This is a genomic window from Aquimarina intermedia (genome assembly GCF_008124785.1).
GTDB classification, from domain to species: domain Bacteria; phylum Bacteroidota; class Bacteroidia; order Flavobacteriales; family Flavobacteriaceae; genus Aquimarina; species Aquimarina intermedia.
This window is the reverse complement of the sequence record NZ_VNHU01000001.1, coordinates 403,701-461,371: the sequence shown is the minus strand read 5'-3', so window position 1 is coordinate 461,371 and position 57,671 is coordinate 403,701. Positions and strand designations below refer to the sequence as shown.

Annotated in this window: 62 protein-coding genes and 1 tRNA gene (2 of these 63 cut by a window edge); 40 read left to right on the top strand and 23 right to left on the bottom strand. The window is 36.5% G+C overall.

Annotated elements, in window-relative coordinates; translation table 11 throughout:
• From BD809_RS02040 to BD809_RS02030, 3 genes are all read left to right on the top strand, one after another.
• A protein-coding gene (locus BD809_RS02040) for an ATP-binding protein (RefSeq protein ID WP_170251728.1) crosses the window boundary here: on the top strand, nt 1-347 show its 3' end. It extends 1,552 nt beyond the left edge of the window; only the last 347 of its 1,899 coding nucleotides appear in the window; the start codon falls outside the window, past its left edge; its stop codon occupies nt 345-347.
• A complete protein-coding gene (locus BD809_RS02035; RefSeq protein WP_148781282.1) occupies nt 347-721 on the top strand; it encodes a response regulator in 375 nt (124 codons plus the stop codon). Before BD809_RS02040 ends, BD809_RS02035 begins: the two co-directional genes overlap by 1 nt.
• A 115-nt stretch (nt 722-836) precedes the next feature.
• Nucleotides 837-1,688 carry a phosphatase PAP2 family protein gene (locus tag BD809_RS02030; RefSeq protein WP_148781281.1) on the top strand — a complete coding sequence of 284 codons (852 nt, stop codon included), beginning with the start codon at nt 837-839 and terminating at the stop codon, nt 1,686-1,688.
• A gap of 18 nt (nt 1,689-1,706) precedes the next feature.
• Here BD809_RS02030 and BD809_RS02025 read toward each other — a convergent pair whose 3' ends face one another.
• Nucleotides 1,707-2,744 carry a LacI family DNA-binding transcriptional regulator gene (locus BD809_RS02025; protein WP_148781280.1) on the bottom strand — a complete coding sequence of 346 codons (1,038 nt, stop codon included), beginning with the start codon at nt 2,742-2,744 and terminating at the stop codon, nt 1,707-1,709.
• 243 nt (nt 2,745-2,987) lie between these two features.
• On the opposite strand from BD809_RS02025, the gene BD809_RS02020 reads away from it, so the two are divergent.
• The 9 genes from BD809_RS02020 (at nt 2,988) to BD809_RS01980 (ending at nt 9,973) form a co-directional block, all read left to right on the top strand.
• On the top strand, nt 2,988-3,323 hold the full coding sequence (locus BD809_RS02020; RefSeq protein WP_148781279.1) for an arsenosugar biosynthesis-associated peroxidase-like protein: 336 nt from the start codon (nt 2,988-2,990) through the stop codon (nt 3,321-3,323).
• Nucleotides 3,324-3,394: 71 nt separating this feature from the next.
• Nucleotides 3,395-4,450, top strand: coding sequence for an arsenosugar biosynthesis radical SAM (seleno)protein ArsS (gene arsS, locus BD809_RS02015; RefSeq protein ID WP_148781278.1), 1,056 nt, complete (start codon nt 3,395-3,397; stop codon nt 4,448-4,450).
• Between the two features lie 26 nt (nt 4,451-4,476).
• A complete protein-coding gene (locus tag BD809_RS02010; RefSeq protein WP_246131393.1) occupies nt 4,477-4,971 on the top strand; it encodes a rhodanese-like domain-containing protein in 495 nt (164 codons plus the stop codon).
• A gap of 25 nt (nt 4,972-4,996) precedes the next feature.
• Complete coding sequence (locus tag BD809_RS02005; protein ID WP_148781277.1) at nt 4,997-5,608, top strand: TIGR04282 family arsenosugar biosynthesis glycosyltransferase; 612 nt, start codon at nt 4,997-4,999, stop codon at nt 5,606-5,608.
• A gap of 4 nt (nt 5,609-5,612) precedes the next feature.
• Nucleotides 5,613-6,425: a purine-nucleoside phosphorylase gene (locus BD809_RS02000; protein ID WP_148781276.1), complete on the top strand. Its 813-nt coding sequence runs from the start codon at nt 5,613-5,615 to the stop codon at nt 6,423-6,425.
• A gap of 22 nt (nt 6,426-6,447) precedes the next feature.
• Nucleotides 6,448-7,416, top strand: coding sequence for an arsenosugar biosynthesis arsenite methyltransferase ArsM (gene arsM, locus BD809_RS01995; RefSeq protein WP_148781275.1), 969 nt, complete (start codon nt 6,448-6,450; stop codon nt 7,414-7,416).
• A 108-nt stretch (nt 7,417-7,524) separates the two neighbouring features.
• Nucleotides 7,525-8,415, top strand: coding sequence for a sterol desaturase family protein (locus BD809_RS01990; RefSeq protein WP_148781274.1), 891 nt, complete (start codon nt 7,525-7,527; stop codon nt 8,413-8,415).
• A gap of 22 nt (nt 8,416-8,437) precedes the next feature.
• Nucleotides 8,438-9,232, top strand: a complete 795-nt coding sequence (locus BD809_RS01985; protein WP_317130840.1) for a DUF547 domain-containing protein — start codon at nt 8,438-8,440, stop codon at nt 9,230-9,232.
• Between the two features lie 21 nt (nt 9,233-9,253).
• Nucleotides 9,254-9,973 (top strand): TIGR04283 family arsenosugar biosynthesis glycosyltransferase, encoded by a 720-nt coding sequence (locus BD809_RS01980; protein WP_148781271.1) that lies wholly within the window; start codon nt 9,254-9,256, stop codon nt 9,971-9,973.
• 3 nt (nt 9,974-9,976) lie between these two features.
• Here the strand turns inward: BD809_RS01980 and BD809_RS01975 are convergent, their stop codons facing one another.
• From BD809_RS01975 to BD809_RS01960, 4 genes are all read right to left on the bottom strand, one after another.
• Entirely contained in the window at nt 9,977-10,729 is a 753-nt protein-coding gene (locus BD809_RS01975; RefSeq protein WP_148781270.1) for a head GIN domain-containing protein, read from the bottom strand.
• 11 nt (nt 10,730-10,740) lie between these two features.
• Nucleotides 10,741-11,838, bottom strand: a complete 1,098-nt coding sequence (locus tag BD809_RS01970) for an acyloxyacyl hydrolase (RefSeq protein ID WP_148781269.1) — start codon at nt 11,836-11,838, stop codon at nt 10,741-10,743.
• A gap of 94 nt (nt 11,839-11,932) precedes the next feature.
• The gene (locus BD809_RS01965) at nt 11,933-12,511 is read right to left on the bottom strand and encodes a hypothetical protein (RefSeq protein ID WP_148781268.1); all 579 of its coding nucleotides are present in this window, start codon (nt 12,509-12,511) and stop codon (nt 11,933-11,935) included.
• A 36-nt stretch (nt 12,512-12,547) separates the two neighbouring features.
• Nucleotides 12,548-12,700 carry a YqaE/Pmp3 family membrane protein gene (locus BD809_RS01960; protein WP_148781267.1) on the bottom strand — a complete coding sequence of 51 codons (153 nt, stop codon included), beginning with the start codon at nt 12,698-12,700 and terminating at the stop codon, nt 12,548-12,550.
• A gap of 298 nt (nt 12,701-12,998) precedes the next feature.
• On the opposite strand from BD809_RS01960, the gene BD809_RS01955 reads away from it, so the two are divergent.
• The 6 genes from BD809_RS01955 (at nt 12,999) to BD809_RS01930 (ending at nt 20,490) form a co-directional block, all read left to right on the top strand.
• Nucleotides 12,999-14,312 carry an NAD(P)/FAD-dependent oxidoreductase gene (locus tag BD809_RS01955; RefSeq protein WP_148781266.1) on the top strand — a complete coding sequence of 438 codons (1,314 nt, stop codon included), beginning with the start codon at nt 12,999-13,001 and terminating at the stop codon, nt 14,310-14,312.
• A gap of 27 nt (nt 14,313-14,339) precedes the next feature.
• On the top strand, nt 14,340-15,938 hold the full coding sequence (locus BD809_RS01950) for a 4Fe-4S binding protein (RefSeq protein ID WP_148781265.1): 1,599 nt from the start codon (nt 14,340-14,342) through the stop codon (nt 15,936-15,938).
• 152 nt (nt 15,939-16,090) lie between these two features.
• Nucleotides 16,091-16,783, top strand: a complete 693-nt coding sequence (locus BD809_RS01945; protein ID WP_148781264.1) for a glycosyltransferase family 2 protein — start codon at nt 16,091-16,093, stop codon at nt 16,781-16,783.
• Entirely contained in the window at nt 16,783-18,255 is a 1,473-nt protein-coding gene (locus tag BD809_RS01940) for a cellulose synthase family protein (protein ID WP_148781263.1), read from the top strand. The genes BD809_RS01945 and BD809_RS01940 overlap by 1 nt, the downstream gene beginning before the upstream one ends.
• 182 nt (nt 18,256-18,437) lie before the next feature.
• Nucleotides 18,438-19,634, top strand: a complete 1,197-nt coding sequence (locus BD809_RS01935) for a mannosyltransferase (RefSeq protein WP_317130839.1) — start codon at nt 18,438-18,440, stop codon at nt 19,632-19,634.
• Complete coding sequence (locus tag BD809_RS01930; protein ID WP_148781261.1) at nt 19,624-20,490, top strand: alpha/beta hydrolase; 867 nt, start codon at nt 19,624-19,626, stop codon at nt 20,488-20,490. The genes BD809_RS01935 and BD809_RS01930 overlap by 11 nt, the downstream gene beginning before the upstream one ends.
• Here the strand turns inward: BD809_RS01930 and BD809_RS01925 are convergent.
• From BD809_RS01925 to mvaD, 5 genes are all read right to left on the bottom strand, one after another.
• Nucleotides 20,471-21,310, bottom strand: coding sequence for a pseudouridine synthase (locus BD809_RS01925; RefSeq protein WP_148781260.1), 840 nt, complete (start codon nt 21,308-21,310; stop codon nt 20,471-20,473). The genes BD809_RS01930 and BD809_RS01925 overlap by 20 nt on opposite strands.
• Before the next feature lie 47 nt (nt 21,311-21,357).
• Nucleotides 21,358-22,311, bottom strand: a complete 954-nt coding sequence (locus tag BD809_RS01920; protein ID WP_148781259.1) for a carbon-nitrogen hydrolase family protein — start codon at nt 22,309-22,311, stop codon at nt 21,358-21,360.
• 80 nt (nt 22,312-22,391) lie between these two features.
• On the bottom strand, nt 22,392-23,297 hold the full coding sequence (locus BD809_RS01915; protein WP_148781258.1) for a geranylgeranylglycerol-phosphate geranylgeranyltransferase: 906 nt from the start codon (nt 23,295-23,297) through the stop codon (nt 22,392-22,394).
• 12 nt (nt 23,298-23,309) lie between these two features.
• Nucleotides 23,310-24,245 (bottom strand): mevalonate kinase family protein, encoded by a 936-nt coding sequence (locus BD809_RS01910; protein WP_148781257.1) that lies wholly within the window; start codon nt 24,243-24,245, stop codon nt 23,310-23,312.
• A 45-nt stretch (nt 24,246-24,290) separates the two neighbouring features.
• Entirely contained in the window at nt 24,291-25,376 is a 1,086-nt protein-coding gene (mvaD, locus tag BD809_RS01905; protein WP_148781256.1) for a diphosphomevalonate decarboxylase, read from the bottom strand.
• A 99-nt stretch (nt 25,377-25,475) separates the two neighbouring features.
• Between mvaD and BD809_RS01900 the strand changes: the two genes are divergently transcribed.
• Together BD809_RS01900 and BD809_RS01895 are read left to right on the top strand one after the other, a co-directional pair.
• Nucleotides 25,476-25,949, top strand: a complete 474-nt coding sequence (locus BD809_RS01900; protein WP_148781255.1) for a TspO/MBR family protein — start codon at nt 25,476-25,478, stop codon at nt 25,947-25,949.
• Nucleotides 25,950-25,973: 24 nt separating this feature from the next.
• Nucleotides 25,974-26,531 carry a TetR/AcrR family transcriptional regulator gene (locus BD809_RS01895; RefSeq protein ID WP_148781254.1) on the top strand — a complete coding sequence of 186 codons (558 nt, stop codon included), beginning with the start codon at nt 25,974-25,976 and terminating at the stop codon, nt 26,529-26,531.
• Nucleotides 26,532-26,552: 21 nt separating this feature from the next.
• Here BD809_RS01895 and BD809_RS01890 read toward each other — a convergent pair whose 3' ends face one another.
• Both BD809_RS01890 and BD809_RS01885 read right to left on the bottom strand, forming a co-directional pair.
• A complete protein-coding gene (locus tag BD809_RS01890) occupies nt 26,553-27,791 on the bottom strand; it encodes a BaiN/RdsA family NAD(P)/FAD-dependent oxidoreductase (RefSeq protein WP_148781253.1) in 1,239 nt (412 codons plus the stop codon).
• A gap of 53 nt (nt 27,792-27,844) precedes the next feature.
• Nucleotides 27,845-29,023 carry an acyl-CoA dehydrogenase family protein gene (locus BD809_RS01885; RefSeq protein WP_148781252.1) on the bottom strand — a complete coding sequence of 393 codons (1,179 nt, stop codon included), beginning with the start codon at nt 29,021-29,023 and terminating at the stop codon, nt 27,845-27,847.
• A 386-nt stretch (nt 29,024-29,409) separates the two neighbouring features.
• On the opposite strand from BD809_RS01885, the gene BD809_RS01880 reads away from it, so the two are divergent.
• Together BD809_RS01880 and BD809_RS01875 are read left to right on the top strand one after the other, a co-directional pair.
• On the top strand, nt 29,410-29,712 hold the full coding sequence (locus BD809_RS01880; RefSeq protein WP_148781251.1) for a hypothetical protein: 303 nt from the start codon (nt 29,410-29,412) through the stop codon (nt 29,710-29,712).
• 557 nt (nt 29,713-30,269) lie between these two features.
• Nucleotides 30,270-30,581, top strand: a complete 312-nt coding sequence (locus BD809_RS01875) for a hypothetical protein (RefSeq protein WP_148781250.1) — start codon at nt 30,270-30,272, stop codon at nt 30,579-30,581.
• A gap of 76 nt (nt 30,582-30,657) precedes the next feature.
• Here the strand turns inward: BD809_RS01875 and BD809_RS01870 are convergent, their stop codons facing one another.
• From BD809_RS01870 to BD809_RS01860, 3 genes are read right to left on the bottom strand one after another with little or no spacing between them, the layout of a single operon-like run.
• Nucleotides 30,658-31,317, bottom strand: a complete 660-nt coding sequence (locus BD809_RS01870) for a tRNA1(Val) (adenine(37)-N6)-methyltransferase (RefSeq protein WP_148781249.1) — start codon at nt 31,315-31,317, stop codon at nt 30,658-30,660.
• 58 nt (nt 31,318-31,375) lie between these two features.
• On the bottom strand, nt 31,376-31,903 hold the full coding sequence (gene rimM, locus BD809_RS01865) for a ribosome maturation factor RimM (protein WP_148781248.1): 528 nt from the start codon (nt 31,901-31,903) through the stop codon (nt 31,376-31,378).
• Between the two features lie 14 nt (nt 31,904-31,917).
• Entirely contained in the window at nt 31,918-32,448 is a 531-nt protein-coding gene (locus BD809_RS01860; RefSeq protein WP_148781247.1) for a 30S ribosomal protein S16, read from the bottom strand.
• Nucleotides 32,449-32,779: 331 nt separating this feature from the next.
• Here BD809_RS01860 and BD809_RS01855 point away from each other — a divergent pair, with 331 nt between their 5' ends.
• The 7 genes from BD809_RS01855 (at nt 32,780) to BD809_RS01820 (ending at nt 41,417) form a co-directional block, all read left to right on the top strand.
• The gene (locus tag BD809_RS01855) at nt 32,780-33,631 is read left to right on the top strand and encodes a DUF6252 family protein (protein WP_148781246.1); all 852 of its coding nucleotides are present in this window, start codon (nt 32,780-32,782) and stop codon (nt 33,629-33,631) included.
• Nucleotides 33,632-33,841: 210 nt separating this feature from the next.
• Nucleotides 33,842-34,291: a ferritin-like domain-containing protein gene (locus tag BD809_RS01850; RefSeq protein WP_148781245.1), complete on the top strand. Its 450-nt coding sequence runs from the start codon at nt 33,842-33,844 to the stop codon at nt 34,289-34,291.
• A 67-nt stretch (nt 34,292-34,358) separates the two neighbouring features.
• Nucleotides 34,359-34,811, top strand: a complete 453-nt coding sequence (locus BD809_RS01845; RefSeq protein ID WP_170251726.1) for a ferritin-like domain-containing protein — start codon at nt 34,359-34,361, stop codon at nt 34,809-34,811.
• A gap of 152 nt (nt 34,812-34,963) precedes the next feature.
• A complete protein-coding gene (gene dnaE, locus BD809_RS01840; protein ID WP_148781243.1) occupies nt 34,964-39,349 on the top strand; it encodes a DNA polymerase III subunit alpha in 4,386 nt (1,461 codons plus the stop codon).
• Nucleotides 39,350-39,807: 458 nt separating this feature from the next.
• Complete coding sequence (gene trxA / locus BD809_RS01830; protein ID WP_148781241.1) at nt 39,808-40,125, top strand: thioredoxin; 318 nt, start codon at nt 39,808-39,810, stop codon at nt 40,123-40,125.
• Nucleotides 40,126-40,327: 202 nt separating this feature from the next.
• Complete coding sequence (locus tag BD809_RS01825; RefSeq protein ID WP_148781240.1) at nt 40,328-41,257, top strand: DUF58 domain-containing protein; 930 nt, start codon at nt 40,328-40,330, stop codon at nt 41,255-41,257.
• Nucleotides 41,258-41,343: 86 nt separating this feature from the next.
• Nucleotides 41,344-41,417 (top strand) — tRNA-Asp (locus tag BD809_RS01820).
• Nucleotides 41,418-41,571: 154 nt separating this feature from the next.
• Here the strand turns inward: BD809_RS01820 and BD809_RS01815 are convergent.
• Nucleotides 41,572-42,072 (bottom strand): DUF456 domain-containing protein, encoded by a 501-nt coding sequence (locus BD809_RS01815; protein WP_148781239.1) that lies wholly within the window; start codon nt 42,070-42,072, stop codon nt 41,572-41,574.
• 133 nt (nt 42,073-42,205) lie between these two features.
• Here BD809_RS01815 and BD809_RS01810 point away from each other — a divergent pair, with 133 nt between their 5' ends.
• The 11 genes from BD809_RS01810 (at nt 42,206) to BD809_RS01760 (ending at nt 51,768) form a co-directional block, all read left to right on the top strand.
• Complete coding sequence (locus BD809_RS01810; protein WP_148781238.1) at nt 42,206-42,574, top strand: BlaI/MecI/CopY family transcriptional regulator; 369 nt, start codon at nt 42,206-42,208, stop codon at nt 42,572-42,574.
• Entirely contained in the window at nt 42,571-44,265 is a 1,695-nt protein-coding gene (locus tag BD809_RS01805; protein WP_148781237.1) for a M56 family metallopeptidase, read from the top strand. The genes BD809_RS01810 and BD809_RS01805 overlap by 4 nt, the downstream gene beginning before the upstream one ends.
• A complete protein-coding gene (locus BD809_RS01800; RefSeq protein ID WP_148781236.1) occupies nt 44,240-45,424 on the top strand; it encodes a tetratricopeptide repeat protein in 1,185 nt (394 codons plus the stop codon). The genes BD809_RS01805 and BD809_RS01800 overlap by 26 nt, the downstream gene beginning before the upstream one ends.
• Before the next feature lie 71 nt (nt 45,425-45,495).
• Entirely contained in the window at nt 45,496-45,975 is a 480-nt protein-coding gene (locus tag BD809_RS01795) for a hypothetical protein (protein ID WP_148781235.1), read from the top strand.
• Nucleotides 45,976-46,022: 47 nt separating this feature from the next.
• Entirely contained in the window at nt 46,023-46,613 is a 591-nt protein-coding gene (ruvC, locus tag BD809_RS01790; RefSeq protein ID WP_148781432.1) for a crossover junction endodeoxyribonuclease RuvC, read from the top strand.
• A 31-nt stretch (nt 46,614-46,644) separates the two neighbouring features.
• Nucleotides 46,645-47,835 (top strand): radical SAM family heme chaperone HemW, encoded by a 1,191-nt coding sequence (hemW, locus tag BD809_RS01785; RefSeq protein WP_246131392.1) that lies wholly within the window; start codon nt 46,645-46,647, stop codon nt 47,833-47,835.
• A 19-nt stretch (nt 47,836-47,854) separates the two neighbouring features.
• Entirely contained in the window at nt 47,855-48,604 is a 750-nt protein-coding gene (locus tag BD809_RS01780; RefSeq protein WP_148781234.1) for a cyclase family protein, read from the top strand.
• 5 nt (nt 48,605-48,609) lie between these two features.
• Nucleotides 48,610-48,951, top strand: coding sequence for a hypothetical protein (locus tag BD809_RS01775; protein ID WP_148781233.1), 342 nt, complete (start codon nt 48,610-48,612; stop codon nt 48,949-48,951).
• Nucleotides 48,952-48,986: 35 nt separating this feature from the next.
• Nucleotides 48,987-49,613, top strand: a complete 627-nt coding sequence (locus tag BD809_RS01770) for a DUF4230 domain-containing protein (protein ID WP_148781232.1) — start codon at nt 48,987-48,989, stop codon at nt 49,611-49,613.
• Entirely contained in the window at nt 49,603-49,962 is a 360-nt protein-coding gene (locus BD809_RS01765) for an MmcQ/YjbR family DNA-binding protein (protein WP_148781231.1), read from the top strand. Before BD809_RS01770 ends, BD809_RS01765 begins: the two co-directional genes overlap by 11 nt.
• A 30-nt stretch (nt 49,963-49,992) precedes the next feature.
• A complete protein-coding gene (locus BD809_RS01760) occupies nt 49,993-51,768 on the top strand; it encodes a MutS-related protein (RefSeq protein WP_148781230.1) in 1,776 nt (591 codons plus the stop codon).
• Between the two features lie 107 nt (nt 51,769-51,875).
• Here BD809_RS01760 and BD809_RS01755 read toward each other — a convergent pair whose 3' ends face one another.
• From BD809_RS01755 to BD809_RS01725, 7 genes are all read right to left on the bottom strand, one after another.
• A complete protein-coding gene (locus BD809_RS01755) occupies nt 51,876-52,523 on the bottom strand; it encodes a DsbA family oxidoreductase (RefSeq protein ID WP_148781229.1) in 648 nt (215 codons plus the stop codon).
• A 35-nt stretch (nt 52,524-52,558) separates the two neighbouring features.
• On the bottom strand, nt 52,559-52,873 hold the full coding sequence (locus BD809_RS01750; RefSeq protein ID WP_148781228.1) for an EthD family reductase: 315 nt from the start codon (nt 52,871-52,873) through the stop codon (nt 52,559-52,561).
• 4 nt (nt 52,874-52,877) lie between these two features.
• Nucleotides 52,878-53,426, bottom strand: coding sequence for a carboxymuconolactone decarboxylase family protein (locus BD809_RS01745; protein ID WP_148781227.1), 549 nt, complete (start codon nt 53,424-53,426; stop codon nt 52,878-52,880).
• Between the two features lie 77 nt (nt 53,427-53,503).
• Nucleotides 53,504-54,067: a TetR/AcrR family transcriptional regulator gene (locus tag BD809_RS01740; protein WP_148781226.1), complete on the bottom strand. Its 564-nt coding sequence runs from the start codon at nt 54,065-54,067 to the stop codon at nt 53,504-53,506.
• Between the two features lie 213 nt (nt 54,068-54,280).
• On the bottom strand, nt 54,281-56,176 hold the full coding sequence (locus tag BD809_RS01735; protein ID WP_170251724.1) for a M56 family metallopeptidase: 1,896 nt from the start codon (nt 56,174-56,176) through the stop codon (nt 54,281-54,283).
• A 77-nt stretch (nt 56,177-56,253) separates the two neighbouring features.
• On the bottom strand, nt 56,254-56,625 hold the full coding sequence (locus tag BD809_RS01730; protein WP_148781224.1) for a BlaI/MecI/CopY family transcriptional regulator: 372 nt from the start codon (nt 56,623-56,625) through the stop codon (nt 56,254-56,256).
• A 229-nt stretch (nt 56,626-56,854) separates the two neighbouring features.
• Nucleotides 56,855-57,671 carry the 3' portion of a dipeptidase gene (locus BD809_RS01725; protein ID WP_148781223.1) on the bottom strand. It continues 578 nt past the right edge of the window, so 817 of the gene's 1,395 nt are visible here — the last part of the coding sequence; its start codon lies beyond the right edge, outside the window; the stop codon is at nt 56,855-56,857.

Here is a 57,671-nt window from a genome sequence, read left to right as displayed (position 1 = left end):
GAGTTGGGCAAGTAATGATAAATCTAATCACTAACGCGATTAAATATGCTCCAAAAAGTCAATTGATAGAAATCGCTATTTATAAAAAAGATGAAAACTATGGAGCGGTCAGTGTAAAAGATTATGGGATAGGCATCCCGAAAAAAGACCTTAGCAAAATCTTTGATCGCTTTTATAGAGTTGAAGGAGAAAATGAAGAAACATTTTCAGGGTTTGGTATTGGTTTATTTCTGGTCAAAGAAATTATTGACCGTCATGGAGGAACCATAGATGTAGAGAGTAAAAAAGGTAAAGGATCAAAATTCACATTCACTTTACCCTTAATAAATTTTAATAAAAATAATTAATGAATACTGTTTTAGTTGTAGATGACGACAAAATCCTTGGGGTAATGGTCAAGGAGATATTAGAATTTAATAATTACAATGCGATTATCACTAAAGATCCTAAGACGATCAAAGATCAGATTGTAAATAATGAAATTCAATTAATCCTACTGGATAAATATATTGCGGGAACTGATGGAACAAAAGTTTGCGCATCGCTTAAGTTAGATGAAAAATTGCAAGATATTCCAATCCTTATGATGTCTGCCTTACATGAAGCTGAAAAAGAATGTTTGGAGGCCGGAGCATCCGGCTTTATAGCAAAACCCTTTGAACTAGAGCCTTTCTTAGCCAAAGTAAAAAAGTTAATAAAACAAGATCATTCGATAGCTTAAGCCATACCTTACGCTATCGAATGATCATATCTCAGCTTTCTTTTAAAGATAAAATTGGTGCTTTTTTTTAGATAAATTTAAGACAAGGTTCATGGCAAGCTATTACTTTTGCCGAATGAATTTATTAAAAGTGTTTAGCTTCCTTTTATTCTGGATTATCAGTTTCCAAATGTTTGGACAAGAAAAAGATAGTTTAGAAACCTATCCAGAAATGTCTAGATGGGACATGATTAAACATGATGGAGCTTCAGCCTTTGGCGGAATCAAACATGTCTACACAAATCCGTTACGTTGGAAAAAAAGAGATTGGGCAACTTTTGCCGGGATTGTAGCGGGTAGCGCCTTACTTCTAACCATCGACGAACCTGCAGATGATTATTTCTTAGAGCAAGAAGAGGATATTCCTCATATTGTGAAAGAAACCGGATTTCGCTTTGGTAAGCCTTTATTAAATTACGGATTAACAACCGGAGTGTATGCCTTTGGTATACTTACAAAAAACGAAAAGGTTCGCAAAACAGGTGTTCTCCTTATTGCATCAGCCACTGCCGGTGGCATTATACAAACCATTAGTAAAACTTTGGCCGGTAGAGCGCGCCCCTCAACAGGAAAGGGATCCACTGATTTTAGATTTTATTCTAATGATGCAGGCTATCATTCTTTTCCATCAGGGCATGCAATTCTTTCATTCACCACTGCTTACGCAATTTCAAAACAATTTACTAATCCCTATGTCAAAGGCGGAATTTACGCTTTAGGACTTGTATCTCCTGTTTCCAGGCTCTGGGCAGGCGCACACTGGTTGACCGACGTAGTTTTAGGAGTGGCAATTAGTGTAGTAGTAGTCGATGGTATTGACAATTATTTAAATAAAAATAAGCGATATGCTTATAAAAGTAAGCGTCTTGGCATCAAATGGAATATCACCATGGGACCCGGTCAGCTTGGTTTAATTGGTAGTTTTTAGATATGAATTAGTTTTCCTTCAAAGCTGTTTAGTTGTTCGCACCGGCAACGTCGAAGCCCTTAGCAATAGTGTTGTTTCAACAATTTCGGTTACAGCTTTATTTTTTGCTGAAGGGTTCATTGCTAAACGCTTAAATAAACGTTGTGTTGCTATAGCCCCCAATGTCTCCGCATGTTGTGAAACAATACTCAGTTTAGGATACGAATACTTAGCTAACAATCCATCTGTAAATCCAATAACTGATAACTGCTCAGGAATTTTTAATCCCATTTTGGCAGCTATATTAACTGAAACTGCAGCCGCAGTCTCATCTAATCCTAAAACCGCATCTACAGCATTGGATGTTAAAAACTCTTCAATTATGGATTCTACATCAGCAACCTCATTAATCATAAGCATATGATAGGAGACATCATCATACATCTCGGCTATCTTCTTAGCTCCTGTACATCTTAACTCTCCTACACTCAGGTTCGAAATGGTAGTGACTATCGCAATATTTTTACATCCTGAGTCAACTAGATGTTGCATCGCTTTACTCGACGCTTTCTTATCATCAATAATTACCTTATCACAATCTATGGTTTCATTAATACGGTCAAATAATACCACAGGAATATTATCTCTTTTCAACTCCTTAATATGATCCAATTGATTGGTAATTTGTGTTTCTTGACTCAACGACATAATTAGACCATCCACACTATTATTGGATAGCATCTCAACATAATCCACCTCTTTCTGATAGCATTCATTAGAAATGCATGTTAGAATCTTATACCCATGTTTTGACGCTTCTTGCTCAATACCATTTAAAACTTTAGCAAAAAAATGATTTAAAATTTCGGGTAGAATAACACCAATGGTATTGGTTCTGCTACTTTTCAAACTTACCGCTAACGCATTAGGTTTGTATTTATAGAATTCTGCTAATTCCTTAACCCTCGCAATTGTTTTCTGGCTTATTTCCCTATCATTCTTTAATGATTTAGACACTGTAGAAATTGACAAATTTAGCTCCTTTGCCAATTGTTTTAATGTTACTTTTTTCCTCATCCTTATAAAAATTAGCACAGCATAGCAAACAAAAACTAGTGCGACAAAGGTTAAAAATACGTTATTTAATTGGTTTTGGATTCTCTTTGTATAATCTTGAAACCTAATATGACTATTTAACAGAATTGTGAGGTGTTTTTATTCTTTTCAATTTATGGTGCCCCTCAATGTTCAACATTTTTTTGTAAGTTGTGATGACACTATAACGACTACATCAAAGACTCATAAAAATTTAAAACGATTATGGCAAAGCCCTATTATGACCCTGCAGATTTACGCAAATTTGGAAACATTACAGAATGGAGTGAAGAATTAGGTAAGAAATTTTTTGATTACTATGGAAAAGTTTTTGAGGAAGGAGCCTTGACGGCTCGAGAAAAATCCCTAATAGCTTTAGCTGTATCGCATGTGGTAAAATGCCCCTACTGCATTGATGCATATACAAAAGATGGATTACAGCGCGGTATTACAAAAGAAGAAATGATGGAGGCCGTTCATGCAGGAGCTGCAATCGAAAGTGGAGCTACACTCGTTCATGGTGTTCAAATGATGAACAAATATGAAAAACTATCTATGTAATTAGATCGTTTATACTTACAAAAACACTTAGCTCCAAAACCTGTACTATATAAATAGTTTACCCTTTATCTATGGCGACGAAATCTTTACATAAAAGAAATGATGAATTAGCTTACGCTAATAAACAACTTGAAATACTTAACAATGGGATTTTCCGAAATGGCGAACTCCCAAAATTTTCAGATAAAATAGCCGAATCAGGCCATAAAACTTTACGTCCAAATAAATTAGAAATTCTACAAATCAATGTAGGGTATATGTGCAATCAAGTTTGTGAGCATTGCCATGTAGACGCCGGACCGGATCGTAAAGAAATCATGACGAAGGAAACCATGTCACATTGTTTAGAAGTGATTAAAAACACTGGTGCGCATACGTTGGATCTTACTGGAGGTGCACCCGAAATGAATCCTAATTTCAGATGGTTCGTTGAAGAAGCCAGTAAGGCCGGAATAAAAGATTTCATAGTTCGTAGTAACCTTACTATCATTAGAGCAAATAAAAAATATCACGATTTACCCGATTTTTTTAAAAAGTATAATGTACATGTGGTATCCTCGATGCCACACTGGACTCGAGGTAAAACTGATAAACAAAGAGGCGACGGAGTTTTTGATAAATCTATTAAAGCATTACAGGAATTAAATAAAAGAGGTTATGGTATGCCTGGTAGTGATCTGAAGCTAGACTTAGTATACAATCCTTCGGGCGCTTTTTTACCTGGTGATCAAGGGGCATTGGAGCGTGATTTTAAAAAAGCACTTTCAGAGGATTTTGATATTCAATTTCATAATTTATTTACTATAACCAATTTACCTATTAGCAGATTTTTAGATTACCTAATAGCTTCAGAAAATTATGAAGACTATATGTATGCCTTGGTTGATGCTTATAATCCCGGGGCCGTGGCAAATGTGATGTGCACCAATACAATCTCCATAAGTTGGGATGGCTATTTATTTGATTGTGATTTTAATCAAATGCTAGATCTTAAAGTAGCTAGTAAAATTCAGCATATCAAAGATTACAACGAAAACATCTTAAACAATAGAGATATAATCATTTCGCAGCATTGCTATGGTTGTACTGCAGGTGCCGGCAGTAGCTGTCAGGGAACTGTTGCCTAACCGTTAAATATCTAATGGATTATGATATGATGAAATATATTATTTGTATTCTTTTAGGATGTCTTGGCAAGGATATCACGGCTCAGTCAAATTTGGATGCGCTGTTACATCGCTATACCGATAATTCAGTTCCTTACATTTCAATAGAAGAATTAGTAATGTGTAAAGATGAAGCTGTTGTTTTGGATTCCAGATCTAAAAAAGAGTATGCGGTAAGTCATATCGCTACTTCCATCTTTGTTGATTACGAAAATTTCACCTTAGATACTTTTAAGAAAATTTATCCAAACCAAAATACATTAATCGTCGTATATTGTAGTGTTGGTGTACGCTCTCATACAACCGGTAAAAAGTTGATCAATGCAGGCTACAAAAACGTCAAAAATCTGTATGGAGGAATTTTTGAATGGAAAAACATGAATTTACCCATCATAAATAGGAATGCTATTGAAACTGATAGCTTACACACCTACTCTGAGCAATGGAGTAAGTATTCAAAAAACGCTATTAACGTATTCTAACTAAAATTTATAAAACTCACTAAGATTGACTACAAGAACAAAAAATCTTCTTCTACTATTTACCAGAAATCCTGAATTAGGAAAATGCAAAACCAGATTAGCCGCGACTATAGGTGAGCAATCTGCACTTGATATTTATAAATTTTTACTGCAGCATACAGTAGATGTGACCAGAGGCCTTAAAGTCGACAAAGAAGTTCATTATTCTGTAAAAGTAAGAGAAAATGATATTTGGGATCCTTCAGTATATAATAAGAAAAAACAATTAGGCGAAGATTTAGGGGCACGAATGCAGCAAGCATTTTCTGATGGGTTTGAGAATGGTTACCAATATATTATCATAATGGGAAGTGACTTATACGATATTGAGCAAAAAGATATCGAAGCTGCTTTTCTGGCTTTAAAAACAAGCGATTACGTCATCGGACCAGCAGAAGATGGCGGATATTATCTTTTGGGAATGAATACATTGACAAGCCCTCTCTTTCAAAATAAAGAATGGGGAACAGCCACAGTTCTAAAGGATACACTAAAAGACTTAGAAGGAAAAAAAGTTAAAATTTTAGAGGAACGAAACGATATCGACTATTTTGAAGACATTAAAGATATCGAAGTATTTCAACAATTTATAAAATAAAGATATGACCAATTATATTGAAGAAACAAGAGATTACCTAAGAGATAAAGGATTTGAGAATCCTGAAGTAGGAATTATTCTCGGTACAGGTTTGGGACAACTTTTGGAGGAACTTGAGGTAATAAAAGAAATTAGTTATAATCACATCCCTTACTTTCCCACTGCGACAGTTGAGTTTCACAAAGGAAAGTTGATTTACGGAAAACTTGAAGGCAAAAACGTGATCGTTATGCAAGGGAGGTTTCACCTATATGAAGGATATACACTTCAAGATGTGACCTATCCAGTACGCATAATGCACAGTCTAGGTATAAAAACACTCTTAGTTTCTAATGCTTCAGGAGCAGTGAACCTGGATTTTAATAAGGGTGAAATGATGCTTATTGATGACCATATCAACCTACAAGGAGGATCTCCTTTGGCCTTTAAGGGTGTAGAACAGATGGGTACGCGTTTTACCGATATGAGCGCTCCTTATGACACCACCATTAATAATAAGATAGAAGCTATTGCCAAAGAGCACAAAATAAAATTACATAAAGGGGTGTATGCATCCGTATTAGGACCACAGCTTGAAACGAGAGCCGAATATAAATATTTAAAAATTATCGGTGCTGACGCAGTAGGCATGAGTACGGTGCCCGAGGTGATTGTAGCAAACCATCTTGATCTACCCGTGGTTGCATTATCTGTATTAACTGATGAGTGTGATCCAAACAATCTAAAACCTATTAATATTGAAGAAATTATCAGTATGGCCGCAAAAGCTGAGCCTGATATGATCACAATTTTTAAAGAAGTCATCAAATCACTATAAAATACTTACAATAAAAAATACTATGAGCTACTTAGATACCACCCATGACGTTTATAAAGATGCCGCACTTACCCCAGATGTAGGATTATGCTGTACTACCAACCCAATTTGGGAATTACCGGGATTGAAGATTCCAAAGATCATGCAAGAAATGAATTACGGTTGTGGAAGTACCGTTAATGCCAGAGATCTCACAAATAATCCCAAAGTATTATATGTTGGTGTTGGTGGAGGTATGGAGTTACTACAATTCTCATATTTTTCCAGACAAAAAGGGGGCGTGATTGGTGTCGATGTCGTTAAGGAAATGATTGAAGCTTCAGAAAAGAACTTTAAAGTAGCTGAAACTCAAAATGAGTGGTTTAAAAGTGATTTTGTAGACTTACGTTTTGGAGATGCACTTAACCTTCCGGTAGAAGATAACAGTATCGATGTGGCGGCGCAAAATTGCCTTTTCAATATTTTTAAAGCTGATGATCTTAAAAAAGCGATCGAAGAAATGTATCGTGTCTTAAAACCACATGGCAGACTCGTTATGAGTGATCCAACTTGTGAACAATCGATGAATGACACGTTGCGTAATGACGAGCGGTTAAGGGCTTTGTGCTTAAGTGGTAGCCTTCCGATTGCAGAATATGTAGAAGCCTTAACTGATGTAGGTTTTGGTACCATTGAGATTAGAGCCCGCAAGCCGTATCGTATTTTGGATCCAAAAAATTATGCAACTGATGAATTGATTTACATCGAATCCATTGAAGTAGCAGCTATTAAAGATCCAATGCCAGCAGATGGCCCTTGCATCTTTACAGGTAAGGCTGCGATATATTACGGAGATGGCAATCACTTTGACGACAAGAAAGGTCATGTTTTGGTAAAAAATCAACCCCTGGCAATTTGTGACAAAACAGCGAACGCATTGGCTGATCTTAAAAGAGATGACATTTTTATCAGTGAATCAACTTACCACTATGATGGTGGGGGTTGCTGCTAGATCTTGAGGCGGATTGTGCTATTTACCACAATCCGCCTTTAATACTACAAGAACATCTGTTAGCTTCATATGTTTATTACGACTATGTTATAGTTGAATAGTTATTTTATGGAAAAATATCTTCAGACTGTTGGTGAATCTTATACGGGATACTGGAACTATCTTGTAAAAGAAGTTTTGTTTGAAAATTCCTGGGCGAATTACTTTTATGGATTAATCGTTGTATCACTAATCGTCTGGATCCTCGAAATTATTTTTCCATGGAGAAAAAATCAATCTAAGTTTCGCAAGGATTTTTGGCTAGATGCCTTTTATATGTTTTTCAATTTCTTTTTGCTTAATTTGATTGTTTTTATTGCTCTCTCAAACGTTGCTGAGCGTTTCTTCAATGACATTTTAGGGATTATTGGCTTGAAGATTTCAGATTTTCAGCTATTTGATATCGATGTATTACCACGATTTTTAGGTCTCCTTATATTTTTTCTTGTGACTGATTTCGTTCAGTGGAACACCCATAGATTGTTACACAAAGTCCCTTTTTTATGGAATTTTCATAAAGTTCATCATTCCATTAAAGAAATGGGTTTTGCCGGTCACCTGAGATACCATTGGATGGAGCCGGTACTCTATAAATCTATTTTATATATTCCATTAGCTATTATTGGAGGTTTTGATGCTCAAGATGTCGCAATTGTCCATTTCTTTGCACTGACCATCGGTCATCTCAACCATGCAAACCTAGGTTGGGATTATGGTTTTATGAAATACATATTCAATAATCCTAAGATGCATATTTGGCATCATTCAAAAACTTTACCTAAGCATAAATCTGTAGGAGTAAACTTTGGGATCTCACTCAGTCTTTGGGATTATATATTTAAGACAAACCACATTCCCTCAAACGGAAGAGATATTGAATTAGGTTTTGAGAATGATGAGCAATTTCCTAATAATTTCATTGCTCAGGAATTATATCCATTAAGTTTTAAAAAGAAATAACCGAACATAAAATACTATGAAAATGATACCTAAAAGTTTACTATTACTCTTTACTACCAGTATCCTAATTGGTAGTTGTACGCTATTGGGTGCTGCAGGACTCACCAGTCAGGGTCAACCCACAAAGACAACTCCGCATCAACTAACCTCAACGACCGCTAATTCAGTCGTTAATGTAGATCATGCATCGTGGGATAAGATCTTAAAAACATATGTGGATGCCACTGGTGATGTTGACTATAAAAGCCTGAAGGATAACCGGGAGGAGTTACAGAAATATTTAAAATATGTATCCGGTATGCAACCCAACGATAACTGGTCCGTACAAGAACTCTTAGCATTCTATATTAATCTATACAATGCGTATACAGTAGACTTAATTGTTGAAAATTACCCCGTTAAAAGTATTAAGGATATTAGCGGTGCCTGGACCAAAGCCATCGTGCCTATAGGGGGTCGTACGTTATCATTAGGAGGAATCGAAAACGGTGTGCTTCGTAAAATGAATGAGCCCAGAATACATTTTGCTATCAACTGTTCCTCAGTATCATGCCCTAAACTGCTAAACGAAGCCTATACGGCAGGTAAAATTAATGAGCAGTTAGATAAAGCAACACGAGAATTTATAAATAGCGAAAAAAATCAGATCTCAGAGAACTCTCTAAAACTTTCGTCTATATTTGATTGGTACAAAAGTGATTATTTAATTAACGGAAACGAATCTGTTATTGATTTTATCAACCCCTATACTGATATCAAAATCAGTAAAAATGCAACCATTGATTACCTAGACTATAACTGGAATTTAAACGAATAAGCCTAAGAACCGTCTTACTGAATGATTAGTATTATTGTTCCTGTTTTTAATGAAGAAAACACTATCAAAGTGCTTTTGAAGCATCTCGATCAGGTATCGGGCACGCAGATACACGAGCTATTATTAATTGATGGTGGAAGTACAGATGATACACTCAAAAAAGTAAATGACTATGATCGTCGTCGCATCGCACAAAAGATTGGCGCATTTCCAATAAAAGTTTTTAGATCAAATAAAGGCAGAGCTGTTCAGATGAACTTCGGAGCTAGGAAAGCGGAAGCTGATATTTTATATTTTTTACATGCAGATAGCTTACCTCCAAAGCATTTTGACGAAGCAATCGTTACCTACGTTAAAGACAATAAGCGAGCAGGATGTTTTAGAATGAAATTTGACCACAAACATTGGTGGCTTGGACTTATGGCCTGGTTCACCAAAATAAATCACCGAGCTTGTAGAGGCGGGGATCAGAGTTTATTTGTTTGCAAAAAAGTATTTCAAGAGATTGGTGGATACGATGAACGTTATATTGTATTTGAGGATAATCATTTCATTGGCAAATTATATGATCAAAAAATGTTTTCTGTTATTCCTTCATGGATAGTCACCTCATCACGCCGTTATCGGGAACATGGCGTTTGGCGGTTACAGTATTATTTTCTAATTATTTATATAAAAAGATGGTTTGGCGCCTCTGGTGAAGAGCTTTGTGCTTATTATAAAAAGAAGGTAGTGAAGTAACATTTATAACTTAATCACCTTTCCCTTATACAAGGCTTTCACATCAAGAACAGGGGGCGTATTAAATAAAATTAAGTTTCCTGTGCTTCTTAGCTCACCGGTCACAGCATTGCGTGGATTTAGATATATATCATTTGTACCTCGGTGAAAAATAGTAGCGGTATTGACACTCAAATCCTTACCCTCAAAGCGGCTATCCCCTTCCATAAACTTTAGATCTAGTGCATTTACCGCTCCTAATAAGAAAAAATTTGATTTTCCGTTGGTAACAATGCTTAGACTATCACATTTCAGTTCTAAATAAAAGTCCCCTGTTTTATGGAATGCATCTTCAGTCTCCAAATCCTCTGATGTTAGTTGTAGTGTAGCATACGATAGCACGCCATCACTTCTCACGGGGAGACCACTTGCATTTCTTATTTCAGACAACTCTTGCTGTGTAACATACACTTTGGTTAGTCCATATTCACGAACCAAATTACAGGCGTTCTTATTATCTATAATTAAGGTACCATCCTGTACATATACGTCAATGTCATCCAATAGGTTTTCCCCTGTTTCCACTACCACGGATTGAGCAATTCCTTGTTTGACTATTAATTGCGTACGCTGTAGCACTGAAATTTTTGAATACTCAGGAACCACAAATTCTTTTCTAATAGTTTCACCTGCAGCCTGAAAACAATCGGGAGCATTTTCCGCATCGCATCCTACACACATAATAACTACAATGAAAATTGCCAATAATCTAACCATCTTATATCTTTTTACAAACGTATTCCCATTCCAAACTCCACACCCTCTGCCGTTGCACCATGAGATTTGACAGTTACATTAGCAAAGATATCTTTATAAAAATAATACTTCAGACCCAGCCTGTTGTACCACCTTCCTTGATAAGGCACCGGATAATACACATAGTAGCCTATCTGGGTCACTACTGAAAGGTCCCCTATAAATAACTCATGCCCTGCAGTCAATCCAACCCGCTTATAGTCTTCGGTTCCATCAATTCCATCTTCAGGAAATGCAATTGATCTATATTTAATATATTCTTTTAAAAATTCGGACACAAAAAAATCTGCTCCCAGTTGCAATGCATTTTTACGACCAATGCGCTTATCCACGTACCCTGAAAAGGTTACAAAAGGATACCGTCCAGATCCGATTACATCGGTTTCATTAGCGCCTGCCAATATCGCCAGATTAAATCGTAACGACTGATTTTTAAAGGTTGTTGAATCTTTGGCTATATAACTCCTTTCTTCGGTATAATTTGGATCATACGTAAGCCCTACAGTAAAGGCAAAGGTATTAGTACTGTTGTTCGGAGCTTTTGAACTTGCATTAGAATAATGGATTATAGTGCCTCCGGTCTCTAAACCGATTCCTTTGTAAAGAGAGGGCCGTGTATAATTCAATTTTATATATGTTGAACTAAGAAGTCGAGATCCATATGCATTGTTGATGTAGTTACTATTTCTATCATAAGGATTCGTAGTAATTGCAATTCCCTGACCCAACCTAAACTGAATATTTTTTTTTAAAAAGTAAAAGTTCATATGTCCATACAAACCATAATTATCCCCAAGAAACTCATTCTGCATGTCTTGGTAAATAAAAGACACCCCATAATCCGGATAGTTGTACCATCCTTCCCATGGTCTATCTCCATAAGTTTTACGGTTATAACTTAGTACCACTCCCTCCGGATGTTGTGTAATCAAATGACTAATATCAGGGTTATGTTCTAATATCGTTCCGTAGAAATAATGGGCATCAAAATAATAACGGGTAGCATATTTATTTTGAGCAGTGCAACAAAAGTAAACTAAGAGAATTAAAAAAGTGTAGATGTATTTCATCAAAGATCTATCAGGAGGTTTTAAAAGAAAAAAAAATGGCTCTCAGAAAAATCTGAGAGCCACAAAGTAATCTAAAAATCAACCATTAACTATATTATCGCTTATAGATTACCTTAGCGTTTTTGATACGATCATTAAAATCGTTCATGGTTCCTACATAAGTATACTGTCCATTAAAAGTTCTGTCAGGACGCTCTCCTACAATGATATGTTTAATGTCTAAATCAGGCGCATTAATTTCAATCTGATCTTGTATACGCATAGTTTTATCTCCCAAATCAGTATCTAAAGCTTCTAATTTTGAAATAACATACAATCGCTTACCATCAGCGCGAATTTCCTGAATTTCAATATCATGTTCTTTGCCTGATACTTCAGTCTCGACAACAATACTCATTTCTTCTTTTTCACCTTCATTAGGCATATCCAGATCGATGTATGGCACTTCTACTTCTTCTTCTTCCATGACAACTACCACTTTTGGCACTTTTATGGTTTTAGTTTTTGTTCCTACATTTACATCTGCCCAATCAACATCATATGTTGGCAATTGACCCTCTTCGGCATCAATATCCACATCAACGTCTGGAAGTTTGGCTTCTTTTTTCTGATTAACATCACAGCTAATTAGCGTTGCACTTAGTATAGCTAATAATAATACTTGCTTTTTCATAATTGTTTTGAATTTTGATAGTTAATTAATAATATTCTAATCATTTACTATAAATGCATGAATTACTCCAGGCAACCAACCTATTAATGTAAGTAGGACACTGATTAAGAAAGTCATACCCAAACCATGTTTTAAGAACACGGCCAATGGCGGTAGTAAAATGTTTAATATTATGGTTAATAACGACATACGATAAAAATTTGATTAGTTATGAAACAAAACTACTTCGATTCAAAACGGGATACCGTTAAGGTTTTTTCAATTGATATATGTTTAACTTAAAAAGAGTGATAATGTTAATTTTTTGATGATTTTTTAAAAAATAGTTAACTATTTACCAGAATAATTATAGTTTTTCCATTTCAAGTTTTCAAGTCATTATTGATAAATATTCTAAATAACACAAAATGATTAAGTTTTAAAAGTTCTTAACGACCTATTATTTTGAGAAACGTATTTTTAGGTCAACTATACATTTATATTACTTATGGAACACATTGTAATTTTAGGTAACGGAATTTCTGGTATAACTGCCGCTCGCCATATTAGAAAACTATCTGACAAAAAAATTACGGTGGTATCTGCAGAAACTGAGTATTTTTTTTCGAGAACAGCCCTAATGTATGTGTATATGGGGCATATGAAATTTGAACACACCCAGCCTTACGAAAATTGGTTTTGGAAGAAAAACAAAATAAATCTCAAACAAGGTAAAGTAATTCAGATTCAAGGGGCACAAAATATGTTGATTTTTGACAATGGAGAAACGCTCTCATTTGATAAGCTGATCGTAGCCACTGGTTCTAAGCCTAATAAATTTGGATGGCCGGGCCAGGATGGCAAGGGAGTGCTTGGGTTATATCATAAACAAGACTTAGAAACCTTAGAAAAAGTTGCGCCTAATAATACCGTGTGTAAAAGAGCAGTGATTGTGGGGGGTGGATTGATTGGAATTGAATTGGCAGAAATGCTGAGATCCAGAGATATCCCTGTCACATTTTTAGTACGTGAAAAAAATTTTTGGGATAGCGTGCTTCCTGCAGGTGAGAGTGAAGTGATCAATCGTCATATCAGAAATCATCATATTGACTTACGCCTAAACACTAATCTAGATAAAATTCTATTGGATGACCAGGGTGCTGCGAAAGGTGTAGTGATTAAAGAAACGCAAGAAGTAATTGAGTGCTCTGTGGTGGGACTCACAGCCGGTGTTTCTCCCAATATTCAATTTCTGAAAGATAGCGACATAGAAACAAATCGAGGTGTGTTGGTAGATGACCATTTAAGAACTAATATTCCGTCTATATATGCTATTGGTGATTGCGCTGAGCAGCGCACAGCTATTGGAAATAGAAACCCTGTAGAAGCTGTTTGGTATACCGGAAGAATGATGGGAGAAGTAGTTGCACAAACACTTTGTGGAAAACCTATGAAATATAAACCGGGACATTGGTTTAACAGCGCAAAGTTCCTGGATATTGAATATCAGACATATGGTTGGGTATTTGCAAAACCTAAAGAACATGAAAAACATTTTCACTGGAGACATAGTGATGATACTAAATGCATTACAATTAATTACAACAAAGACTCTCTACAATTTATTGGGATCAACACCTTTGGTATACGTTTAAGACACGAGGTGTTTGATCGTTGGCTCACTCAGAAAAAGGATGTCTATTACGTCATCGAAAACTTAAGAGAAGCTAATTTTGACCCGGAGTTCTATGCACACTACGAGGCAGAAATAAAAACAGCGTTCAAGGCATCCCACACCGTACATACCTTACACACAAATTAACAATCATCTACGTTTTAGATCAATAGTATGAAATATACAGAACATAACCTATCACTTACAGGAGGCAATCCTCCTAAGTCATTAACCACTTCACAGAAATTCGCAGTTGTTTTAGGATTGACCGGATTAGGCATTTTTATTTTAGCGATCACAAACTATAATTTTCCCAATAAAAGTATGTGGCTTGCAGCCGCTCTTACAGCAATAACAAGCGGAATTATTTGGTTCTCCTTAGCTGCCTATTCTCATAAGACAGAAGGTATAAAAAATGATGGCGTTTGGTTTAAGTCTATCGCAAATCGTGGTGTTTGGGCGTGGATACTGGGCGTCGTATTAACTGGATTTTATATCGTTTTGTACTTTTATCCCCAGTTTTTGGGATTGCGTAACGAAGGTGACAATACCGGTCTGGTAGGATTGTTTGACCCCTTGAGCAAGATTCTTAGTGGCAACCCCGCAAGCCAGTGGTTTGTGTATGGCACACTTTATACTATAGCGATTTTAGCTTTTGGCTTTAAGTTCTTTTTAAAGTATAAACACAACCGATATGAAAAACTAAGAACCATATCTGTCATGTTCTTCCAACTAGCGTTTGCTTTTTTGATTCCGGAGTTTATGGCCAGGCTTAATTCAGATTCCTTCTCTTTACCGTATTACGATCTTAAGAATATTTGGCCTCTTAATTATTACAACTTCGAGCAATACAGGGTGGATAGTTTTATAAGCGCCGGCTCGATAGGAACAGGCCTATTGATTTTTGGTATCGCTTCTATTTTTATAATTACTCCTATACTCACCTATAAATACGGTAAACGATGGTACTGCAGCTGGGTGTGCGGTTGCGGTGGTCTTGCTGAGACTGCCGGAGACCCTTTTAGACACCTGAGTGACAAAAGTCAGACTGCCTGGAAAATCGAGCGTTGGGTGGTACACAGTGTTGTAGTCTTTGTAACTATAATGACAACCGCGGTTGTACACTCGTATCTAGGAAACGACAGTTCAAAGTATTGGTTAACAAAAGACTTATTTTTAATTGGAGTAGGAACATTGCTTACACTTGTGTTTGCACTTGTAATGCTTTTCAAACGTAAAGAACTCGCAAAAGATGCCGTTTATGGCGCCATTGGATACTTCACTCTCATCATTGTCTTATTAGCGCTTCACTTTTTTGGCAGCGATGGAAATCTATTCTTTTTTGAAGCTGAAAAATTGCGTGCAAGTTATGGTTTTATGATCGGTGCAATTTTCTCCGGAGTGGTAGGAACCGGATTTTATCCAATTTTTGGAAATCGTGTTTGGTGTCGTTTCGGATGTCCTATGGCTGCTATTTTAGGGTTTCAACAACGTTTGTTTTCAAGGTTTAGAATTACAACAAATGGCGGACAATGTATATCATGTGGGAATTGCTCAACATATTGTGAGATGGGAATTGATGTCAGAGCATACGCGCAAAAAGGAGAAAATATTGTTCGATCCAGCTGTGTAGGTTGTGGTATTTGTTCGGCGGTTTGTCCTCGCGGAGTTTTAAAACTGGAAAATGATAGTATGAACGGACGCATCAATTCCAACGAAATCCTACTTGGTAATGATGTAGATTTGATGGACTATGTTAATCAAGGAAAATAAAGTAAGTCACGATCTCTGGAAGGCTTAACCTATTAGTTAGGGAATAGTTGCCAAGAGTGGATATTATTTACGATATTGCTCCGTTTTATTTTGCACGCTAGTTTTGAAAATCACCATTAGCAAAAAACGTACTACTTAGGTTCATATAAAAGATGAATTCAATTATAAAAGTTATTATTCCCGCCTTTAATGAAGAGGATGCAATACCACTCGTTATTCGAGATATTCCCAAATTTGTTTCGGAAATAGTGGTGGTGAGCAACAACTCATCAGATAATACGGAAATAGCTGCTAAGAAAGCAGGGGCTACCGTGTTAAAAGAGCCGCGTATGGGATACGGGCATGCTTGTTTGAAAGGTATAGAATATATAAAAAATCAAGAAATTAAACCTGATATTATTGTATTCTTGGATGGGGATTATAGTGATTACCCAGAAAATCTGACGGAGATTATTGACCCCATTCTTACTGATAGCATAGACCTAGTGATTGGTGCTCGAACCAAAGAGCTGAGAGAACAAGGAGCTATGACTCTTCCTCAAATTTTTGGAAATTGGCTGGCAACAAACCTTATGCGCTTATTTTTTGGAGCCAAATTTACTGACTTAGGACCGTTTCGGGCTATTAAGTTCAGTAAGCTTTTAGCACTTGAAATGGAGGATAAAACATATGGTTGGACTGTAGAAATGCAACTGAAAGCGATTAAAAAAAAATATACCTATACTGAAGTTAAGGTGCCATATAAGAATCGAATAGGAGTTTCAAAAGTTTCGGGAACGGTAAAAGGTGCTATATTTGCAGGCATTAAGATATTAAGTTGGATTTTTAAATACAGTTTCAAATAGTGGATATTGCCATTATCATAATTTACACCCTCGCGTTACTTATTATTTTTTTATATAGTTTAACGCAACTCAACCTGCTCTTTAATTATATAAAATCGCAAAGGCAACCGGATGAATCTCCTGTTTTCAATTTTGAGAACTCACAAGAGATCCCATTCGTTACCATCCAGTTACCGGTTTATAATGAACTATATGTAATGGAACGTTTGCTAGATAACATAGCGCAGTTAGAATACCCAAAAGATAAGTTGGAAATTCAGGTTCTGGATGACTCTACTGACGAATCTGTTCAAAGTACAGCTGCCCAAATAAAGATGTTGAGAGCCACAGGACTTGATATCAAGCATATTTGCAGAGAGGATCGCAGTGGTTTCAAGGCGGGTGCACTTAAAGAAGGGTTAAAAATAGCTAAAGGTGAATTTGTAGCGATCTTTGATGCTGATTTCTTGCCCGGTAAACAATGGTTACTACGAACCATTCCTTTTTTCAAAGACTCAAGTATTGGTGTCGTTCAAACCCGATGGGGTCATATCAACCGTAATTATTCCCTGTTAACCAAAATTCAGGCATTCGCATTGGATTTTCACTTTACAATGGAGCAAGTAGGGAGAAATTATAACAATCACTTTATCAACTTTAATGGTACTGCCGGTGTATGGAGAAAAAAATGTATTCTTGATGCCGGTAACTGGCAGGGAGACACACTAACCGAAGATTTAGATTTGAGCTATCGTGCGCAAATGAAAAAATGGAAGTTTAAATATCTTGAAGATGTAGAAACTCCGGCGGAGCTACCGATCGTTATTAGTGCTGCACGTTCGCAACAATTTCGCTGGAACAAAGGGGCTGCCGAAAATTTTCAGAAGTTATTCTGGAAACTCCTCAAGGATTCAACTGTGCCATTTAAAACAAAATTGCATAGCTTTTTTCATCTATTAAATAGTAGCCTTTTTCTTTTGGTTTTATTAGTGGCTGTGTTGAGCGTACCTATTTTGTATATCAAAAATAGTAACCCTCTATTCAGTTGGTACTTCAATGTCATCGCCTTTTTTGCCTTAAGCACCGTGATATTTTTCTTCTGCTATTGGTATACCTTTAAGAGGATTCATGGCAAAGGTTTTTGGAAATTTATGGAGTATATAAAAATGTTTTTTACATTTTTCTCAATTGCAATGGGGTTTTCGGTTCATAACTCTGTGGCAGTACTAGAAGGTCATTTAGGTAAGAAAAGTGAATTCATTAGAACGCCAAAATTTAACGTAAGTACATTAAAAAATAATCTAAAAGACAACAAATACATCAATAAAAATATTTCAGGAAATACCATTATTGAAGCACTACTCATGGGATACTTTGGTTTTGCACTGTATAGTGCTTTTAAACTACAGGATTTTGGTTTGTTTTTATTTCATATGATGTTATTCTTAGGATTTGGATTTGTGTTTATAAAATCTATCACTTCAAAATTGTGATCGGTCGACTTCAGAAATATAGTGGTATCCCAATCATACTTCTGATTTTCAGTCTTCTTTTTTATCTCATTTTTGCGTATTCTTTGGAACGGACCGATTTTATAAAATTAGTTTGCTTATACAGCGCATTATTTTTCTTTGCATACAAACTGCTTAGTCTTTACAAGCATGATTTTAAATTCTTGGCAGGGATCGGATTGCTATTTAGGCTTCTTTTCTTAATTGCCATCCCCAACTTATCTCAGGATTTTTATCGTTTTATATGGGACGGAAGACTTCTAACACAAGGCTTGAATCCATACCTAACATTACCGTTGGAGTGGATCTCTCAAGGTAACGCTCCCTTTGCTCAGGCAGAAGTCCTATACGATGGAATGGGAGCTTTAAACGGAAGCCACTACACTAATTATCCTCCGCTAAGTCAGCTTTGTTATGGCATTGCTGCTTTGATTGCAGACAACAGTATTTTGGGAGCTGTAATTATACTCCGTTCAATCATCATTTTAGCAGATATTGGGACGCTTTATTTTGGCAAAAAACTACTCACATTTCTAAACTTACCTGAACATCATATTTTTTTCTACTTTCTTAATCCTTTTATAATTATAGAATTGACGGGAAACTTACACTTTGAAGCGGTTATGGTATTTTTCTTAGCTTGGTCACTATATTTATTAGCCAAGGGACAGTGGCATTGGGCTGCGGGGGTTTTTGGACTCTCTATCTCTGTTAAATTGTTACCCTTGCTCCTGTTACCTTTGCTTTTACAATATTTTATTCCATTTTACAAAGCTCAACCTTCCAGATTCGGAAAAGCTCCAAAATTGTTGCTTTTTTATACGCTGACTATTACGATTGCATTTTTAACTTTTCTTCCCTTTATAAGTAGCGAATTTCTGCAAAACTTTAGCCAAACTATTGCACTGTGGTTCCAAAATTTTGAATTTAATGCCAGCATCTACTATATTATTAGATGGTTCGGTTATCAAACTGTTGGTTGGAATATTATAGGAACAGTCGGTAAAATATTACCTGTTCTATCTGTTTTAGGCATTTTGAGTTTGAGCATTTTTAGAAAAAACTCAAATTTTCCTCAGCTACTTACAGCTATGCTATTTGCAATTTCTCTCTATTTTTTACTCTCTACTACAGTTCATCCGTGGTATCTGGCGATTCCTGTTTTTTTATCAATCTTTACTACCTATCGCTATGTTCTTTGGTGGTCACTGACAGTTGTATTGAGTTATAGTGCGTATGCCGAAACTAATTTTAGTGAAAATTTAGCTTTGGTCGCTTTAGAATATCTAATCGTAATCGGTATATTTATTTTTGAAATCTTTCAGCATAAAAAAGTAAAGACCTGTCATCTTGAAAATTGATTACAAAAAAACAGGGAGAAGAATTCTCAGAACTATTTTAGGTATATCACTGCTTATTTTGGGGGCTTATGTTTTTTTATACTTTAGACAGGAACGGTTCTTTTTTAATCCGAAATTACTGGATAAAGCATACGAGTACAAATTTGAACAACCTTTTGAAGAAATCAACATCAAAGTTGCCGAAAAAATAGAGCTCAATGCCTTGCTTTTCAAAACACGAACCGCATCAAAGGGTGTGATTCTGTATTTTCATGGCAATGCAGGCGCTATCCATGACTGGGGGAAGAGAGCTTCGTTATATACTGATAACCAATATGATATTCTATTTGTAGATTACCGTGGCTATGGTAAAAGTGATGGATTTTACTCTGAAGAAAAACAACTTTATAATGATGCTCAGGAAGTATACAATTATGTCAAAACACGTTATGATGAATCTCGTATTATTGTTCTTGGCTTTTCTTTAGGAACTGGTTTCGCCGCGTATACTGCCGCAAAAAATAACCCAAAGCTTTTGATACTAGAAGCCCCGTACTATTCTTGGAATACTTTTATTGCAAGTATTGCTCCTGTACCTCAAATGCTGATAAATTATGAAATCCCTTCCTACCAATTCTTATCAGAAGTTTCTTGTCCCGTCTATATCTTTCATGGCTCCAGAGACTTTTTAATTAGTCCAGAAGAAAACTCAAAGAAACTTAAGGCGCTGTATCCGGATAAGATACATCACATAATGATTGAGGGTGCAGGACATAATGGAATTTATATTACGAAACAATATTATGATATTCTCAAAAATATTTTGGCTGCACCTCTTACTACTGCACTAAAAGAAACTACATCATTCGAAGATTAACAACCTCTTGTTCTGTAAGAATCCGCCAGTGTCCTCTTGGTAAATCTTTTTTGGTCAAGCCTGCATATATAACACGATCTAATTTTACGACATCGTATTCTAAATGTTCAAATAATTTGTGTACAATATTGTTTTTTGAAGATTTTAATTCTATCCCCACCTCATTTTTGGAAGCTCCATCAATATATGATATTTCGTCTACGTGAATAAGACCTTCTTTAAGCTTGATGCCTTCTTTTATTTTAATTAGATCTTCATACTTTAAGTTACGACTTAGCTCAACATGATAGATCTTACGTACCCCTACTTTGTGATCAATTAGTTTCCTTTCGATATCAACATCATTTGTAAATAATAGTAAACCAGTTGTATTGCGATCCAAACGCCCTACCGGTTTCAGCACCGATTTTGATGCATTTGCTACCAGATCCATAACGGTTCTGGTTTTTTCTGCGCTATTGGTAGTGACAAAACCTTTAGGTTTATTAAGTAACACATACTCTTTTTTATAAGGAGTAATCACTCTTCCGTCAAACTTAACCTCATCAGTAAGCTTAACTTTATATCCCATTTCTGTAATAGGCTTTCCATTCACCCAAACACTTCCTGTTTCTATGTATAAATCTGCCTCTCTACGTGAACAAACACCAGAATTTGCAACAAATTTATTAAGCCTCATCTCGTCAGAGACTTTGATAATTCGTTTAACCGGTTCTTTTTTTCGTATAGGGGCGTTCCCTCTTGCATAAGATTTTCCTCTGGATTTTCCACCCTGTCTTCCACTATTACTTCCTTTATTGGAATTATCTCCACGACTCATATCTGAAATTTTGCACAAAGATAGCTTATTCCCTCTTTATAAGGCAACTATTCTTTATCTAGTTGAATTGTACTTTGTCGTTCTCTGTTTACATGAAGTCGCGTCACATCAGGACGTGCATAATGACCCACAGGATCAAAATTTTGACGCTCTTTTAAAACTTCGTTGAAATCTAAGGTCGCGGTAATCAGCTCTTCTTTATCAATTACAGGAGGCACTATCCATTCGCCATCAGGTCCCGCAATACAGGAGCCACCGTTAGCCAACGGAGTCGTAAGAGAACCAAAGATAGCAGCTCGATTCGGGAAATCTTGAGGAATGTCTGAAAGCTTGAGTACACTAGAAACTGATAGGACATAGGATCTGGATTCTCTTGCTATAAAACGCGTTATGTCTTTGGTATTAAAATCACTTCCCGGCCAGACTGCTACATGTAAGTTTTCTCCCTGACCATAGAGCGCAGCTCGGGGTAACGGCATCCAATTTTCCCAACAATTTAAGCCACCAACAGTAAATGGAGGCAGTTCATGAACTTGTAATCCATTGCCATCACCCGGGGACCAGCTTAATCGCTCCTCATAGGTAGGCTGTAATTTACGATGAACAGATTCTATGAAACCTTCTTCATTAATATATACCAAGGAGGCATACAAGCTGTGACCTCCTCTATCCATAGGACGCTCAATTACGCCAATATATATAGCGATATTATGCTGTTTAGCTAAGTTACATACTCCCTTCAAATCACCATTTTCTATAACAACCGAGTTCATAGCGTAATGCGCATGGATCTCCTTTTGAATAGAATTATTAAACTCACTTGCGTTAGTTAGTGCTAACCAAAAAGGATATCCGGGTAATAAGGCTTCTCCAAATACGAGTAACGCTACACCCCTCTCAGAAGCATCTATAATGGTTGCTTCAATTTTTGCTAAGGTTTTTTCCTTGTCCAAAAATACTGGTGCTATTTGTGCTAAGCCAACTGTTAGTGATGATTTCATACATGTATATTTATGTTATGTTGCAACCAAAATTTTCTTACCTTTCTTCTTATAGATCACACTTCCAAGCTAAATTTACGCTATAAGAATTTACGCAAGATAACTTCTATATCTATAAGAACTATGTTGAAAACACCTGAAACAATGATGAATTTCATGGCATTATGTAACCATAAATAGTGTTTTTGAGCCTTAGACAACCATAAACCAACCAAAAAGAAAAAGAGTAATGATAACACGATATTAAAATAGATCCCCATATAGCCAATATCGTACTGTGTTAGCAATAAGTAAGTAGGTAAAATACAAGCAAGTACCAAAATAGTAATAACACGTTTGGATACCTTTTCACCATACAAAATAGGCAGTGTATGATAATCCTGTGCTAAGTCCCCTTTTATCGTGCTTAAATCTTTAACCATTTCTCGTATTACCAATAATAAGAACAGGTAAGAAGCATGTACAAATATTACATGGTCAAAGTTTTTATAATAGACAAAAACTGCGAAAAAAGGAATAATTGAGAGTAAAGCTGCTATAATATTACCAAAAAGAGGAATTTTTTTTAGTTTATGAGAATAAATCCAAATTCCGAAAATGTATATAGAGAAGAATAAAACAGCTCTAAATGAAACATAGCTTGCCAGTACGACCGACAAAAAATTAAGGACAAAATATCCGGTTAACTTTGTCCGCTGACTTACTAATCGGTCCAACATGCTTTTCTGCGGACGATTAATTAAATCCTTTTCACGATCATAAAAATTATTAATAATATAACCGGAAGCAATAACAATTGAAGAAGCTAGAATTAAAACAAACAGTTTAGTATCAAACAGTATATGACTAATAGGAACGTGGGGTGCCAGTATAAAAATTGAGGTTAAATATTGTGCGATTACAATAACTAAAATATTGTAACCCCGAACCACCGAAAACAAACTCAACAGCTTTAGCAATATGAGTTTATTTTTTCTGGACAGCATACATACTGCTTTTTAAAAGTTATAAACTACTTCTAACTTATAATTTTCCAATGCTGCTTGCGCTTTATCAAAGTCTTCTGTAAAGCCTAGAATGTAACCTCCGCCACCAGAACCACAAAGTTTTAGGTAATATGCATTGGTATCAATACCTTTTTTCCACAGAGCATGAAATTGTTGAGGTATCATTGGTTTAAAGTTATCAAGAACAACGTTGGATAGCTTTTTTATATTCATAAAGAGAGATTTTACATCTCCTTTCAAAAAATCATCAACACAGTCATCGGTATGCTTAACAAATTGTGTTTTGAGCATATTACGAAAACCTTCTTGCTTCATATTTTCCATAAAAATACTCACCATTGGTGCGGTTTCCCCCACGATACCACTATCTAATAAAAAAACTGCGCCCTTTTTCTGTTCTGTACTTTGAGACGGAATTCCAGCTGCTTCGATATTATCTTTGGAGTGAATAAGAATAGGTAAACTTAAGTAACTATTTAAAGGATCTAAGCCTGAGCTCTTGCCATGAAAAAAAGATTCCATCACAGCAAAAATTTCTTTTAATTTGAGTAATTTATCTCGTGTTAGATTTTCAAGAATGGTAATTTTATCGATAGCATATTTATCATAAATAGCCGCAACTAGAGCGCCGCTACTTCCAACTCCATATCCTTGAGGAATACTGCTATCAAAATACATTCCCGACGCTACGTCACTAAATAAAGCCTCAAAATCAAAAGTGACCAATGCATCGTTCTGAATAGTTTGCAGGTACTCTGCAAAATTCTTCAAATGCGTATTCGACTTGATAGCTTCTTCAGAAGGATTATCTGAAACTTTTAAAGCGCCCTTGTAAAAGTTATATGGAATACTAAGACCTTTAGAGTCTTTAATAATACCATACTCTCCAAACAGAAGAATCTTAGAATAAAATAGTGGTCCTTTCATCAGTTGATAGTGCTTACTGTAGTTGTCGTCTTTATAGTGTTAAAATTACACTATTTTGGCTCCCAATCCAAGTTTATCGCAAATATACTGTCCTTTATCGCAATACGCAACTAAGCTTGTCTTAATGAAATCGTAAATCTCATCTTTTTCATTCTCAGGAAACAGGAGATGGACATTAGCTCCTGCATCGAGAGTAAAACAAACTTTTGAACCCGTTTCTTTACGATATTCCCAAACTTTCTGAAGTACTGTAAGGGTATGGGGTTTCATTAAAATAAAATATGGTAATGAGGTCATCATCATGGCATGCAATGTTAATGCCTCGCTTTCTACTAGCGTGATAAAACGATCCAGATCCCCTGTTTTAAGAACTTGGATCAAGTCATCGACAGCATCGTGAGCTTGTTCGAATCGTTTTTGTGCAAAGGGATGGCCATGCATAAGGTTATGTCCTACAGTACTACTCACTTGTTTTTCACCTTTGTCTATCAGTAAAATGACATCTTGGTAGTTATCAAAGTTTTTATGAACTTCAAAAGGTACCTTGATAGCATATGCATCAGAACTCTCTAAAATAGCGTTGTGCTTTCCCCACATGGTCACCGGACCCTCTATACTGCGACATGCACTTCCTGAACCAAGTCTGGATAAAAAGGATGCTTTTTGTACAAGCAACTCCTGAGACAATTCAGGATTAATTATTTTTTCTAAATGTACCAGTGCAAAAGCCAAAGCACTCATGCCACTGGCAGAAGATGCTATACCACTACTATGAGGAAAGGTATTTTGCGTATCAATTTTCAACTTGTAATTTTTTACAAAAGAAACATACGGCAAAATACGTTGTAGAAATGCTTCTATTTTTGGTCTGAAATCAGGTTTTTCTTTTCCTCCGAATAATAAATCAAACTTGACAGTTTCTTGTGTTTCACTAAGCTTTATATACTCGAGTGAGGTTTCGGTGTAACAATTGGACAAAGTGAAACTTATCGATGGATTTTCCGGTAATTGTATTTCTCTTTTTCCCCAATACTTAACCAAAGCTATATTACTCGGCGACGTACATCGTATCGTTCCTTTGTCGGGTAGACTTGAATAAACTGGTGAAATAAACGTTGTAGAACTGCTCATCAAAAAAAAACATTTTGACAAAGATAAGGGCTTAGTCGAATTTAATAGTAGAGCTAGTGAAAATAAATTGCTATTTTAGTGCTTGACTAAGGTAGGGCTATGAAGAAAAAATTAATTCGTATTAGTATTACTGTTTTTATTTGTCTTTCCATAGGCATCTTGAGCAGTATTGCTACGCAATCAGGTATGAGTTCTTGGTACCCTTCGTTAGTTAAACCCGCCTTCACCCCACCGCAATGGGTGTTTGGCCCGGTATGGATTGTATTGTATATATTAATGGGAATAGCAGCTGGAATGGTTTGGAGTCGCGGCTTTTATCATAAATGGGTAAAAGTAGCCTTATACCATTTCGGTTTTCAGCTCTTATTAAACGCAGCATGGTCTATATTATTTTTTGGCTTGCGAAGCCCTTTATTAGCGCTACTGGATATTACCGCCCTGTTTATCCTTTTCCTTTTTACCATCAAATGGTTTAAAGTTGTCAATAATACCGCCGCTTACCTACTTATTCCTTACGCTATATGGATTGCTTTTGCGGCAATTTTGAACTATAGCATATGGCAGCTTAATTAATAGTTGAACAAGGAAATATAACACATGAGTAAAAAAGCAATAGTCTTGCAAACCACCTTAGAGTTAATAACTACTCAGGGGATAAATGCTACATCGCTATCGCAGATTATAAAAGAATCTGGAGTTGCCAATGGAACGGTATATCATCATTTCAAAAATAAGGAGGAGATAATCACCGAACTCTATCTGATGCTAACCCAGGATTTTGGAACTGTGGTGATGAGAAATACGGATCAAGGAGATTACAAAAAGCAGTTTTCAACTATGTGGATGAATTTGTTCCATTATTTTGTGAACAATCCGTTAGCTTTCGTCTTTTCTGAGCAAATTGCACGCTCACCAGAAATACCACAATCTTTAAAGGATCGTGCGAGAAAATATTTTAGTGAGATAGAATTGTATTTTAGAAACGGAATCAGAGATAAGGTTTTTAAATCCTATAACACTATGGTAATGGAAGAGCTTTTCTTTGGAAACGTAGTTTCTATCGTAAAAATTCATGAAAATGAAAAGGTAACGCTACAAGAAAAACACTTACAGCAAGCAATTGAAATTTCCTGGAGAGGATTTGTAAAAGAATAAAACGATGAATGGTATAGCTACTTAATTCGTCTTTCTCTTTTCTTCCAAAGATTTTTCAGCCAAAGTGCATGCTGCAATGTAACCGCTTGTCCAAGCATTTTGAAAGTTGAACCCTCCTGTAATAGCATCAATGTTCAAAATTTCACCGGTAAAAAATAAATTCTGATGTGTTTTACTTTCAAACGTTTTAAAATTCACTTCTTGCAAAATAACACCTCCTGCAGTGACAAATTCTTCTTTAAACGTACTTTTACCGTTGATACTAAATTTTGATTCGGTGAGCTGCGTTGCTAACTTCCTTAATTGTTCTTTTTTGAGATCTGCCCATCGGGTTTGTTCGGTAATTCCCGAAGCGATCACTAGCGATTGCCACAAGCGCTTCGGTAAGTCAAACTGCGCGTATTTAAATGCATATTGTTTAGTATATTGACTTTTGAGTTCTTGTAACCCAAAAAATGCCTCTTCACTTGTTTGTTCGTGTAACCAATTTATTTCAATTTCAAATTTGTAAGCTTTTGCATGGAGTTCTATTGCCCCCCAAGCAGACAATTTTAAAATAGCAGGTCCGCTCAGCCCCCAATGCGTAATCAACACCGGTCCTTCTGACTTCAACTTAGTTCCTTTTACTTTTACCGAAGCGTGCGTAGCAATTCCAGGCAAATTTTTAATTCGACTGTCCTTACAATTAAAAGTGAATAGAGAAGGAACCGGAGCAACTGTCTTATGAAATTTTTGATCTAACAGCGTCCATATTTTTGGATTACTTCCAGTGGCTGCTACGAGGTACCTAGCCTTAAACATACCTTTTGAGGTGTGCACCTCCCAACAATCTGATGATTTTTGAAATTCTTTTACCGCGTGATTAGTTTTTACGTCAATTTCGTGTATTCTTGCTTCCTTCAGGAAACAATCTATAATAGATTCTGATGAATCGGACACAGGAAAAACACGTCCATCTTCTTCAATTTTTAAAGGCACCCCACGTTCTTCAAACCAAGCCATAGTATCGCCAGTCATAAATGTATGAAAGGGACCTCTTAATTCTTTTTCACCACGAGGATAATTTTTGGTTAGATCAATTGGCATAAACTCTGCATGGGTCACATTACAGCGGCCGCCCCCAGAGATTCTTACTTTAGATAACACTTCCTTACCCCGCTCTAGAATAGCTATTTTGAGATTTGGGTTTTTATCTACTGCATTTATTGCTGTAAAAAAACCAGCTGCACCTCCGCCTACTACGATCACGTCATAATTCATCGTGCAAAATTAGTCAAAAACCGAAGGGAAACAAGTCCTTAAAAATGTTTAATTCAAGAAAATGCTGAAAGGCCGGTGATATCCATACCGGTAATTAACAGGTGAATATCATGCGTACCTTCATAGGTAATTACACTTTCAAGATTCATCATATGTCTCATAATACTATATTCTCCGGTGATTCCCATGCCCCCGAGTATCTGTCGTGCTTCTCTGGCTATTTTTATCGCCATATCCACATTGTTTCTTTTAGCCATAGAAATTTGAGCCGAGGTAGCTTTACCTTGGTCTCTTAAAACACCTAAGCGCCACGCTAACAATTGCGCTTTAGTGATTTCGGTGATCATTTCTGCTAATTTTTTTTGCTGTAACTGTGTGCCTCCGATAGGTTTATCAAACTGAATTCGCTCCTTTGCGTAACGCAAAGCTGTATCATAGCAATCCATCGCTGCACCAATTGCTCCCCAAGCAATACCAAACCTTGCCGAGTCTAAACATCCCAGAGGTGCACCAAGCCCACTTTTACCGGGTAATAAATTCTCTTTAGGCACTTTTACATTATCAAAAATCAATTCTCCGGTTGCTGAAGCTCTCAAAGACCATTTATTATGTGTTTCGGGCGTAGTAAACCCTTCCATTCCCCGCTCTACAATTAATCCGTGTATCCTTCCGGATGCATCCTTTGCCCAGACCACAGCTAAATCAGCAAACGGAGCATTGGATATCCAAAGTTTAGCTCCATTGAGAACATAATACTCTCCTTCTTCTTTAAAATTAGTAGTCATTCCGCCCGGGTTTGAACCGTGATCTGGCTCTGTCAAACCAAAACACCCCATAAACTCACCGGATGCCAATTTTGGTAGATATTTTTTACGTTGCGCTTCGGTACCATATTTAAATATAGGATACATCACCAAAGATGACTGAACAGAAGCTGTAGACCGTACACCAGAATCACCTCGTTCTATTTCTTGCATAATCAGACCGTAACTGATTTGATCAAGTCCAGCACCCCCATACTCTTGCGGTATGTAGGGACCAAAAGCACCAATATCTGCCAAACCTTTAATTATCTGCTTAGGAAACTCTGCTCGTTGCGCGTACTCCTCAATTATAGGTGAGACTTCGCGTTTTACCCAACTGCGCGCAGCATCTCTGACCATTTTATGCTCATCACTTAACAAATCATCTATCTGATAATAATCGGGGGCTTGAAATAAATCTGGCTTCATATATAAAAGTTTAGACCGTACATACTATTCTGATACTAACAAATGTAACTAAAGCAATACGAGAACACAATTTTTTAACCTCCAATATATTTTGATAAAAGCGTAGCAGTGTAATACCATTTTAAGTTAAAATTCCGGAAATTAACCACAACTAGTCCAAAATTTTTGGAAGTACCATAAATACTGAGTAAATAATCCTCATATTCCTACAAAAATCTACACTTTACCTCACTTTTCTTACATTAAGAGTCCTTTAACACATCTTTTCAAAACACTGTAAATCAGTTTACTAAACATAATCCCAGAAGCAATAAGCAGATGGCACACTTATTACTATTATTTATATGAATTTAATTTAGAATTAAAACCTAATAAAACTTATAACGATGAAAAATTTATTTGTATTACCAGCATTAGCGTTAACCTTGACAATAGGATCAGTAGCTGCTCAAGATCTTGCAGTAAACGATGCAACCGAGGTAACACTACAAGAAAAGTATGTTGAATTAGCAGTTGAGAATTTACCACAACCTGTATTAGATGCTGTTGCAAACGATTATGAAGGAGCAACTATAAGTAAAGCTGCCGCAAAACAAGATGCATCAGAATTTAAACTAGAGCTTACTCAAGAAGATGGTGAGGTTATGGAAGTATATGTTGATGCAGAAGGAAATTGGATCTCTGAATAACATCCTGTTATTGGATAGCTTAAAACAGACCACTATCTAAAGACTAAAAAAATCATTTATGAGAAAGGAAAGAAACCCGTTATGGGTTTCTTTTTTTTTGAAAAAAATTTAACCAATTCTATACGGTACATTCATTTGAATTAAAAATATAGTCACACCGCCTTAAAACATTCAGGGCAAGTCTCACTTTCAAATTTATAATTCTTAACCATAACTCATTACTTTACACAAAACATTGGTATCCTTAGCTGCAAATAATACCAGAAATACTTTATGGGCCAACATACCAACTCTTGGTTAACTCACTAAACTCCTCAATTGCTTATACGGTTTTGTATTAAGCAACTTTATTTAACGTATGTAGGAAAATAATCCACACTCTTGTAGCCATTTCCACACAATATCTACATAAGAAAATCTTAATGAAAATTCACGATAAATACTAAACTATTGAAATATAATATCTTACAACTATAAAATAACTGCAAGTTCTTTTGGTACAATTATTACATTATATAAAGTGTTATCAATTTAAAACTTAATTAAAAACAAGAACCATGAAAAAATTATTTGTAATACCAGTAGCCGTTTTAGCTTTTACATTTGGAAATCAAGCAGTAGCAGCACAAGATTTAGCAGTAAATAGTACTACTGAAGTGAGTGCAACTCAAGAAAAATATACAGATGTAGCTGTTGAAACTTTACCACAACCTGTTATCGATGCAGTAGCTAAGGATTTTGCAGGTGCAACTATTAGCAAAGCTTCAGCAAAGCAAGACGCTTCTGCTTTTAAATTAGAGCTAGCTAAAGAAGATGGAGAAAGTATGGAAGTATATGTTGATGCAGAAGGTAATTGGATTTCTGAATAAATAAAGCTTATTTAAGCAGTACCATTGCTACATCAAGCAATTAAAAACAAAAGGAGTATCGTAAAAGGTACTCCTTTTACATTTTTAAATAAAAAGCTTTGGTCAATGCTACATATTCTGGAGTATATTGATGACGCGAAATTTCTATTGTAAGTTCTTCTTCCTCAAAAGTTTTTTCACTTCTTCCAAAAACTATCATGCTGCGCTTAATTGGAGTTGCAGCGGCACCTCGAACTCTGGTGATTTTTTCAGGAAATAACGTATAGGTAGCAGCTAGGTTAAGAATCGACTCCTCTTCCGTATAGGGTAAGATCATTGCAAACCGACCTTGTTTAGATAATAATCTAGATACCCCATAAAGTAAATGCTCAAAAGGAAGTGCATCCTCAAAACGTGCCACACTGCGCTGTGGATTATCTGATTTGAAGTCTTCTGTAAAAAATGGAGGGTTACTTACAATTACATCGTAGCTTTCTTCAATTTCATTAAAAAACTCCTGAAAAGAAGCATGGTAGCAAAACAGACGATCTCCCCATGGAGAGTTTTCAAAATTTTCTACTGCTTGCTCGTAAGCATCCGGGTCAATCTCAATCGCATCTACTATTTCTGCATTAGACCGTTGCGCAAGCATTAGGGCAATCACACCCGTTCCTGTGCCTACATCTAAAATAGAGGTTTCATTATCTGTCAGTGGTATCCATGAACCAAGAAGCACCCCATCTGTTCCAATTTTCATCGCACAGCGATCTTGAGCAATTGTAAATTCTTTAAATTTGAAGGGAGTACTCAAGAAACTAAGATAAATAGAGTTCAATAAGACCGTCTGGAGCTGTAATTAGAATCTCCTTCTTTTCACGGTCTAACTTTTGAATGAATTCATCATTCATTGGTATTAAAATTTCGGTTCCATTATTATCAATTTCAAATAATGCTTGCGATGTAGTGTCGTTTATGGATTTGATAGTACCTACAACTCCAAAATTAGAGTCAATTACTGTAAATCCTATGACCTCATGATAATAAAAACGATCTCCGTCTAACTTTGGCAATAGCGTTAAAGGAAGGTAAAGATCTGCCTTCATTAAGTCATCAGCCTCTTCTTCAGAAGCGACATCTTCAAAACGAATTCTCAGTAAATCACTTTTGTGAAGGGAACATTTTTCAATAAAATATGGAACCAGATTGTTGTTATAATCAACAAATACTGATTCCATATTTAGATAAGTTTCGGGCTCATCGGTGTCAAGTTTTGCCAACACCTCTCCCTTAAAACTGAATTTACTTACGATTCTTCCCAGATAGAAACATTCTTCTTTCTTCATCGTTAGTGGTTCAACTACTCTTCTTCGTTAGTTGTTTCTTCAGTTACTTCTTCAGATGCAGCAGCAGCTTCAGACTCTGCTTTTGCAGCAGCCTCAGCCTCAGCAGCAGCAGCTTCACGCTTTGCATTTACTTCTTTCTCTGCAGCCAATGCTTTTGCTTTTTCATCTTCTTCTTTCTTAGCAAGTTCAGATTTCTTAGCATCAACAGTACCTTCTTTTTCAGATACCCATGCTTGGAACTTTTCTTCAGCTTGCGCTTCAGTCAATGCTCCTTTTTTTACACCACCAGCAAGGTGATTCTTCAATAAAGCGCCTTTATAAGACAAGATTGCTCTAGCCGTATCACTTGGTTGCGCTCCATTTTGCAACCATTTTACCGCTCCATCAATATCTAAATCGATTGTTGCTGGATTAGTGTTTGGATTGTAGATTCCCAATTTATCTAAGAATTTACCATCTCTTTTTGATCTTGCATCTGCTGCAACGATCCAGTAAAAAGGTTTCCCTTTCTTACCATGTCTCTGTAATCTAATTTTAACAGGCATAAAAATTAATTTTTGGGTACTCGACCCGGATTATAATTAAAGGCTGCAAAGATACTTTATTTTCATATATAAATTAATTTTTTTCTATTTATTTGATACCCAGTAAATATTATAGAGTAGTCAACCTTCTTTAATCGATTTCAAAGATAATCCTACGGAACACCCAAAAACACCTACAAATAGTGTATTTCGTCGAAAAAAATATATTTTTATCGATAAAAGTTAGTAATTATTTTCATAAACACTTGTTTACTTGCTGTTTATCAACTATGTTTGTAATCAGTAATATTTTTACGGTTTAACCGTAAGCTTAGCTTAATGCTATAAGTATATGATTAACAAAACTACTTTTTTACTTTTTTGCCTTATTTCCACCCTACTCTCATGCTCCAACGATATTGAAGTAAACACCCCTGGTCTGCAGGTAGCCATTGATGGTGAATTATTTATTTCTGACATAAAAGAAGCCACACTTCTTGATGATGGTACCATTATTATATCAGGAAGTGCAGGTAATAAGTCCCTTACAATCACTATACCTTCATCTTCTGTTGGGAGTTATAAATTAGATGATCAAACGCATGGTGAGGTTGCCTATACAGATGCTTCGTTTAAATTTTTGAATAAGTCAGGAGAATCTTCGGGAACCACAACCATAACAAATCGTACAGACAATACTATTTCGGGAACTTTTAACTTTATAAATTTAAAAGATGAATATGGTAATGCTGTCACTTTTCAAAATGGATGGTTTTATAGAATTCCGCTTATACCCGGTACAATACCTACTCCTGAAACTTCTGAAGAAGAAATTGCAATAAACCCATGTTTGCTCAATGCTTCGATGACAGGATTAATAGATCTTACAGAGTTCATCGGCGATACACATGAGGCTGTTATAATAGGAGTAGAAGATGCATCACTTAGAATTACCGCGACAAATGACGACGAAGTTATAGAATTGGTAGTTCCAATCGACGTAGTTTCCGGCGAATACTCCCTTTCGGGATCCGGACAGTATAGCGCCACCTACAGTCTTAACAAAGACAAGTCTGCTGCCCAGTCAGGAAGCATAACCATTACAAACCACGATACTACCACGAGATGTGTTAATGGTACTTTTACTTTTGCTACCCGCAATCAACACGAAATTACCGAAGGAACATTCGATTTCGGATATTAACCCCAAGTACATATCTATTTCGCGAAAGCGCTTTACACTTACGTAAGGCGCTTTTTTAATTAACAAATTTAACAGCAAGCTGTGCTAGGGTTTGTTAATCTCCGTTAATATCTCATAAAGCTTGTTAATTGGCTTGACATCAACTGTTTTCAAAGATATCTTTATAGTAATAAAACATGACTAATAATTAATTGTAAAAAAGAAAAAACTATGAAATATTCAGAAAAAGTAGCCAAACAACTCAATGAATTGTTGGAAAAAAATTACGATGCAGAAAAAGGATATAAAACTGCAGCAGAGAATGTAAAAAATAACGATCTAAAAGCTTATTTTAACAAAAGAGCACAAGAACGCTACAATTTTGGACATGAAATTAAGAATGAGATCAAATCATTTGGAGAAAGTCCAGACAAAGGCACAAGTGTCAAAGGAGATCTTCATCGCACTTGGATGAATATTAAATCGGCACTTTCAGCAAATAGCGAAGAATCCATTTTAGAAGAAACTATTCGCGGAGAAAAAGCCGCAGCCGAAGAGTATACTGAAGTATTAAAAGAAACCTCGCTCCCTCTTTCTACCACAACGATTTTAAAGAAACATCGCGATAATATTTCAGAAGCTTTAAATGATGTAAAGCGTTTTGAATCCTCTTTTTCTTAAAAAAGAAGACAAATACACAATAAAAGCCCGAGTACTTCGGGCTTTTCTTCACTAAAAATATAACATGATGAGCTTTAAAAAAGAGATAGCAGAAAAACTAAATACACTATTACAAAACAATGTAAATTCGGTAGAAGGTTATAAGAAAGCCGCTGATAATACAGAAAGCGTCGAATTAAAAGCATACTTTAGAAATCGCATAGAACAACGTTCTAATTTTGTCGATGAGCTACGCAAAGAAATTCTACAGTACGGCCAAATTCCGGAGGATGATACAACCTTTAGCGCTGACTTGCACCGCGCATGGATAGATGTAAAAACATTCTTTTCAAGTAATGATGAAAAATTGATCCTAGAAGAGTGTATCAGAGGAGATGAGAAAGCACTTCAAGATTATGAAGAACTCTTGCAAGAAAAAGACCTACCACCAACGCTAGATAAAATTTTTGCAAATCACAAAAATGAAATTCTAAGCGCGATCAACAAAGATAAAATGTATGTACAAAAATCTCATGCATAAAAACTTAGTAAGCACACGAAGTAAGGCTGATTTTTTTATAAAATCAGCCTTACTTCGTTAATAAGTCTAAAGAAGTTTACGTGATAACGCAGCCAATTTTGATTATTTTTGAGCATTGATTATCACCACAATTCTCAAAGACGTATTTGCTTATGTATCTGATATTTGACACTGAAACTACTGGTTTACCTAAACGATGGGACGCTCCTATAACTGATTCGGATAACTGGCCAAGGTGTATACAGATCGCATGGCAGTTACATGATGCAATGGGAAACTGTATCGAGCATCAGGACTATCTTGTTAAACCTGATGGGTTTAACATACCCTATGACGCGGAGAAAGTACATGGTATATCAACCGAATTAGCTCAGCAGGAAGGTATCCCGCTGGATGAAGTCTTAGAAAAGTTTAACCTCGCATTATCTAAGACAAAGTTTGTGGTAGGTCAAAATGTTGGTTTTGATATTAACATTATGGGGGCTGAGTTTCATAGACGTTCGTTTGTCAATGATTTGCAAAATCTTCCCGTACTTGACACCTGTACAGAAACAACCGCACAACTATGTCAGATCCCCGGAGGTAGAGGAGGAAAATTTAAACTTCCTACGCTTACCGAACTGCACGAATTTTTATTCGGAAAAGCTTTTGGTGAAGCGCACAACGCTACCGCCGATGTAGAGGCCACGACCCGATGTTTTTTTGAGCTAGTTAGAAAACAACTATTTACTGTAGAAGAATTAGATGTTTCTTCGGATTATTTTGATCGTTTTAAAGAGAAAAACCCAACGGAGATACAGCTGATTGGGTTGCGCCATATTAATCTAAAAAAAGCTTCAGAGAAAATTCGCGAAGCGCTTTCTAAAAAAGAAAAAAACGATGTCTCCCAAAGCGATATAAAACAAAATCTGGAGACATTGGACGCTGTTCAATTTTCCCACCTTCATAATCATTCACAGTTTTCGGTGCTTCAATCAACAACCAGTATACCGGATTTAATTCAGGTCGCTGCAAAAAACAAAATGCCTGCGGTAGCTATGACCGATCATGCCAATATGATGGGGGCTTTTCATTTTGTGCAAGGTGTTGCCAGTCACAATAAAGCGGTGAAGGCGGCTAATGCAGAAGCAATTGACAAAGGTGAAGATGCGCGCGGTACCGAGATAAAACCCATCGTTGGTTGTGAATTTTTTGTTTGTGAGAATCATGAAGATAAATCACGCAAGGACAATGGATACCAGATTGTTCTGTTGGCTAAAAATAAGAATGGCTATCACAATCTCGCCAAAATGTCGTCCACAGCTTTTGTTGACGGCTTTTACTATGTACCAAGAATCGATAAAGAAATTATCAAACAATACAAGGAAGATATCATCGTGCTTACGGGGAATCTATATGGTGAGGTTCCAAGTAAAGTACTGAATATTGGTGAGAAACAAGCCGAAGAAGCTCTGTTGTGGTGGCATAAAGAATTCGGAGATGATTTATATATTGAAATCATGCGACATAATCAAGAAGATGAAAATCGCGTCAATCCAGTACTTATTGAGTTTTCAAAGAAACATAATATCAAGCTTGTTGCAACAAATAACACCTATTATTGCGAGCAAGGTGATGCCAATGCTCACGATATTTTATTGTGTGTAAAGGATGGTGAAAAACAGGCTACCCCCATAGGACGTGGTCGTGGATATCGGTATGGGCTCCCAAACCAGGAGTATTACTTTAAGTCGCAAGACGAAATGAAGGAACTTTTTATCGATCTTCCGGAAGCTATTACGAATGTACAAGAAGTAGTAGACAAGATTGAGCCTTTTGAACTTGCAAGAGATGTATTACTACCTGCATTTGACATCCCTAAACAGTTTCAATTTGAAGAAGACGCAGTTGATGGCGGTAAACGTGGTGAGAATAGCTATTTGAGACATATTACCTATGAAGGTGCAAAGAAACGGTACGGTGAAATTACGCCCGAGATTGATGAGCGTCTGGATTTTGAACTAAAGGTTATTGAAAAAACAGGGTATCCCGGATATTTCCTGATTGTCGAAGATTTTATTCGCGCTGCAAGAGACATGGATGTATCTGTCGGACCCGGCCGAGGTTCTGCCGCAGGTTCTGCCGTTGCCTATTGTCTATGGATTACCAATCTGGATCCCATCAAGTACGACTTGCTTTTTGAGCGTTTTTTGAATCCGGATCGTGTAAGTATGCCGGATATCGATATTGATTTTGACGATGAGGGTCGTAGTCGGGTAATGGATTATGTGATCGAAAAATACGGGTCAAATCAAGTAGCTCAAATCATTACTTACGGGACCATGGCAGCAAAATCATCTATCCGTGATACTGCCCGAGTACTGGATCTTCCCTTGGGAGATGCTGATAGGATTTCTAAATTGATTCCTAACATGTCAAAGCTTGGCAAAATTTTTGGGATCGATGAAGCTACGCTTAAAAAGAAATTTAGAAGTGATGATCTTGAAAAGATCAACGAACTACTCAAAATTGCCGAAGGGAATGATCTCGAAGCAGAGACCCTAAATCAAGCGCGTGTGCTTGAAGGTTCGGTGCGGAATACAGGAATTCATGCCTGCGGAGTAATTATAACTCCAGATGACATTACCAAGTTTGTTCCGGTGGCACTGGCAAAAGATTCAGATATGTACTGTACTCAATTTGACAACTCTGTTGTTGAAAGTGCCGGTTTGCTAAAAATGGATTTTCTGGGTCTCAAAACACTGACCTTAATTAAGGATACGGTTAAGATTGTAAAGGCAAAACATAAGGTAGATTTAGATCCGGAAAGTTTTCCGCTTGACGATGAAGAAACCTATGCGCTCTTCCAAAGAGGAGAAACCGTAGGGATTTTTCAATATGAATCTCCGGGAATGCAGAAGTATCTAAAAGAGCTGAAACCAACAGTTTTTGCCGATTTAATAGCAATGAATGCTTTATATCGACCGGGACCGCTAGAGTATATACCTAGTTTTATTAATCGGAAACATGGTAAAGAGGAAATTATATATGATCTCGAAGCTTGTGAAGAATACCTGCAAGAAACATATGGAATTACAGTTTATCAAGAGCAAGTAATGCTATTGTCGCAAAAACTTGCAGATTTCACAAAAGGTGAAGCCGATGTTTTGCGTAAAGCAATGGGTAAAAAGCAAAAGGCTGTTCTTGATAAAATGAAACCAAAATTTATCGAACAAGCATCTGCCAAAGGACATGCTGAGGATAAGTTAGAAAAAATATGGAAGGACTGGGAGGCGTTTGCTGCCTACGCATTCAACAAATCTCACTCCACCTGTTATGCGTGGATTGCCTATCAAACCGCGTATCTTAAAGCACATTATCCTGCCGAATATATGGCGGCGGTGCTATCCAATAACATGAATGACATCAAGCAGGTTACCTTTTTTATGGAAGAATGTAAACGTATGAAACTTGATGTATTAGGCCCTGACGTGAATGAATCGTATCGCAAATTCTCTGTAAATAAAGAAGGGGCGGTTCGTTTTGGTATGGGAGCGATTAAAGGTGTGGGAACCGGTGCTGTAGCAACCATTGTAGAAAACAGAAAAGAAAATGGGCCGTATCGCTCAATCTTTGATTTTGCCAAGCGCATCGATTTGAGAGCTGCTAATAAAAAAGCTTTTGAAAGCTTAGCGCTAGCCGGTGGTTTTGATTCGTTTACCGACACGCATCGCGGTCAATATTTTCATGAAGAGGGTGATGGTATCACTTTTTTAGAAAAAGCCATTCGTTACGGATCTAAATTTCAGGAAAGCGAAAATTCTTCACAAGTAAGTTTATTCGGTGAGGCTAGTGAAGTGCAAATCCCGGAACCGGTGGTTCCACCCTGTGAAGAATGGGGAACTATGGAGAAACTTGCCAGAGAGAAAGAGGTTGTAGGTATCTATTTATCAGGTCATCCACTTGATGATTTTAAATATGAAATGCAATATTTTTGCAATGCAACCTTGCAAAATTTTGCAGACATGGAAAATAACGTCAACCAAGAGTTATCTTTTGGAGGAGTTATCACTAATGTAGAACATCGTACGTCCAAAAATGGAAAAGGTTGGGCTATTTTTAGTATTGAAGACTATAATACCGCCCATGAATTTAGAATTTTTGGAGAAGAATACTTAAAACACCGGCCCTTTCTCGTCAAAAGCACCTTTGTCTATGCAAAAGCCTATATAAAAGAAGGCTGGACGAATCGTGAAACCGGAAAGAAAGGAGATCCGCGAATTCAATTTAACAGTTTTCAGTTATTGCATGATGTTATGGAGAGCTATGCTAAGAAGTTAACGATCCAGTTAGACATCAACGAACTCTCTGACGCTCGGATTGATCAATTAAAAGAGGTGCTTAGCTCCTATTCGGGCAACCATACCTTAAATTTTGTAATTTATGAAATGGCAGAGCAACTTAAGCTACATATGCCAAGTCGTAAACAGAAAGTTAATATATCTCCGGAACTATTAACTATTCTTGAAAATGAGTCCATTTACTATAAGCTCAATTAAAGTCATAAACATAATAAAATTCCCTTAAAAGACAACCGTCTGTTTTTCAAATACTTATTTGGAAAAAATTAGAGAATTAATATTACTTTAACAGAGATAATTTTCTCATTCCTTAGATTTTGTTAAGTTGTAGGCTAATCATTAAACAGATTCATGAAGTTAATTGAAGTAAGACGACAAACCAAATTAGAAAAGAGATACCATAAAAAAATGGGGATCTTAACCTCTAAAGTGGTTTATATTAAAAAATATTTTTTGAATATACCTATGGGAGTTGTTCATAAGTATCGAGAAACTTACTATGGTGAAACCAAAGATTGCAAGGAATGTGAATTGCTTAATTAAGCATCAATTACCTTGATGTCTTAATAATCAAAACGTATACACCTATTGTAAGGATTCGAAGAAATATTGACTAATTTTGTAATTAGTAACAAGAACTTTAATAAACTAGTAATATGGCATTAGAAATTACAGATGCTACTTTTGATGAAGTAGTATTAAAAAGCGATAAACCGGTAATGGTAGATTTTTGGGCAGCTTGGTGTGGCCCTTGCAGAATGGTTGGACCAATCATCGAGCAAATCAGTGAAGAATATGATGGCAAGGCTGTTGTAGGTAAAGTAGACGTAGATGCAAATCAAGAGTTTGCAGCTAAATACGGTGTACGTAATATTCCAACTGTTCTTGTTTTCCAAAACGGAGAAGTAGTTGGACGTCAGGTAGGTGTGTCACCAAAAAATGTCTATGCTGAAGCACTGGATGCATTAGTGTAATCATTAGAAATAAAATAATGAAAAGGGTTTGACTAATAAGTCGGGCCCTTTTTTTATGAGCCAGCTTGAACCATATATTGATACTTGATCGCGTCTCAGTGCTGCTCGCAACTAATTTATAGAACACACTACCAAATTATGGATAAGTTATGTATATTGGGTACGCAACATCCCCCTATAATTGCATAAGAAAGAACAAAAAATGGATATCGAAAAAGAAGTTCACGGCATTTCGGGTTTTACCAATCTCGAGCTTTTAGCCAAACAGATAGTCGAAGGCTTTATTTCCGGAATGCATAAAAGTCCATTTCACGGATTCTCTGCAGAGTTTGCAGAACATAAGGTGTATAATTCTGGTGAAAGCACCAAACACATTGATTGGAAACTATACGCCAAGACAGATAAACTATACACCAAACGCTATGAGGAAGAGACCAACCTGCGTTGTCATATTATCATTGATAATTCAGGTTCGATGCATTATCCCAACATCAAGAAGCCGGATCTAAAACACCTCAATAAAATAAGCTTTTCGGCTTTAGCTGCCGCCTGCCTCATGCAGTTGCTTAAGAAACAACGAGACGCCGTAGGATTGAGCGTCTACAATACCACCTATGAATATTATGCCCCTGAAAAAGGTAGTGAACGGCATCATCAAATGTTGCTTCATCAGCTTAATGAAAGCATTAAGAGAACATCTGACCGCAAGCAAACGGATACCTACACATTCCTTCATCAAATTGCTGAAAAAATCCACCGGCGATCGCTTATATTTCTTTTTACCGATATGTTCCAGCCTGACACCGATCCAACTAAACTTTTTGAAGCCTTACAACATCTAAAGTATAATAAGCATGATGTGGTTCTATTTCACACCTTTGACAGTACTACGGAAGTAAATTTTAGCTTCGATAATCAACCAACGCGTTTTGTCGACGTCGAAACAGGAGATTTTATCAATCTATATGCCGATACAATTAAAGAAAATTACCAAAATGCGGTATCCTCTTATTTTTATGAACTCAAATTAAAATGTCTACAATACGGTATCACCTACGTCGATGCTGATATTTCAAAAAACTTCGAAAAAATTTTGACAACATATCTAATTGAAAGACAAAAATTTGCGTAATTATTTCAAAAAAAAAATAAAAAATTTTTAAAAAACGCTTGCGAGAACCAAAATGAGGCGTATATTTGCAACCGCAATAACGCACTGGTCTGGTAGTTCAGTTGGTTAGAATACCTGCCTGTCACGCAGGGGGTCGCGGGTTCGAGTCCCGTCCAGACCGCAACATTGCTAAAAGCTTCAATTTTTATTGAAGCTTTTTTTAAGCAATAAAAGATGTTGTGTTGTCTCACGCAGCTAGCGTGAGTGGTTTAGTAGTAAACCAATGAGAAGCTTTTCCTGAAAAATGGAGAGGCTTTTTTAGATTTAAGCCGTTATCATATAGAATTCCAGTTTTCGAAGACTTTGACAACAAAGATTATTAGGAAAATCACACTAACTGAAAATTTTATAAAAACTCCTGAGAGAAAGCCTATCAACGAACCCAAGGCTGCTTTCAAGGCGTTTTGAACATTTTGCTTTGGATTCATCATCTCACCAAGGAAAGCTCCAAAAAATGGCCCTATTAGAATTCCAAAGGGTCCAAGAAACAAGATTCCGACAATAAGCCCTATAGTTGTTCCAATTATCCCGTAACGCGTACCTCCAAATCGCTTAGTGCCTACTGCAGAAATTACATAATCGAGAAGCCACACAATGGTAGAGATAACTAGCGTAATTCCAAGAAACACCCAATCCCATTGCATAAAAGAAGTGTTATAAAAGATGGCGAGTCCAACCCAAGAAGTCAAAGGACCCGGGAGAACCGGCAAAAAACTCCCAACCAAGCCCAACACACAACATACTCCGGCTATAATTAATAAAGTTATATCTAACATCATACGCTATTTGACTCACTCTTAGCAGCTTCGTTACAAAACTTTTCAACTAAAACTTTAGTTTAAACTAAAAAATTAGTTGTATTTGAATTATACAACTATATCTTTAGTTAAAAAGATTTAAACAAAATCTATGAAACAACTTACAAAAGCGGAGGAAGAAGTCATGCATTTCTTATGGGATTTAGAAGAAGCCACTGTTGCTCATATTATTGAACAAATGGAAGAGCCCAAACCTGCTTACAATACTATATCTACTATTATCAGAATATTAGAGAATAAAGGATTTGTATCCCACCGCAAGCAAGGTAAAGGATATACATACTTCCCGACACTTAAAAAGGAGGAGTACAGTAATCAATCCATAAATAAATTGATGGATAGCTATTTTAACGGGTCTTTTGAAAACATGGTTTCTTTTTTTGTCAAGAAAAACAACATGAGTTTAAAAGAATTTGAACAAATTTTAAAAGAACTGGATGATAAAAAAACTTTACCATGACCAATTACATCTTACATACCATATTGTTTCAGGTACTATTCCTTTTGTTTTATGATACCATGTATAAACGAGACACCTTTTTTACACTTAATCGCATGTATTTGACAGGCACTCTAGTTGCATCACTGTTGCTGCCTATAATACAAATTGATCTGCTTCGACAAGCAATTCCCTCTCAATATATAATCAGCCTACCTGAAGTAATTGTGGGAGCGTCAATACAGCAAACTTCATTTATACCTTTATCTCCGGTATTATTAAATCCTAACGAACCTAGTACCCCTTGGTTTATAATAAGCTATCTGTCCGGGGCATGTTTTTTTATTGGCTTTTTTATCCACAAACTTCTGATTTTGCGGCGGCTGAGAAAAGAAGCTATAAAAACCTCGATAGATGGCTTTACAATTTATATTTTAAAAAATAGTAACGATGCTTTCTCTTTTAACCGATCCATATATCTGGGAGACCAACTCAACGAAACTCAGAAACCACAAATTATTGCTCATGAGCTTGTTCATATAAAAGAACGGCATACATTGGACTTAGTAGGGGTAGAATTGCTCAGAATTATATTTTGGTTCAATCCCTTACTCTACCTCTACCGTTCTCGCTTGTCTACGCTCCATGAATATATAGCAGACACAAAATGTGTTGCTCTTTTGGGCAAAAAAGCATATTACCAACAGTTATTAAACACCGTTTTTGAAACGGAAAACATTCAATTCATCAATCAATTTTTCAATTATTCATTAATCAAAAAACGAATTATTAAGTTACAAAAATCAAAATCAAATCGCATTTTACGCTTGAAGTATGTGGCATTACTACCACTAATTGCAACCATGCTTCTGTACATCTCATGCTCCAGTGAAAGCTCTGAGGATATAGTTAGCAATGCTGAAGTCACCCAAACCTCATTACTCATTCAAAATTTGCAAGACAAGGTAAAAGAAAAGGGACTTACTCAAAAAGAAAAAAGTCAGCTTTTGGACTTATTAAAAAATCATTCTAATGATGAGTCAAATTTTGATTTGGCTAAAGACGTGCCATTTAATCTTATCGATAAAGTTCCAACCTCCAGCAACTGTGGAGATGTAAACAATAATGCTGAACACAAAGCATATGTTTCTAAACAATTTAAAACATTTATCAACAACAATTTTGATGTAGCAACAGTACGAGCTTTTGCCAAAACCGGCGATAATAAAATTTATGTACGCTTTAAAATTGACAATACCGGAGAGATTGTTGATGTAGAAGCTAGAGCAGCAACTCTTGAACTGGAAAACGAGGCAAAACGGGTGGTACGCTCATTGCCCACAATGATCCCCGGAGAGCACCAAGGCAAAAAAGTTGGAGTATTATATTCACTTCCTATTATTTTAAATATTGACGGAAACGCGGGTGTCTCTCCAATAAGCTATAAAGATGCAAGATTAGCTAAGAAAGATTCATCTATTGACACAACATTTTACGTCATTACAAATGTCTTAAAAGATGAAAGTTATTTAGAGAAGCAATTAGAAACCTTAAAAGAAGCCGGATTTACTCCCGGCTTCTTTCAAAATGAGAGAGATGGCTATTTTTATGTGTATCTAAGCAATCACACTACTATGGAGACTGCAAAATCTTTTATTTCTAAAAGTTCGTACGCGCATCAACTTTATGTCTATACTCCTAATGCGGTTTAAAAATTTCAATTACTTAAAACTGTTGGTACTTTGTTGCATCTTTACTGCATCTCAAGCGCAACAAGATGCTATAAAAAAAGCTGACAGCCTCTTTAGAGTGGGAGCCTATGCATCTGCAATTGCTATCTATAATAATACTGGACAACTCAACAGCAACTTACATTCAAAAATAGCAAAGGCCCATAACGCTAATGGAAATCATGGTAAAGCCATCTACCACTATGAAGAAGCTATCCGTTCTACAAACACATCTGCTGTTTTACTTCAAAACGAACTGGCAAGACTTTACTATAAAACAAAACGATTTGAGACTGCAGATAGTTTATACGCTATGCTTGCCGATAATTACCCTACAAATCCAGATTTTCAATATCATCTTGGACTGATAAAGGAAAATTCAAGAGATTCAATAGCTATGTCATACTATTCAAAAGCCTTCCACTTAGATAGTACACATCAAAAAAGCTGTGTCAAAATAGCTGCCTCTTATCTACGAAAAAGAGCTTATAAAAAGGTTGATAGTTTAATTAGCATCGGACTCAATTCGTATCCCGATAATATAGAACTCATTTCATTACGCGCACAAAACGAAATGCTTCAACAGCATTATTCAAATGCAATCCTCCATTTCCAAAGACTGCTAACTCTCAATCAACAAAATGAGTATATTCATTCTTCTTTGGGGCACTGCTATAACAGGTCTTATCAATTCAAATTAGCCATAAAGCATTATACTCTGGCACTTTCTTACGATAATCAAAATTCAACATATTACACACATCTTGCTTTTGCGCATAATAAGGAATCAAAACTCAAAGAGGCTATCGAGCACTATAGAACGGCAATACAGCTTAAACGCCCGTCAATAGATGAAGAACTTTTTCAAATTGCTATGATGTATCGTCATCAGGAAAATTGGAAAAATGCTATTGCCCATATGAAGATATATTTAAAAGAAGCTCCAGATTCTCATCGGGGACATTATCAACTTGCTCTTTTTTATGATGCTTATTATAAAGATCCTGAGCTAAAAATCAAACAGTACGAATCTTATACCAACCGCTTCAAAAACGACAAGAATACCCAATATTTTATAAACATTGCGGCAACCCGATTAAAAAAATTAAGAGAACAGGCGGTCGAAGCCTCAAAAAAATAAAGGATATCTCTATAACCGGCTCTGTGGTTTTAAAAAAATTATGTAGTTTGCCTTACCATTGGCTATAGATTATGAAGAACCTTCAAGGAATATTATTGCTGCTATTATTAACCTCGTTCTCTTGCGACCAACTGATTGTAAAGAGAGAGCATCGCGATGATATAAAAGAAGAGGAATGGCATAAACTGAATCGCTCAGAAGTGGATGAACCACCCCTATTCAAAACTTGTGCTGACGAACCCGAGATCGACGGTATGCAGTGTTTTCAACAAACGTTGACACAACACATCCACAACTATATCAATAAAGATGTACTTTTGGTAAGCGAGAATATTACCGATACACTTTGGGTTTCATTATTAGTCAACACTAATGGAACCATTATTATCGAAAACTATGAGCTACCAGAGTTTTTGTCTGAACAGCTACCGGATCTAGAATCCTTATTAACTGCAAGTGTGTCGAGCTTACCCACTGTAGAGCCTGCACATCTACGAGGCGTGCCCGTGAATGTTCGCTACCGTCTTCCGGTAGTTCTCAACACAAATTAACCCATGCTTCCTTAATAATTGATTAGCTTTGTAAAAAATTGATGGCATTGGAACATGAAAAGATTATCTTAGGTATTGATCCGGGAACCACTATAATGGGGTTTGGATTGATTAAAATTGTAAAAAAGAAAATGTCTTTTCTTCAGCTCAACGAACTTCAACTTAGTAAATACGACGATCATTATTTAAAACTAAAACTGATTTTTGAGCGTACTATCGAACTAATCGATACGTACAATCCTGACGAAATTGCAATTGAAGCTCCATTTTTTGGTAAAAATGTGCAGTCAATGCTCAAACTAGGTCGTGCGCAGGGAGTGGCCATGGCTGCAGGACTGAGTCGCGAAATTCCCGTAACCGAGTATTCTCCTAAAAAAATTAAGATGGCGATCACCGGTAATGGAAATGCCAGTAAGGAACAAGTGGCAAAAATGCTGCAGAGTTTATTGAGCTTAAAAACACTCCCAAAAAACCTGGATTCTACCGATGGATTGGCAGCGGCAGTTTGTCATTTTTATAATATGGGCCGTGCTGATATCGTAGGAAAAAGTTATACAGGGTGGGCTGCATTTGTCAAGCAAAACGAAACTCGGGTGAAAAAAGCTCCCAATCCTCTAAAAGGAAAAAACACTTTATAAAAATAATTCAATCGCTAATTATTCACACAGGTTGCATTCAAATTACGATCATATTGCATTTCAAAAAGAAATAAAAGCAGACCCCTCGTCTGCCAGTATTTATATTCATATCCCTTTTTGCAAGCAAGCTTGTCACTATTGTGATTTTCATTTTTCAACATCATTAGGAAAGAAGGAGATTATGATAACGGCCATTTGTAGAGAACTTGAGTTGCGCAAGAATGAACTCGACCAGCAACCCATTGCAACTATCTACTTTGGCGGCGGTACGCCCAGTGTCTTGTCTCAATTAGAAATTGATCAAATTTTAGACACCGTATACAAACACTACATCGTACTAGATACTCCAGAAATTACGCTGGAAGCTAATCCTGATGATTTATCACTCAAAACGATCAAAACGCTTGCGTCCTCAAAAATCAACAGACTTAGTATCGGTATACAATCCTTTTTTGAAGAAGATCTAAAGCTTATGAATCGCGCACATAATGCTATTGAAGCTAAAACCTGTATCGAGCAAGCCACGCAATATTTTGATAACATCTCTATTGATCTTATTTACGGAATCCCTGAGATGAGTGATGCTCGTTGGATTAAAAATTTAGAAACCGCACTGTCATTTGACATTCCGCATATTTCGAGCTATGCACTTACCGTAGAACCAAAGACAGCCTTAGAAAGGTTTATTGCCAAAGGAATTGTTCCACCAATTAATGATGAAGCTGCACAAAGGCATTTTGAGATCTTAGTAGCCATGCTCAACGATGCAGACTTTGTACATTATGAACTTTCTAATTTTGGTAAATCTGCATACTTTAGTCAAAACAATACCGCGTACTGGTTAGGAAAGTCATATTTGGGAATTGGTCCTTCTGCACATTCTTATAATGGTAAAGAGCGTAGTTGGAATATAAGTAACAACCCCAAATACATCAAAGCCATTCAGCAAAATGAAGTGCCCAAAGAAACGGAAGTCTTAACCACCACCGATCGTTATAATGAATATATAATGACCGGATTACGCACCATATGTGGAGTGTCTATTTCTAAAATTACAAACGATTTTGGTGATTCGTATGCTAAACATCTATTGTTACAGGCTCAAAAATATATAGAAGAAGATTTATTACAATTAAAAGGAGCGTATCTTTTTGTCACACCAAAGGGAAAGTTTCTCAGTGATGGTATTGCAAGTGATCTTTTCTTAGTAAATTTAAAGTAACTAATTGTTAAACGTATTTATGCTAGCCGAAATACAGGTACATACATCAAAATATAAAGTCAATTTTTCACAACCCATTGATTTGTCACTTCCCGTATGTGACTCAAATCACAATGTTAACGCTTGGTATATTAGTACTCCGAAGATAACACCTGTTACCGATGGGGATTGGGTTGGAAAAGTCAGCGAGGGTGCTTCGACTAATTTTAATAATATCTTTTTTAATCCACACGGCCATGGGACGCATACCGAATGTGTCGGACATATCACCCCGGAGTTTTACAGTATCAATAGAACCCTGACCCAATTTATGTCTCTGGCAACATTAATTTCGGTTACTCCGGAACAAAAAGGAGCTGATGCTGTTATTACCTCAGCTCAACTCAAAGAAAAGCTAACTAACTTATCTGTTGAGGCTGTCTTAATACGCACCTTACCAAATACGGATACTAAAAAAAATAAACAATATTCGCATACCAACTGGCCGTATCTGAGTGAGGATGCTGCTATATACCTAAGAGAAATAGGAGTAAAGCACCTATTAATTGATTTACCATCTGTGGATAAAGAAAAAGATAATGGCGAACTGAAAGCACATAAAGCCTTTTGGAACTATCCTGAAGCAACACGGCTGGAAGCTACAATTACCGAACTTTTCTATGCCCCTGATTCGGTAAAGGACGGGCTCTATCTCCTAAATTTGCAAATAGCTGCATTTGAAAATGATGCCTCACCCAGTAAGCCGATTCTGTATAAAATCATAACGTAAAAAAAATGAAAAAAGAATTTATATTTATAGTTAGCTTTGTACTATTATTCGTTGGCTGTACCACAACAAAATCAACTACTCCCACGGGATTTACATCTTTGCAAATCATACCTAAGCAATGTGAAGCTCCATGGCAACAAAACGAAGGGAATTCTAATGAAGAGCGATTAGAAAACTACCTTAAAACACGCTCAATTGAACTACTCACTTATTCTCAAAAAAGCACCGATATGATGGCTTGCGCTGCTTGTGGTTGTCCCGGTACTATACTATACAGCATTACAATACCAGAAAAAGACAAAGCAGTTTTGATCAAACAAGGATTTACTGAAGTTGTCAAAAAATAAATTTTTACATTACCTAAATGGATCAATAGCAAACTATGGAATTACTTTTTATCGGACTACTAGCCGGCGTGCTGTTAGCTTATTTTATTTTTAATCGCTTTAGTGCAGCTAAAAGAAAAAGTTCTATCGAAACACAATCAGTGGTCTTGATGGAAAAGATAAAAAGCGTCTGTAAGTTAGTTACGGTTGAAGGTGACTTTGCCGAAATTTACCATTACCAAAGCGTAAAAGATAAATTCTTCAGTTTACTGATTGGAAAGAAAAAAGCACTCATTCTCATTGATGCCAAAGCTCATATCGGATTTGATTTATCTCAAGTTCAGTTGGAAAGTGATACGAAACGTAAAATTGTGAAAATAACCCACTTTCCGCAGCCAAAACTTTTAACGATCGAAACAGATTTTAAATATTATGATAAGAAAGAAGGATGGCTCAACCCATTTACATCCATAGATCTGACGGATATCAATCGGGAGGCTAAGCAATTTATTGTAGATAAAATTCCGCAAAGTGGTTTAATGGAGTCAGCAAAAAAAGAAGCCTTAACTGCTATAGCTTTGATGGAAACAGTAGCTGAATCTATAGGTTGGAGCGTAGATTACTCTGAGCTGACGTTAGACAGCTCGACCAAAACAAAAAAATTGAATCAGAATGAACATTGAAGCCTTTAGAAATTATTGCCTGCACAAAAAAGGGGTTACCGAAAGCTTTCCTTTTGATGAATCGACACTTGTCTTTAAGGTAATGGATAAAATGTTTGCCTTAACAGGTCTCAACAAAATTCCTTTTTCTGTAAATCTCAAATGTGACCCGGATCGCGCAATTACACTTCGCGAATCCTATTCTGAAATTATACCCGGATACCACATGAACAAAAAGCATTGGAATACGGTTGAATTTAGTGATAGCCTGCCCGACACCTTGCTTAAAGAACTTATTGATCATTCGTATGAACTTGTCGTTGCCAGTCTGCCCAAAAAAACACAAGCCTTGCTTGCTACCCTTGACTAAAATTAAAATCAGCCATTACATCACATCCTTATGAATACACCAAAGGAATTTTACACACAACAACTTAATCAACATACTGAAGTTTTTCAACAGCTCAAAAAAAAGCTTGTTTTCTCCAGTATCCTCCGTCTCGTTGTTTTTTTAATTATCGCGGCAGGTAGTTATATAGCCTATCCTAATGTTCCGCTGGTAACAGGAATTATCCTTTCTGGCTCCATACTTTTTATCTGGCTGGTTACTCGACACAGTAAACTTACCTATGCTAAAAATAAGCAGGAAAAGCTTATTGAGATCAATATGCTTGAGTTGCAAGTATTAGAAGGAAATTACAAAACTATAGCGAATGGTTCAGAATTTATAGAACCTGAGCATCCCTATAGCCATGATATTGATTTATTTGGTAATCGTTCTTTTTATCAATTTTTAAACAGAACCACGACAGAAGCCGGTAGTAAGAAGCTGGCAGATATATTAAGCAAGAATGATATAGCTTACATTCAGGATAAACAGGCTGCTATCGGTAATTTGAGCCATATGGCACAATGGCGTCAAGAATATAGTGCAACTGCTCAACTTGCCAATGTTACCGTTGGTTTACCTACCATTATGAAATGGTTGCATACTTATACGCCTTTTGTCCCTAAAATCATGCGGGTGCTACCAAATATAATCACCGGCATATCAGTAGTTATCTTTGCATTGTTGTTTCTTGAAATTATTAGTTTCAATCAGTTGCTCATCTGGTTATTTATCGGACTAGGTATTACGGGAATAAAATTAAAGCAAATAAACAAACTCTACTCAAATGCCAATCAAGTAAAAGATACATTTGAACAGTATTATAAATTATTAGAGAAAGTTGAATCCACAACTTTTGAAGCTTCCATCCTAAAAGAAAAGCAACAACGCATTCTGAGAGAAGGCACCCAGGCATCCAAAGTTGTGCAAGAATTTGCTAAAATTTTAAATGCTTTTGATCAACGGAACAATATGATCTTTGGTGTAGTGGCCAATGGTTTTTTTCTTTGGGACTTGCGACAAAGCTATCGTATAGAAAAATGGATAGAAAAAAACCATCAATATGTACGAGAATGGTTTGATACAATTGCTTTTTATGATGCGTATAATAGCCTGGGTAATTTTGCGTTCAATCATCCCGACTATATTTTTCCGGAGTTAGTGAGCGGCACTACAACCATACAAGCTAAAAACTTAGGACACCCCATGCTTAATCCTGCTAAACGTGTCGATAACGACATTACTATCGATCGCGCTCAGTTTTTTATCATCACCGGAGCTAATATGGCGGGTAAAAGTACTTTTTTGAGAACGATTGCCCTACAGATCGTCATGTCAAATGCCGGCTTACCGGTTTGTGCCACAAGTTGTTCCTATCAACCGATCAAGCTGATTTCGAGTATGCGTACCTCTGATTCCTTGAGCGATGATGCTTCCTATTTCTTTTCAGAATTAACACAGTTGAAAAAGATTGTGGATGCATTAGAGGATGATGCGTACTTTATCATACTGGACGAAATTTTGAAAGGTACAAACAGTAAGGATAAAGCAGCCGGATCCAAAAAATTTGTTGAAAAATTAGTTAAGGCAAAAGCTACAGGTATTATAGCTACGCACGATTTAAGTTTGTGCGCAATAGCGGATGAACTACCAGAGGTTGAAAACCGTTTCTTTGATGCTCAAATTGTACAGGATGAATTGTACTTTGATTACACTTTTAAAGAAGGTGTGTGTCAAAATATGAATGCTTCTTTTCTACTAAAGAAAATGGGAATTGTAGAATCCTAATAATGTAAAATAACTGTAACTTACTTTAAACTATCTCTCTGAAAAATGACAGTATCCATACTTAGTGTTTACACAAAAGTATGGATACTGTCAAATAGTGCTATTGATTATTTATCCAGTAATTCGGTAAGAATTTGCTTATATACATCAACTGTTTGAGCTCCTGTAACTGCGCTTTTACCATTGAAAACCATGGTTGGCACCGAGGAGACCCCGAGGTTTTGCCAATAGCTCTCTTTAGCTTGTACCTCATAGCGTGCATCATCATTATCTAATTTTGCAAGCGCTTCTGTAGGATTTAAACCAATAGCTTTAACCTCTTGCATAAGAATCTCCCTATCCGAAACATCTTTTCGTTCGCTGAAGAATGCTGTTACCAAACGCATCTTTAACTCGGTTTGTTTTCCTTTTTCTTTGGCAAAGTCAAGTAAAACATGAGCGTCTCGCGTATTGACCATTCGCATTTGATCAAAATAATCAAAGGTGAAGCCCAGTTCAGAGCCTGCTTGTTTCATGTGTTCTTGTGATCGTTGCTGATCCTCAGGAGATGCATTATACTTATTAGCTATATGCTCTTGTACATTTTCCCCTTCAGCCGGCATATGAGGATTCAATTCAAAGGGTTGCCACTCAATATCCAACTTATCGCTAACTCCCATTTCCTCTATAGCTCTCTCCAAACGCTTGTATCCTATGGTACACCACGGACAAACAACATCCGAGATAATATCTAATTTTATTTTATCTGTCTTCATATCTTGTTTCTTATATTAAAATTGTCGTCTTAATCTTATAAACTTACAATTTCACTTATTTGAACTTGCCCTTCTACATTCGTATAATTAGGAACGTCGGCCGCAAACTTTTCTGCATAAGGTCCAAAAGACGCTTGAAAAGTTGCTAACGATTCAAATAAAAGATGAACGATCGCCACAAATGGCGCTTGTTCAGTCGGTGCTCTACCGGCTACCCCGATATTGAGTTCCATGCTTATTAAGGCATCTCCCAACGATTCTGCAATCATAGGGAGATGCAAATTTTTATAATATTCGGTATCGAACTTGGTCCCGGGACCATTTGGATATAATACGCTTACTTTGATCATAATTTTATTTTTTCCATGCAAATTTCTGGAACGGAGCATCCACAGGAGTTTCGGCGATATGATTGGTATAGTTACTAATTACCTTTTGGGATACACCTAAAATAATCTCCAACAGTTGACGCTCTGCATATCCTGCTTCATAAAGGGGTTTCGTATCCTCCTTAGTAACAAATCCACGATTACGGACTACAGCTAAGGTCATGGTGTGTAACGCCTGTAGCTTGGCTGTTGGCATTTCTGTTCTGTTACGTAAGGCTTCAGTAATAGCTGGATCTACTTTCATCATATTAGCGATACCTGTGTGTGCGGGTACACAATAATGACACTCATGTTCTACATTGATAGTTTGCCATACCACTGTTAATTCTTCATTATCAAAAGAAGAGTTGATAAACAATTCGTGTAGCTTCTGATAGGCATCAAGTAGTCCGGGGGCTTCGGCTAACACACCATGTAATCCGGGGACCATACCATACTCTTTTTTAGATTTTTCTAGCAACGCTTTACTTTCTTCCGGTGCTGAATCAATTGTGTGAATTTTTAAGGTACTCATACTTTTCAATTTTTATTAATTATTAATTCGTGTATTCTTAAACTAAGCAATTGCTTAGTTATAAGGTAAAAAAATAGTTATATGTTTATAAACACAGTTTCTATAAAATCCTCTAATTGGGTTGTATTCATGATTTTTGACGCTACCGATAAGCCAAGCATGGAGGTTAGTAAATAATTCGCCTCCTTAGTCACCGTAGCTTTGGATTTCGATTTTTCTTGTTTTAAGTTACCCTCGAAAAGACCTTTTATATGTGCTGCAAACTTTTGCAACTCTGTCAATAACAAGGGATCTGCTTTGCTTCCTAATTCATTAACTGTATTAGTGACTAAACAACCTTTACTCCTACCATTATCCTGAGCAAACTCTAAAAAATCATAGAAATACGTTTTAATTCCAATTACGCCATTTTTGGAGGCTTCTAAACGATCTGTAATTGTTTTAATTTTATTTTTATAGCACTTTAAACTTTCAAGAAAGACCCCATTTTTATTTCCAAAACTGGAATAGATAGAAAATTGATTAATCCCCATCTCAGTTTCCAGCATACGTACAGAAGTATTTTCGTACCCATTGCGCCAGAACAAAGCCATCGCTTTTTCTATAACTTCTTCCTCTTTATATTGTTTTCTTCTTGCCATATGATATTGTACACCACAAAACTAATCAATTGCTTAGTTATAAAATTTTTTTTAACGATTTTTAATACTAGTTTCTTTAATATTATGAGATTTTATAAAATCTAATGATACAAACCCTGATCTATCCTATCCTATCCAATTAATAAAAAAAGCTCTTTGAGTACCTTCGTACAAAAAGAGCTTTTAAGCAATCACTTCTTGATTAACTTATCTTTACTCTTTCTTTTTTGCAGCTTCTTCTCTCTCCTTTTTCATTGCTTGTAAAGCTTCCATACGAGCCTCACGAGCAGCTTGCATTGCTTCTCTTCTTATCTTCTCGGATTCAACACGCACCGCTTGTGCTTCTACTCTTGCTTGCTGAGCCGCTTGCAAAGCTTCTTCTCTGATTTTCCTCATATCTTTCCGGGCTTTTAGCGCTTCCTTTCGCGCTTTTTTTGCATGTTTCATTGCTTGCTTTCGTGCTTTCTCTGAAATTTTTCGAACCTCTTCACGATCAAGTTGAGAAGATTTAGAAGCCCTATGTGCTCGTTCATGAGCTACCTCTGCATATGAACGGGCTATCTCTGCTTCTATTCTTGCTTGCTCTCTAGATAGCGTCGCTTTCTCCATCGCTACCATAACCTCTACGTCAATATCATTAAATGCCTCTAACTCTTCTTGCTCATGAATCATCGCCGCTTCTACCTCTTTTTCTATCTCTTTCTGTAACGCACGCTGTTCGTGAGCTGACATTGGCGCTATAGGTGCTGGTGCTGGGGTATGCGTTGTTCGCACATGTTCACCCTTTGACACTGGGGCAGGAGGTGGTGGCGGTGGTGGTACAGTTCCCGACGGAATTGGTGCTGCCGGTGCTGGAGGTGGTTCGGGCAGGTCTGGAAATTTCTCTGCTTTTGCCTTTTGCTCTTTTGACATCTGCTTGTATATAGCACTCATTTTACCATAGTCAAAGATGGTCACCTGATCATTATTCTCTAATTGATTTGTAGCGTCCTTGGCCCAGGCATTGTACGCTGTAATCATAGCATTCGTAACTTTAGCCTGACCCAATGGCGGAGCCGGAACGGTAGGAAAAGGTGCTACTTCCCCTCGTTGTTCTGGAGTCATTCCTTTGTAAATCGCTTGCATTTTGGCTACTTCAGCCTTTTTAATAGTACCAAAGTCTCCGGATTGAATTCCTTTAGTTACTTTTTGCGCCCAGTTGTTATACTGAGTTATTTGATCAGAAGTAACAGGGTCGTACGATTGTTGATCATCGGCTGCAGCCTCTATCACCCGAATTTCTTTGGTAGCAGTCTCTTGGGTGTTGGGTTGCGTCTGCGCAACGATATCGTTGCAAAATAATACGGTACATAAACCGAATACGGGTACGGCGCCAAAAAGTCGCAACGCCGCATTTTTACTTGAAAAGTGTGTTGACATCATCTGTAAACGTTTTTTTGTTAATGAATAATTGAATGCACTGGATAACTCAGTTTGATTAAGACTGTTTGGAAAAGTTATCAGTAAGTTTTGATAGGTTTCTATTGTACTTTTACTTTTTAAGACTCTAGAATCTGCCAGGAATTCATGATTTAGTTTCATAGCTATTCTAAATAAAATTAATAAAGGATTGAACCAAAATAGTACTTGAATACATTCTAAAAATAAAATATCCCACGAATGTTTTTCTACTACGTGCGCTTCTTCATGTACGACAATTTCATTAGGAATTGCATTAGCTCTAAATGCCTGAAAGGGAAGAAAAATATATCTCAAAAAGGAATAGGGAGCAATGGTATCGGTACACAATACTTTGACGTGTGAGGGTTCTTTTACTATTGGGTTACTTTTAATTCTTTGTTGGATACGAATTAAATTTCGAATAAAACGGAAACCAAAAACCAAAACTCCGGTAATATATACTCCCCATAAAACAGTGGTCCAATCAAAATAATTTGCGGCAACCACGGGAGTCGCTGTAAACTGATTTGCCATACCCACCTCATTCGACGGAATAGTACTATCCGGAAGCGTAGCGATCGCATCGGTATAATAGGTAAGTGTGACTAAAGGAATCGTGAAAGAAGCTACAAGACTAAGTAATAGGTAGCCTCGTTTATAGGTGTGCATGTTTTGACTTTCTAAAAAAAGTTTGTAAAAACCCCATAATAGAAAGAGACAAAAAGATGTTTTTAGAAAATACGCGATCATTGCTGCTTCTTTTTAAGTTGTTGGTCTACAATCTTTCTTAGATCTTCTAATTCTGAAGTTGACAAATCTGTTTCAGATGTAAAGAAAGATGCGAATTGTGAGGCCGAATCATTGAAAAAATTCTTAATTAAACCATTTACATGCTTAGCAAAATAATCAGATTTTTTGATCAGTGGATAATATTCCCTGGATTTACCAAAGGTGGTATAGTCTACATAGCCTTTGTCCCGCATCCGTTTCAATAAGGTTGCTACTGTAGTTGTAGCAGGTTTTGGTTCGGGAAAACAGTCTAATACATCCTTCATGAATCCTTTTTCAAGTTTCCAGAGGTATTTCATTACTTGTTCTTCGGACTTTGTTAATTGCATTACTCTACAGATTTAGAATGTATTCTACAAATGTAGAGTAAAGTATTTAATACTCCAAATGAAATTCTCAAAAAACTCAAAACCATCCTATCACAGATGGTTTTGAGTTGCATTAGGGAGTGTAATGGCATCCTTTTGATAGTTATAAATCTTTCATTAACGTTATAATCTAACCTATCAAAAGATATAATGGAACGCCCGACCCGTAATTTTTATGTAGGGGAATGCCCTATTTATTTTTACTCATCTCGGTAAAATATTTGTAGAAATAGGGAATCGTTTCGATTCCTTTCAAGTAATTCCAGATCCCAAAATGTTCATTTGGTGAGTGAATAGCATCACTATCCAAGCCAAAGCCCATAAGTATTGTTTTGCTCTTCAATTCTTTTTCAAATAAAGATACAATTGGAATACTCCCACCGCTACGTTGCGGAATCGGTGTTTTGCCAAAACTTTCTTCATATGCCTTACTAGCCGCTTGGTAGGCAATAGTATCTATCGGTGTTACATAGCCTTGTCCGCCGTGATGTGGTTTTACTTCAACCGTTACAGATTTTGGTGCAATACGCTCAAAATGATCTTTAAAAAGTGCGGTGATTTCTTGCCAATCCTGATTAGGCACCAAACGCATTGAGATTTTTGCATATGCTTTACTCGGTATAACGGTCTTAGCTCCTTCGCCTGTATAGCCTCCCCAAATCCCATTAACATCTAAAGTAGGTCGAATTGCATTACGTTCATTCGTTACATACCCCGCTTCTCCATGTACCTCCTTGATGTCCAATGATTTTTTATAGGCGTCTAATGAAAACGGAGCTTTTGCCATTGCGGCACGCTCCTCTGTAGAAAGCTCTTCTACCTTTTCATAAAACCCCGGAATTGTTATATGATTATTCTCATCATGCAACGAAGCTATCATTTGTGTAAGAATATTGATAGGATTAGCTACAGCTCCGCCATAAAGACCACTATGCAAATCTCTGTTTGGACCGGTTACCTCAACCTCTACATAACTAAGCCCTCGCAGACCAGTCGTAATGGATGGC

Excerpts from the sequence above, each read along its gene's own strand:
- dnaE (WP_148781243.1), top strand. The coding sequence starts at position 34,964 with ATGTATCTGATATTTGACACTGAAACTACTGGTTTACCTAAACGATGG.
- BD809_RS01980 (WP_148781271.1), top strand. The coding sequence starts at position 9,254 with ATGATTAGTATTATTGTTCCTGTTTTTAATGAAGAAAACACTATCAAA.
- BD809_RS01845 (WP_170251726.1), top strand. The coding sequence starts at position 34,359 with ATGAGCTTTAAAAAAGAGATAGCAGAAAAACTAAATACACTATTACAA.
- BD809_RS01920 (WP_148781259.1), bottom strand. The coding sequence starts at position 22,311 with ATGAAATCATCACTAACAGTTGGCTTAGCACAAATAGCACCAGTATTT.
- BD809_RS01780 (WP_148781234.1), top strand. The coding sequence starts at position 47,855 with ATGCTAGCCGAAATACAGGTACATACATCAAAATATAAAGTCAATTTT.
- BD809_RS01915 (WP_148781258.1), bottom strand. The coding sequence starts at position 23,297 with ATGCTGTCCAGAAAAAATAAACTCATATTGCTAAAGCTGTTGAGTTTG.
- BD809_RS01775 (WP_148781233.1), top strand. The coding sequence starts at position 48,610 with ATGAAAAAAGAATTTATATTTATAGTTAGCTTTGTACTATTATTCGTT.
- BD809_RS01880 (WP_148781251.1), top strand. The coding sequence starts at position 29,410 with ATGAAAAATTTATTTGTATTACCAGCATTAGCGTTAACCTTGACAATA.
- arsM (WP_148781275.1), top strand. The coding sequence starts at position 6,448 with ATGAGCTACTTAGATACCACCCATGACGTTTATAAAGATGCCGCACTT.
- BD809_RS01755 (WP_148781229.1), bottom strand. The coding sequence starts at position 52,523 with ATGAAGACAGATAAAATAAAATTAGATATTATCTCGGATGTTGTTTGT.
- BD809_RS01895 (WP_148781254.1), top strand. The coding sequence starts at position 25,974 with ATGAGTAAAAAAGCAATAGTCTTGCAAACCACCTTAGAGTTAATAACT.
- BD809_RS01960 (WP_148781267.1), bottom strand. The coding sequence starts at position 12,700 with ATGTCGTTATTAACCATAATATTAAACATTTTACTACCGCCATTGGCC.
- BD809_RS01855 (WP_148781246.1), top strand. The coding sequence starts at position 32,780 with ATGATTAACAAAACTACTTTTTTACTTTTTTGCCTTATTTCCACCCTA.
- BD809_RS02020 (WP_148781279.1), top strand. The coding sequence starts at position 2,988 with ATGGCAAAGCCCTATTATGACCCTGCAGATTTACGCAAATTTGGAAAC.
- BD809_RS01745 (WP_148781227.1), bottom strand. The coding sequence starts at position 53,426 with ATGAGTACCTTAAAAATTCACACAATTGATTCAGCACCGGAAGAAAGT.
- BD809_RS01750 (WP_148781228.1), bottom strand. The coding sequence starts at position 52,873 with ATGATCAAAGTAAGCGTATTATATCCAAATGGTCCCGGGACCAAGTTC.
- BD809_RS01955 (WP_148781266.1), top strand. The coding sequence starts at position 12,999 with ATGGAACACATTGTAATTTTAGGTAACGGAATTTCTGGTATAACTGCC.
- BD809_RS01925 (WP_148781260.1), bottom strand. The coding sequence starts at position 21,310 with ATGAGTCGTGGAGATAATTCCAATAAAGGAAGTAATAGTGGAAGACAG.
- BD809_RS01950 (WP_148781265.1), top strand. The coding sequence starts at position 14,340 with ATGAAATATACAGAACATAACCTATCACTTACAGGAGGCAATCCTCCT.
- BD809_RS01800 (WP_148781236.1), top strand. The coding sequence starts at position 44,240 with ATGTCTATACTCCTAATGCGGTTTAAAAATTTCAATTACTTAAAACTG.
- BD809_RS02025 (WP_148781280.1), bottom strand. The coding sequence starts at position 2,744 with ATGAGGAAAAAAGTAACATTAAAACAATTGGCAAAGGAGCTAAATTTG.
- BD809_RS01795 (WP_148781235.1), top strand. The coding sequence starts at position 45,496 with ATGAAGAACCTTCAAGGAATATTATTGCTGCTATTATTAACCTCGTTC.
- BD809_RS01740 (WP_148781226.1), bottom strand. The coding sequence starts at position 54,067 with ATGGCAAGAAGAAAACAATATAAAGAGGAAGAAGTTATAGAAAAAGCG.
- BD809_RS01825 (WP_148781240.1), top strand. The coding sequence starts at position 40,328 with ATGGATATCGAAAAAGAAGTTCACGGCATTTCGGGTTTTACCAATCTC.
- BD809_RS01760 (WP_148781230.1), top strand. The coding sequence starts at position 49,993 with ATGAATACACCAAAGGAATTTTACACACAACAACTTAATCAACATACT.
- BD809_RS01860 (WP_148781247.1), bottom strand. The coding sequence starts at position 32,448 with ATGCCTGTTAAAATTAGATTACAGAGACATGGTAAGAAAGGGAAACCT.
- BD809_RS02000 (WP_148781276.1), top strand. The coding sequence starts at position 5,613 with ATGACCAATTATATTGAAGAAACAAGAGATTACCTAAGAGATAAAGGA.
- mvaD (WP_148781256.1), bottom strand. The coding sequence starts at position 25,376 with ATGAGCAGTTCTACAACGTTTATTTCACCAGTTTATTCAAGTCTACCC.
- BD809_RS01735 (WP_170251724.1), bottom strand. The coding sequence starts at position 56,176 with ATGCACACCTATAAACGAGGCTACCTATTACTTAGTCTTGTAGCTTCT.
- BD809_RS01885 (WP_148781252.1), bottom strand. The coding sequence starts at position 29,023 with ATGAAGCCAGATTTATTTCAAGCCCCCGATTATTATCAGATAGATGAT.
- BD809_RS01815 (WP_148781239.1), bottom strand. The coding sequence starts at position 42,072 with ATGTTAGATATAACTTTATTAATTATAGCCGGAGTATGTTGTGTGTTG.
- BD809_RS01990 (WP_148781274.1), top strand. The coding sequence starts at position 7,525 with ATGGAAAAATATCTTCAGACTGTTGGTGAATCTTATACGGGATACTGG.
- BD809_RS01870 (WP_148781249.1), bottom strand. The coding sequence starts at position 31,317 with ATGAAAATTGGAACAGATGGGGTGCTTCTTGGTTCATGGATACCACTG.
- BD809_RS01770 (WP_148781232.1), top strand. The coding sequence starts at position 48,987 with ATGGAATTACTTTTTATCGGACTACTAGCCGGCGTGCTGTTAGCTTAT.
- trxA (WP_148781241.1), top strand. The coding sequence starts at position 39,808 with ATGGCATTAGAAATTACAGATGCTACTTTTGATGAAGTAGTATTAAAA.
- BD809_RS01875 (WP_148781250.1), top strand. The coding sequence starts at position 30,270 with ATGAAAAAATTATTTGTAATACCAGTAGCCGTTTTAGCTTTTACATTT.
- BD809_RS01975 (WP_148781270.1), bottom strand. The coding sequence starts at position 10,729 with ATGGTTAGATTATTGGCAATTTTCATTGTAGTTATTATGTGTGTAGGA.
- rimM (WP_148781248.1), bottom strand. The coding sequence starts at position 31,903 with ATGAAGAAAGAAGAATGTTTCTATCTGGGAAGAATCGTAAGTAAATTC.
- BD809_RS01970 (WP_148781269.1), bottom strand. The coding sequence starts at position 11,838 with ATGAAATACATCTACACTTTTTTAATTCTCTTAGTTTACTTTTGTTGC.
- BD809_RS01965 (WP_148781268.1), bottom strand. The coding sequence starts at position 12,511 with ATGAAAAAGCAAGTATTATTATTAGCTATACTAAGTGCAACGCTAATT.
- BD809_RS01890 (WP_148781253.1), bottom strand. The coding sequence starts at position 27,791 with ATGAATTATGACGTGATCGTAGTAGGCGGAGGTGCAGCTGGTTTTTTT.
- BD809_RS02030 (WP_148781281.1), top strand. The coding sequence starts at position 837 with ATGAATTTATTAAAAGTGTTTAGCTTCCTTTTATTCTGGATTATCAGT.
- BD809_RS01945 (WP_148781264.1), top strand. The coding sequence starts at position 16,091 with ATGAATTCAATTATAAAAGTTATTATTCCCGCCTTTAATGAAGAGGAT.
- BD809_RS01850 (WP_148781245.1), top strand. The coding sequence starts at position 33,842 with ATGAAATATTCAGAAAAAGTAGCCAAACAACTCAATGAATTGTTGGAA.
- arsS (WP_148781278.1), top strand. The coding sequence starts at position 3,395 with ATGGCGACGAAATCTTTACATAAAAGAAATGATGAATTAGCTTACGCT.
- BD809_RS01765 (WP_148781231.1), top strand. The coding sequence starts at position 49,603 with ATGAACATTGAAGCCTTTAGAAATTATTGCCTGCACAAAAAAGGGGTT.
- BD809_RS01730 (WP_148781224.1), bottom strand. The coding sequence starts at position 56,625 with ATGCAATTAACAAAGTCCGAAGAACAAGTAATGAAATACCTCTGGAAA.
- BD809_RS01985 (WP_317130840.1), top strand. The coding sequence starts at position 8,438 with ATGATACCTAAAAGTTTACTATTACTCTTTACTACCAGTATCCTAATT.
- BD809_RS02010 (WP_246131393.1), top strand. The coding sequence starts at position 4,477 with ATGATGAAATATATTATTTGTATTCTTTTAGGATGTCTTGGCAAGGAT.
- BD809_RS01900 (WP_148781255.1), top strand. The coding sequence starts at position 25,476 with ATGAAGAAAAAATTAATTCGTATTAGTATTACTGTTTTTATTTGTCTT.
- BD809_RS01805 (WP_148781237.1), top strand. The coding sequence starts at position 42,571 with ATGACCAATTACATCTTACATACCATATTGTTTCAGGTACTATTCCTT.
- BD809_RS01910 (WP_148781257.1), bottom strand. The coding sequence starts at position 24,245 with ATGAAAGGACCACTATTTTATTCTAAGATTCTTCTGTTTGGAGAGTAT.
- BD809_RS01810 (WP_148781238.1), top strand. The coding sequence starts at position 42,206 with ATGAAACAACTTACAAAAGCGGAGGAAGAAGTCATGCATTTCTTATGG.
- BD809_RS02035 (WP_148781282.1), top strand. The coding sequence starts at position 347 with ATGAATACTGTTTTAGTTGTAGATGACGACAAAATCCTTGGGGTAATG.